The organism is Paenibacillus sp. CF384 (assembly GCF_900106745.1).
Classification (GTDB): domain Bacteria; phylum Bacillota; class Bacilli; order Paenibacillales; family Paenibacillaceae; genus Paenibacillus_Z.
In genome coordinates, this window is the sequence record NZ_FNNV01000009.1 from 1 (window position 1) to 57,671 (window position 57,671).

Consider the following 57,671-nt stretch of genomic DNA (forward strand, 5'->3'; position numbering starts at 1 on the left):
GTTATTTGTTACTTATATTATACTATATTAACGCGGTGTCGTGTTAAATTATGAGGATATAACAAAGGCTGTCGAGACTTTCTCGACAGCCTGAGGCTGCCATTTGGCAGCCTTTTGTTTGACACCGTGGATCTCTATCGTGAAGAATAGTAGAAGAACTACTTATCTTTATCCATACGCGCAGGAGGTTATCCATGATTAACGTAAACGCACACGCTGTATTCAGTCCGGAAGGTCCTTTCAAACCGACCACGATTGAGCGCAGGGAACTTGGTCCGCTTGACGTCCTCATCGAGATTAAATACGCGGGTATTTGCCATTCCGACATCCATTGTGCCCGCGGAGAGTGGGGACCGGTAAGCTATCCGCTCGTTCCGGGTCACGAGATCGCCGGCATAGTCGCGCAGGTTGGTTCGGAGGTTGTGAAGCATGCCACCGGCGATAGAGTAGGAGTAGGCTGCATGGTGGACTCCTGCAGAGAGTGCGACAGTTGCCATAAAGGCGAGGAACAGTACTGCCTCCGTGGAAATACAGGTACTTATGGAGCTATCGATCGGTACGGGCAATACACGCAGGGCGGTTATTCCACACATATCGTGGTGACGGAAGACTTCGTCGTTCGAATTCCGGACAACATGGAGCTTGATGCCGCGGCTCCGCTCCTGTGCGCCGGCATCACGACGTTCTCGCCGCTTCGCCATTGGGGGGCAGCTCTGGGCAAGAAGGTAGCGGTGGTTGGATTCGGGGGGCTCGGACATATGGCGGTGAAGCTCGCACATGCCATGGGGGCGGAGGTTACGGTGTTATCTCAAACCGAGAAGAAGAAAGAAGACGGTTTGCGGCTTGGCGCAGACCATTATTATGCTACGGGCCATCCGGAGACGTTTCAGGCATTGGCCGGTTCCTTCGACCTCATCATCAATACGGTGAGCGCTAAGATCGAGATCAGCGCCTACCTTTCGCTGCTGGCGCTCGACGGCACGCTCGTCAATGTCGGTGCGCCGCCGGAACCGATGTCCGTAGACGTGTTCTCGCTTATCGGTCATCGCCGGTCATTTGCCGGCTCCATGATCGGCGGCATTCGCGAGACGCAGGAGATGCTTGATTTCTGCGCGGAACATGGCATTGCTCCTGAGATTGAAGTGATTGCAGCAAGCCAAATCGATGAAGCATGGGAACGCGTACTTGCATCTGATGTACGTTATCGATTTGTTATCGATATCAGCACAATGGGATCATAGAAGAGGCTGCATGAAGCGAGGTTTTTCTGTATAATGTTCCTCATGTAGACAATACTAGCACGTGGCAATGGTTTCGGATGTTGGGGAGGTCCAGTTGAAAACAATTATCAATTGGACGCTAAAAAGTCTTGACAAATGCTCGTCCGAGAATTAATATCAATTTAGAATAATTTCAATTAAATGCTCTCTAGGAGGAAACAAACATATGTCTCTAATCGGAAAAGAAATTCTACCTTTCAAAGCGCAAGCATTCCAAGGCGGTAAATTCATCGAAGTATCCGACGCTACTTTGAAAGGTCAATGGAGTGTTGTTTGCTTCTATCCAGCTGACTTCACGTTCGTCTGCCCAACTGAGCTTGGCGACCTGCAAGATCAATACGCGACATTGAAATCGCTTGGCGTAGAAGTTTTCTCCGTATCGACAGATACGCACTTCACGCACAAAGCTTGGCACGATAGCTCGGACACAATCGGCAAAATCGAATACATCATGATCGGCGATCCTACGCACACGATTTCCCGTAACTTCGACGTGTTGATCGAAGAAGCTGGTCTGGCTGACCGCGGTACATTCATCGTTGATCCAGACGGCGTTGTTCAATCGGTTGAAATCAGCGCTGGCGGCATCGGCCGCGATGCAAGCACGCTTGTGAACAAAATCAAAGCAGCTCAATACGTGCGCAACAATCCAGGCGAAGTTTGCCCTGCGAAATGGCAAGAAGGCGGCGCAACACTTAAACCGAGCCTTGATCTTGTTGGCAAGATCTAAGGAACGAAGGATATGACAACTGCCGCTTTGCATCCTGATGGGTGCAGGCGGTTTTTTCTTGCAATTACTGAAAATCATTCTCAATTATTAATCGGCAATTCTATTACATTACTTGGGAGGCATGTGAAATGGTTTTAGACCCGGAGATTAAAGCGCAACTGAACCAATACCTTGGATTAATGGAAGGCGACGTGCATATCCAAGTCTGCGCAGGCGACGATCAAGTATCCAAGGAAATGCTTGAGCTGATGGATGAACTTGTCGGCATGTCTTCCCGCATTAAAGTAGAGAAGGCCGATCTGCCAAGAACGCCAAGCTTTAGCGTGAACCGTCCAGGCGAGAATACGGGCATTGCGTTCGCTGGCATTCCGCTCGGTCACGAATTCACGTCTTTGGTGCTTGCCCTGCTGCAAGTCAGCGGCAGAGCGCCCAAAGTCGAGCAGGAAGTGATTGAACAGATTAAGAGCATCCAAGGCGAATTCCGCTTCGAGTCGTATATCAGCTTAAGCTGCCATAACTGCCCGGACGTCGTGCAGGCGCTGAATCTGATGAGCGTCCTCAATCCCGGCATTTCGCATACGATGATCGACGGCGCGGTTTTTAAAGAAGAAGCCGAGAGCAAGGAAGTCATGGCGGTTCCATCCGTGTACTTGAATGGAGAGTTTTTCGGCGGCGGCCGCATGACCATCGACGAAATTCTGGCGAAAGTCGGCACGTCGCGCGACGACTCCGAGTTGTTCGAGAAGAAGCCGTATGACGTGCTTGTTGTCGGCGGCGGACCTGCAGGTGCGAGCGCGGCTATCTATGCAGCACGTAAAGGCATTCGCACAGGCATCTTGGCGGAGCGCTTCGGCGGTCAAGTCATGGATACGGTCGGCATCGAGAATTTCATTAGCACGAAGTACACGGAAGGTCCGAAGCTCGCAGCCAGTCTGGAAGAGCATGTGAAAGAGTACAACGTCGACGTCATGAAGCTGCAGCGCGCCGTACGTTTGGACAAGAGCAACTATATTGAAGTTGAGCTCGAGAACGGTGCCGTGCTGAAGAGCAAGACCGTTATTCTCTCCACAGGCGCTCGCTGGCGCAATGTCGGCGTTCCCGGCGAAGCGGAGTTCAAGAACAAAGGCGTGGCCTACTGCCCGCATTGCGATGGTCCGTTGTTTGCAGGTAAGCACGTAGCTGTCATCGGCGGAGGAAACTCCGGTATCGAAGCTGCGATTGATCTCGCAGGGATCACGAGCCATGTCACCGTGCTGGAATTCGCGCCGGAACTAAAGGCGGACGCTGTTCTTCAAGATCGCCTGTACAGTCTGCCGAACGTAACGGTGCACAAGAACGTCCAGACGAAAGAAATTACAGGCACGGACAAAGTAAACGGCATTTCCTATATCGAACGCGATACAGGTGCAGAGAAACATGTCGAGCTTGAAGGTGTATTCGTACAGATCGGACTTGTTCCGAATACCGACTGGCTCCCGGATCATATCGAACGGACTCGTTTCGGCGAGATTGTCGTGAACAACCATGGTGCAACCAGCTTGCCGGGCGTATTTGCCGCAGGAGATTGCACGAACAGTCCGTATAAGCAAATTATTATTTCGATGGGGTCAGGCGCAACCGCAGCTTTAGGTGCATTCGACTATCTCATTCGTCATTAATCGCAGTCGGTAAGATGGACTGCAGTCTTCAGGCCGCCCTTGTATCCTGTTGGATACGGGCGGCTTTTTTACGGGAATCATTGATAATTGTTTTCAATTGGAAGCAGAATAGTATTGACATCAGACTATATAATAGTTAATATTACTTTATAATAATTATAAATAAGAGCAAATCAGGAGGAACACATCATGTCTCTAATCGGAAAAGAAATTCTACCCTTCACAGCCCAAGCTTACCAAAAAGGAAATTTCATTGAAGTTTCTGACGCTAATCTCAAAGGTCAATGGAGCGTCGTATGCTTCTACCCGGCTGACTTCACGTTCGTCTGCCCAACGGAGCTTGGCGACCTGCAAGATCAATATGCAACCTTGAAATCTCTTGGGGTGGAAGTCTACTCCGTTTCTACAGATACGCATTTCACGCATAAAGCTTGGCACGATAGCTCGGACACAATCGGCAAAATCGAATACATCATGATCGGCGACCCTGCCCATACCATCTCCCGCAACTTCGACGTACTGATCGAGGCAGACGGAATGGCTGACCGCGGCACGTTTATCATTGACCCTGACGGCGTCGTGCAAACCGTTGAAATCACAGCCGGCGGAATCGGCCGGGATGCAAGCACGCTCGTTAACAAAATCAAAGCAGCGCAATACGTACGCAACAATCCTGGCGAGGTATGCCCTGCAAAGTGGCAAGAGGGCGCTGAAACGCTTAAACCGAGCCTCGATCTCGTAGGCAAGATCTAAGGAGTGAATGGACAATGGTATTAGACCCGGAGATAAAGACACAATTAAATCAATACCTTGGTTTGATGGAAGGCGACGTGCTGATTCAAGTATGTGCAGGGGACGATCAAATATCGCTAGATATGCTTAGTCTGGTGAACGCCATTGCCGGCATGTCATCTCGAATCAAGCTGGAGAAAGCGGATTTGCCGAGAACGCCAAGCTTCAGCGTAAACCGTCCAGGCGAGGACACGGGCATCGTGTTTGCCGGCATCCCGCTCGGTCATGAATTTACATCCTTGGTGCTGGCGCTGCTGCAAGTCAGCGGCAGAGCGCCTAAGGTCGAGCAGGACGTTATCGATCGGATCAAGAGCATTCGCGGCGAATTCCGCTTCGAGACTTACATCAGCTTAACCTGCCATAACTGTCCGGATGTCGTGCAGGCGCTGAACCTGATGAGTGTCCTGAATCCCGGCATATCGCATACGATGATCGACGGCGCCGCGTTTAAAGCGGAAGTGGAGAGCAACAATATCATGGCTGTCCCATCCGTATTCCTAAACGGAGAGTTTTTCGGCGGCGGCCGGATGACGATCGATGAGATCCTGACCAAAATCGGCGTGACGCGCGACGACTCGGAGCTGTTCGAGAAAGAGCCGTACGATGTACTTGTTGTGGGCGGCGGGCCTGCGGGAGCTAGCGCGGCGATTTATGCGGCGCGCAAAGGGATCCGTACCGGCATCGTGGCAGACCGCTTCGGCGGACAAGTTGTCGATACGCTTGGCATCGAGAATCTGATCGGCATGAAATATACCGAAGGTCCGAAGCTGGCGGCTAGCCTGGAAGAGCATGTCAAAGAGTACAACGTCGACATTATGAAGCTGCAGCGCGCTGTTCGGCTCGAGAAGGATAAACTGTTCGAGGTGCAGCTCGAGAACGGTGCTGTGCTGAAGAGCAAGACCGTTATTCTATCAACAGGCGCTCGCTGGCGTACTATCGGCGTACCGGGCGAAGAGGAGTTCAAGAATAAAGGCGTGGCTTATTGCCCGCATTGCGACGGTCCGCTCTATGCCGGTAAACGCGTAGCCGTAGTCGGCGGAGGCAATTCCGGCGTCGAGGCAGCAATTGATCTCGCGGGCATCACAAGCCATGTCACCGTTCTGTCACTCTCGTCGGAATTGAAGGCGGACGCTGTTCTTCAAGATCGTCTGTACAGTCTTCCGAACGTAACGGTGCTCAAGAATGTGGAGACGACTGAAATTACCGGGACGGACAAAGTACGCGGCATTTCCTATATCGAACGCGATTCGGGCGCCGTTAAGCATGTCGAGCTCGAAGGCGTGTTCGTTCAGATCGGACTTGTTCCGAATACGGAGTGGCTTGGCGATAGCCTTGAGCGGATGAGCTCCGGTGAGATTGTCGTGGACAAGCGGGGAGCAACGAGCTTGCCAGGCGTATTTGCCGGCGGCGATTGCACGGACAGTGCGTACAATCAAATCGTGATCTCGATGGGTTCCGGCGCTACCGCGGCTCTGAGTGCCTTTGATTATCTGATTCGTCACTAATTTCGTTCCATATGTTCGTCCAGCCGCCCGTATCCTAATGGATGCGGGCGGCTTTCTTATCCTGTTAAGAGAGTTAGAGAAAACATAGGTGAAAGGATATGAGGGGCAAACACATAAACAACTAGCGATCAGTCGGAATAGATTAATAGAAAGAAGGTTAGGAAAGAAGGCGTTCGTTTGAGGATTGATTTGGGATGCGGATCCCGTAAATTCAACGATTGCATGGGTATCGACAAGGTAGCCTATCGTGGTGTCGATCTCGTGCATGACTTTGAAAAACCTCTGCCGCTGAAGGACAACTCGGTTCAATTTGTCATGGCTTCTCATAGTTTAGAATATGCGGAGAATCTGCTAGATGTCTTGGGAGAGTTGTACCGTGTTTGTCGGCATAAGGCAATGGTTTGTTTGGTCGTGCCCTATGCGCATGTCAGTTCTCATCTGGTGAATCCGCAATTCAAACAGTTGTTCAATGAATATTCGCCGCGTTATTGGACGGCGAGCGCCGATCATGTAATCAGTGAGGATGAGTTCATGCTGCCGCAACAAGAGTCGTGGTCGCTTAATGAAGATTCGTCAATCGATTTCAGACCTTTGCATATGGAGTATTTCTATTTTCCGGCGTATTGCAGCGGATATGATCGACTTGAGCTCTCCCTGCTTCGGCAGTCTCAACTGAATGTTGTGCATCAAATGATGATTCACCTGCTTGTCGTCAAGCAGCCGATTTCGCTTCATGAGATGCAGCTCCTTCAAGAAACGGCCACGTTTGAAGAGCCGACCTATATTACAGAACATAGAGCGGCGATCACAGAGATAGAGGCGAAGGAGACTACGTTTTACTTAGATCATCTGCACCCGATTCTAGGACAAATGAAGGGTAAAAAGTCGGCTGCTAAACCTTCGACTAAACCGTCTGCATGGCCGAACTCGCAGAAAGAGCGGGAGAAAGGGAAAGAGAAAGTTAATGAGAAGGATACAGAGAAGGGGATTGCGAAAAGAGAGAAGCCTCTTGCAGGGAAATTAAAGCCAGCAAGTCGACAATCGACGAAGACCAAGCTAAAAAGTGCTGCTGAAAAGACTCGAACCAACCGCATATAATCAACCGGTCCTGCTACCAGGACCGGTTATTTATTTATAGGCATTCAAAGTTGTAACGGTTGTGAGAGTGCTTATTTGGCCTATCTGTACCCTTTTTATTTACTAACGGTTGCCCATGAGCTTATTTGCCATTTTTGACTCGAAATCGACGATTTTACTCCAAATAACCTCTGTGGCAACCGTTAGCGTTTCAAAAGTCGTTTTTTTCATGAAATAGCCACGCTGACAACCGTTACCGCGAAAATCGATACGATGAATGAGCTTATCTCGTGCGATTTTCATAATCAAACCACAATTGGTGCATTCTACCTCCATGGAGGTGGAATAAATTGACGAAGATTAATGCTGCACAGACTTATATTTTATTATCGTTCTCGATCTCTTCCTTTCTGCAAACCACCTCAGTAAATCCCATCCTATCCGTCGGTGGACGAGACGCATGGATCGCAGTTGCGCTATCGATTGTCCCTTTCATCGCATTTGCACTTATCGTATACACCACGTATGACGCTAGAACATCCCTATTGGTTGAATCCAAACGCCAAGTCGGAGGTGTCGTAACTGCGATATTCAAAATGCTGTCATTACTCTACTTAGCGACCAATGCGTTCATTGATTGCCGCGACATTGTCACGTGGACGAAGATTGTGCTGCTTCCCTTTACCCCTAAAATCATCGTCATATTGGCATTAGTCGGACTAGCCATGTATCTCGGTGTCAAAGGGATTGGGCCTATCGGTATCGTAGCAACCGTCGTATTTATACCGGTTTTCTGTGCGATTGTTTTTCAAAATCTATTCGCGATGAAATACGTACACTACAGTTTCCTTCGGCCTATCGGTACAACGCCATTTCCTTCATTGCTGGAAGGGATGTGGGATACTTGGCGTGGAGAGGGGAATATTGCCCTTCTGTTGTTTCTGTCCCATCATACGGATGGCGCTGTCAAAAGGGGAAGGTTAGTATGGACTTGTATAACGCTTGGCGTGCTCGCAACCATGATAGCGGCCACGCTGCTGGCTACATTTGGGCCAGTGGAAGCAGCAAGACTCTCATTCCCCATCTATAACGAAGTTCGATTAATTCAAATTACAGAGTATATCGAGAAGATGGACTTCATTTCCGTGTTCATATGGATGACATTTACCGTTGTGAACGCGTCTGTCATGTTATTTCTGATTGGTGACGTCATCAAACCACAATCTAAACTACCGGTGCTATTGATGGGCGTGCTCCTCATTGCTGCCTTAGCCATACCATGGGGGGAATTGAGTTATTTGACCGTATTAAGCGAGTATTATATTCCTTATTCAGCCTGGCTTGTAACGGCTATTATCTTGTACGCGTGGGCCATTCGCGCGAAGAAGAAGGTGTTTTCATGAACCAAGAAGCAGAAGCCTTAATTCAAGACGCGTTTGATGTCAAACTGGAGCAAGTAGGCGAGATTTCCTTCATATACTGCGAAAGCTTAGTCAATATGGACAGGCTCAAAACGATCGTCATTCCGAACTGGAAGCAAATGATCCAGAATAACGAATGGAAACCGATGGAGCAGACCCTCTCTGAGGAAATATTCGCTGGGGCAGTGGTCATGCTCCCGGATCAGCTTAAATATGATCTTCATGAGCCGCGAAGCCGAAGCATCGAGGAATCAACAAGCGAAGTCTCCATTAAAGGTCCGAGGGACGGATTTACAGAGGAAGTCATGACTAACGTTGCGCTCATTCGCAAACGGATGAAAACAACCTCGCTGAACTATGAGCAAGTGAAGATAGGGAGGCGTGGAAATACGGCGGTTGCGCTGCTTTATTGCAAGGATATAACAGATGCGGCGATCGTGAAGGAGCTCAAAGCAAGGCTTGCGAGAATAGACATCGATGTCCTCCTTGGGGTAGCTCAGTTGGAGGAGTATTTGAGCGATTCGCCCAACTCCATATTTCCTCTTGTCGATTATATCGGCAGACCGGATTTTGCAATCCAAGCGCTCATGACGGGGCGCTTTGTCATCCTTATAGACGGCTCCCCGATGGCTATTATCGGACCCATTAACTTTCTGGAGCTGATCAAGTCGCCGGAAGATATCCACTTCCCTTTTTACTATACGATTTTTCAGCGTATGCTGAGATTTGTTGGTCTTATGGTTGCCATGTTTTTGCCGGGTTTCTGGGTTAGTTTATTCTCCTATAATATTGACCAACTCCCATTCCCGCTCTTGTCGACGATCGTTACCGCACGAACGGGTATCCCTTATCCCGCGCCAATCGAAACCTTCATTATTCTGGGCTTGTTTGAGATGTTCCGGGAAGCGGGAATCAGGCTTCCGACGGCGGTAGGTCAAACGGTTGCGGTTGTAGGCGGACTGATTATCGGAGATGCCGCCATTCGCTCGGGATTGGCGTCGCCATCCATGTTAATGGTCACAGCTTCTGCGGTTGTCGCTACGTTTACACTCGTGAACCAATCCTTAAGCGGAACGGTCACGCTCATCCGTATCTACGTGCTCATAGTCTCGTGTATATTAGGCTTGTTCGGATTCTTTATAGCCTTGCTTTCCGTTATCGCATACATGGCCACATTAAAGTCGTTCGGCGTTCCGTATTTGGAACCGATCAGTCAGATGAAAGTGAAACCGTTTATTCTCTCCATTCTCGATCTTCCGTTTCATATGAAGAAGGAACGCTTCAAGGCGCTCCATCCCAAAGATAAAACCAAGTAAAGGGGGGCGCTGTCCTTGAACGTCAAATTGGGAGCGAAAATAGGCGCATGCCTCCTAACCGTAACTTTACTGCTGACCGGGTGCTGGGATTACAAAAACATCGAGGAAGTCCTTTATGCCACTGCGATCGGATACGATTATAACAAAGGGAAAACGATTGTGTATGTTCAGATTGTAAGCCTTTCCTCTGCCACCAATGCGGAACAAGGCTCGTCAGGCGGCGGTCAACCGCAAATCTGGGTAGGCAGAGGAGTTGGCAGAACACCAAGCGAGGCCGCAGGCGACTTGTATAGTACCGCGCAGCGCAAGATCGAATGGAGCCACATCCGATCTGTTCTGATATCAGATCGGATGCTCCGCCACATGGGGCCAAATGGACTTGATTCCTATCAAAGGTATCGCGAGTTTCGATATTCCTCTTGGGTGTATGCTACCAAGGAACCGGTGGATAAAGTGTTAAAAGCACAATCCTTTTTTACGCTAAGTCCCTTAACCACATCCATGCAATCACCGCGAGACAGCCATAGCCAGCGTTCGATCTATCCGATGCTGACCTTTCAAGAACTAATGCTCGGCATGCTTGATCCCGGCTATACAACTACGATTCCCGCGCTGGCGCTGGATACAGAGAAATGGTCCAATGACCAAAATAAACGCGACCCTCACCTCAAAATCGAAGGGGTCTTCGTCATGGACGAAACCAAAGCACAGGGATACATTCCAGAGAAGAAGATGATGGGTCTGCGTTGGTTTCAGCCTGATATGATTCGGACCCCTGTATTGGTGGCAAACGGCGTCGTATCCATGGAGAAGGCGAAATCCAAAATAAAATTCACCAAGCGTGGTGATGAGGTGTTGTTTACGATTGATGTAAGTACACATGGCAATATCGTCGAATGGTTAAGCGAGGAGGGGGACGAGTCAGCCGTTGTGGGCGAAGTTTCCGCTAACATTGCACGCGAGATAAGGGAAACGTACGAAACCAACATTAATAAAGGCATTGATCTGTACAATTTCAGGCATCACCTGTTTCAAGGCAGGGTAAAGAACTGGAAAACGATCAAGATTGACGAGTCCTCCTTAAAAGCTGTAAACGTTAAGGTCTATATCGATCATGCAGGCAAAAGTACGATCTAATCAGAAAATGCGGACCAAAATCCTGATCATTCCGTAACATGGGATCAGGATTTTGCAGTTTTATGAAGGATTGTCCTTATCGTGCAAATGAATGTCTTGTTACGTTAACGACAGTTTGTTCGCTAGGCGTTATGATTGAAGAAAGCGCTATCACATATCTGCATGGGGAGGTCTTCACAATGTCTGCGAGAAGAGATTATAGCCTGACAGGACCGGAGAATAAACGCGCGCAAGAAAGAGGATTAGCATCAGCGGAGGATTGGTATAAGAGCCCGATTCCGCGCCAGCGTTTGAAGGAATTAATGAAGCGTAAGGATGGACCTGCAATTCGTGATACGATTCTGATGTTTGCATGGCTCATCGGTACGGGGATTCTTGCCTATTATTCTTGGGGAACCTGGTGGGCGATACCTGCGTTTGCCTTATACGGGGTGAGCTACGCTTCGACTGCCGATTCAAGGTGGCATGAATGCGGTCATGGCACGGCTTTTAAGACGGCTTGGATGAATGACGTCCTGTATCAAATTGCTTCCTTCATGGATTTGAGAGCGCCAACCCCTTGGCGCTGGAGTCATGTGAGACACCATACCGATACTTATATCGTAGGACGCGACCCGGAAATCGCGATGTCCAGACCCCCGGTTTGGCGCATTATATTCGGAGAAATCGTTCATATCTATGGCGGATCAAGAGATCTTAAAGCGATTATGACGCATTGCTTCGGGAAGCTGACTGCAGCTGAGAAGGATTACGTCCCGGCGTCTGAGCTGAGGAAAGCCGTTTGGATTTCGCGGATCTGGGTGCTTATTCTTGCGGGCTTCATTGCTTGGTCGATTCTGATCGGCAGTATTCTGCCGCTCATGTTTGTTGGTCTTCCGACCTTCTATGGCCCGATTCTGCTGCTGCTCGTGGGCTTGGGTCAGCATCTGGGTCTCAGGGAAGATGTATTGGATCACCGGTTGAATACGCGTACGATTTATATCAATCCGTTCTTCCGCTTCCTGTACTGGAATATGAACTATCATATCGAGCATCATATGTTTCCGATGGTGCCCTATCATGCGCTGCCTGCCCTGCATGAGGAATTGAAGTTTGACTACCCGGCACCGAGTCCAAGTCTATGGGCTGCGCTGAGAGAGGTCATCGCTGCATTGATCAAACAGAAGGAGAATCCCGACTATGTAGTGGATCGACCGCTTCCGGCTACTGCTAATCCCTATTATTACGGTGCGCAAGCCGGCAAAACAGATGGAGATAAGGCGTCTAGCCATGGAGCTTGAGGGCTGAAAGCAAAGGCTACCTTCGCGCGAAAATTTAACGAACCGTAGAGGCGTTATTTGGCCGTTTATCGACGTGATTATGGATCAAATAAGCCCCGTACGGTTCGTTAGAACATGGCAGCCATTCAGCAGCCTCAGTGTCTCGAGAAATCGAAATCCACGTTAAAAGCAACGCTGAATTTTTTAGCTGCCGGTACGGTGCGGGGGAAATCTTTATTATGCTTTGTCCTCCGTTATAAGCGCATGTTCTCTCGCATTTCAACGCTAACGGTTGTGACAGTGGTTATTTGGCAAGAATTTGCCCTTTATATTGTCTAACGGTTGCCAGCGAGCCTATTTGATCGTTTTCCAATAGAAATCGACCCATAGGCTGCAAATAACTTCTATTACAACCGTTAGCGTTTCAAAATGGCATATTTTCGTGAAATAGCCATTCTGGCAACCGTTACACTTATTCATGTAGTATCTGCTTCGCTACGAACGATTCGAAAAGATCGAAAACAAAAACGAAACCAAACGCGTCATACAACTCCCGATGGGAGCCTCGCGCGTTGCAACGCTGGGTTTCTCGACATTCAAGGCTGCCAATCGGCAGCCTTTTTCGTGCTGTCAGATTCATTTCGACCACACGGGGGTAAGTAGTGGTTTGCCGAAGAAGAAATGCAGTTGGCAGAGTATTCTTCTCATTATTCTCACTTTCTTCTCATTATTTAATCGAAATTGTACGTATGCAGTGTGCAAAAGCACCATGGTGAGTACTACTAAGGGGAGTTGTATGCGCTAAAATATGGAAATAATCTTTAAATTTTTGTTAAAGTGATGATTTTGTAATTGCGAATGGTCCCACTTCTATACGGTTCTCTCGAATCCCCTATTGGGTAATGAGGCCCAAGTGACGGAAGCTGCAAGAATAAATCTAAATGTCATGTTTGAGAATCGTTCTCGTTCCTTGTGCGGTGCTATGTTATCAGGAATTCTCTCTTACAAAAAGATTACAAGATCTAACCTCTCTCGTTAGCTTTAACCATCGAGTTCGACAAACAGATGCTCAGCGATTGAGACCAAGGTCACTCTTTGCCTGTAAACGAAAGGTTAACAAAATCAGTACTCCTGAATTATGTCCATGTCCATCTTCTCAATGTATGTTGAGAGGAGAAGTCCAATTGTCCGAATTTGGATAACCATGACGAAAAGCTAGTATTCTCTCATATTTAATCATAGAATGTGCGCTCCATAACCGAAAGTGGCGTTTATATTGAGTGATAAGAAAGGTGATGATAACGATGGCAATTCAGATCGAATCAGAACGATTCTTAATCGAGGAGCGTAACCGGATCGCTGAGGAACTGCATGATCGTGTTTCCCAGCATTTATTCGGTATCATTTACGCCATTCAGTCCATGAAAAATGACTGTAACGGAATGAATAACGACCAGACTCAAGAGCAGATGCAGGAAATTCAAGAAGCGGCGCTGGCTGCTTCGCGTGAACTGCGTGCATCGATTTACAATCTGAGCTCTCGCGAGAGCGATACGAACGGCGATACTTCCTGGATCAGTATGGTCAAATCACATTTGGCCAATCAGGCCAAGCTGAACGGTATCCAAATTCACATTAACGCACCGGACTCCGATCATCGTCTATCCATAAACCATCAACGAGCACTGTATCGGATGATTCTGGAAGGGGTAGGCAATGCGATCCGTCATGGCGGGAGCAGCAGTGTTACGATTCAATTATCCGTGGAGAAGCGTATCGTTAGACTCTCCATCGAAGATAACGGGCGCGGCTTTAATCCTTGGCTGCTGAAGCCAAGCAAACCGGATTCAGGCTACGGCATTTTCAACATGCGCAAACTGGCCGCATCGCTAGGCGGCAAATATGAGATTAGCAGTAAGCAAGGGAGCGGGACCGTGATTAGGGTCTTGCTGCCGTTACCGTTAACCGGCGTTCATAAAGCAACTGGCCAAACTACGAAAAGCGGGTGATCGACTTGAGAATCGCGATTGTGGATGACCATCATGTGGTCCGCAAAGGCTTGATCGCCGTACTGGCGCAGGAAGAGGGAATTGAAATTATAGGAGAGGCTGAAACGGTCGAAGAGGCTGTGCAGCTCATAGAGACGACTGAGCCTGATCTGGCTATTGTCGATATTCGGCTTGGCGACCAATGCGGCTTCGACGTGGTCGAACAGCTTCGAGATCATAGCTGCCGTTTCATGATGCTTACTTCATCTGCGGCGGAAGCGGATATTCGCAGGGCAGAGGAGTGCGGCGTTGACGGCTATGTACTTAAGGACTCCATGCCCGAGGAGCTGCTGCTCGCAATCAAGATGATTGACCGGGGAAGAAAATACTTTGACCAGGGGCTGATGGACGTTCTTATCCGCAAAGACCCGGACGATCCGCTGGAGAAGCTGACTCCGAAGGAACGCAATGTGCTGTCTTCACTAGGGGAAGGATTGTCCAATAGCGCCTTGGCGCAGAAGCTGATGATCAGCGAGTCCACGGTTAAGAAACATATCAGTAATATTTTTCAGAAACTACAAGTCAATGACCGCACGCAAGCTGCACTTTATGCGCAGTCGCGGGGAGTAGCGGCGTACGCAATGTCGGATGAGCTATCCGGAACTTCTTAAAAGAGTGGCGACCGCCGCTCTTTTTGTTCGTCATAGGGGCCATATGGTACGAAAGTATAATGCGAATGTGTCCATTGGATGCGGCCCGGCGTACGACTTGCGATGAAACAAAATCATCCTGCCGTTCAATAGTCTTCAAGCGTAAAGTCGCTATACAATTAAGGTGTACAGTGAAATGGCCGAACCACGAATGGGAAAGTTGCTCCCCGAAAGTCAGATTGCAGCACATAAATATATCAGAATATTCAGACTAAAATAGTGTTCAATCGCTAACTAATGAACGCGGTATCGGAGGAACTAGCTTGGAATTACAACGATATTGGAACATTGTCAGAAAGAAGCTGTGGCTGATCGCTGTCATGGTAATTGTCAGCTGTACGCTTGTCGGCTACTACACGAACCACTTCGTGAAACCGCAGTACGAAGCTTCGACGAAGCTGATCGTCGGTCAGAGCAAGGAAGTGGATCCGAACAAATCGACCGTTGATGTCGCTTCGATCAACTCTAATATTTTGCTGATCAAAACCTATAAGGAAATTATCAGGACGCCACGCGTCATGGAAAAGGTCGTTAAGGAGCATCCCGAACTCGGCGCAACCGCAGGTGAGCTTGCTTCGAAAGTGAGCGTCAGCTCCATCAACGACACGCAGGTGATGACCATTACCGTTCGAGATACTTCTTCTGAACGTGCTGCCAATATGGCCAACGCCATGTCGGAGGTGTTCCGCCAGGAAATTCGGACGCTTATGCATTTGGACAATATCGCAGTGCTGAACTTGGCTGATCCATCGGAACACCGGGGTCAAGTTTCGCCTAATCCTGCGATGAACATCATGGTCACATTCGTACTGGTCCTGATGGCTGGCGTCGTAGCCGCCTTTATTCTGGATCAGTTGGATAACACGGTTAAGACGGAGGAAGACGTTCAGGAACAATACGGAATTCCCGTGCTTGCGGAAATACCCAGAATCAAAGGAAGCGATAAGGCCGCAGGCGGCCATAATGCTCAGATGAAGCAGTTGGCAGGGAGGAAGAACAATGTCTCGCTTGATGCATAGAAGTCGTAGTCTCGTTACCGAGAACAACCCGAAGTCGGCCGTCTCCGAAATTTATCGCAGCTTGAGGACGAAAATCACCTTCTCGAACCGAGACACCGCTTTGAAAACCGTCATGATTACATCGGCGCTGCCCGGCGAAGGCAAGAGCACGACAGCAGCCAATGTTGCGGTAGCCTACGCTCAAGCGAATAAGAGAGTGCTGCTCATCGATGCGGACCTGCGAACGCCTGTTCAGCATCACATATTCGAACTTAACAACGACCGTTATGGGCTAAGCACGGCATTAGCCAAACATAGTGAGCTTGATGCCATTATTCAGCAGACGAGGGTTGAGAATCTCTATGTGCTAAGTGCAGGACCGGAACCGAATGGTCCGTCCGAGCTGCTGGAATCGCCAGAGATGACAGCGCTGCTAGAGCAGGCGAAGGCGCGCTTCGATATCGTAATTATCGATACGCCTCCGGTAATGACAGTTACGGATGCACTGATCGTAGCTAACAAGACGGATGGTGTCGTCCTTGTAGTGAAACCGGGAAAAGTGAAGAACGATACAGCGGCCAAAGCGATGGCAGCACTGGAGTATGGTCAGGCAACGGTCATCGGAGCCGTTCTCAACCGGGCTCGTTAGCAACCAACATTGTACATCTAGCATCTCGGCCGATTTAAGGAAATGTCTCCTGCTCCTCTATCACCGGAGGCACTCGGTTATGCTGTGGGTCAAGCGGCCTTAGACGTTTATCGTCAGGGGTATGACGTGAGGAAGGGTTCAATGCCCTACTCTATTTCTAGATTCGTACCTTCTTATCTAGAAATACGAGCTATGTTTTACTCAATGGCGAGAAAACATAGCTCGTGTTTTTAGAACACGACATAGATACAGAAATAAATTGGATAGGGTGAGATCAATGAAAAAAGTGAGAAAAGCAATTATCCCAGCGGCTGGACTCGGTACTAGGTTTCTACCCGCAACCAAAGCAATGCCCAAAGAAATGCTTCCGATTGTCGACAAGCCGACAATCCAGTACATCGTGGAGGAAGCGATCGCATCCGGTATTGAAGACATCATCGTCGTCACGGGCAAAGGAAAACGTGCAATTGAGGATCACTTCGATATTGCCTTTGAGCTTGAGCATACGCTCGAGGAGAAAGGGAAACACGATATCCTTCGTAAGGTACAGCAGTCTTCTAACGTAGAGCTTCACTATATCCGGCAGAAAGAGGCAAAAGGTCTCGGACATGCCGTATGGTGCGCGCGTAATTTCATTGGCGACGAGCCGTTCGCCGTACTGCTTGGCGATGATATCGTCAAAGCGGATGTTCCTTGCACCAGACAACTCATCCAGCAATATGAGCGGACAGGTAAATCCGTGATTGGTGTTCAAGCCGTTGGCGCTCACCAAACCCATCGTTATGGGATCGTAGATCCGGTTCTAAGAGATGGTCGACTTTGCACGGTTAATCGTTTCGTAGAGAAGCCGGCATTTGGACAAGCCCCATCGAATCTCGCGATTATGGGCCGTTATATTCTAACGCCTGATATTTTCGATTATCTGGGCCGTCATGAGACGGGTGCAGGCGGGGAAATTCAGTTGACGGATGCAATTCAGAAGCTGAATGAGGAATCAGGCGTATTCGCCTATGATTTCGAGGGGGTTCGCTATGATGTTGGCGAGAAGCTCGGATTCATTATGACAACGATCGATTTCGCACTCGGCAACAGCGAGCTGCGCTACCAATTAATAGAAGAGCTTGAGGAAATTCTCGAGCGGGAAAGAGCGAGTGTATCTCATGAATCGACAATTTGATCAGGAAGCTGTCATGAAGGTGTCGGAACATCGGGCTCTGCTGAACTACAATAATTTGATTGTCTATACGATAGTCAAACGCATGATCGATTTTACCTGTGCGCTGATTGGGTTAATTATTCTGCTGCCGCTGTTCGTACTCATTGTGCTCCTGATTAAGCTGGAAGATCCGAAAGGCTCTGCGTTCTTCTATCAGACGCGGATTGGCAAAGACGAGAAACCTTTCAAAATGTACAAGTTTCGCTCCATGGTATCAAACGCGGAGGAGAAGCTGAAAGAACTGCTGGATCAGAATGAAATTCAAGGTGCCATGTTCAAGATGAAGGATGATCCGCGCATTACAAGAGTCGGAAAATTCATTCGTAAAACAAGCATCGATGAGCTTCCGCAGCTGGTTAATGTACTGAAAGGAAACATGTCGCTCGTCGGCCCCAGGCCGCCGCTGCCGAGGGAAGTTGCAGAATATTCGGAGTACGACAAGCTCAGATTGACCGTGACATCGGGCTGTACGGGATTATGGCAGGTCAGCGGACGCAATGAGCTGAGCTTCGAACAGATGGTAGAGCTGGACATCCAATATATCCAGAAAAGATGCATTATCGGCGATTTGAAAATCATCTTCAAAACCTTCAAGCTGCTGCTTGGCGCGAAGGATGCTTTTTGATAGGGGGTAGGGACTGCACATGAAAACCATCATGTTTATTACGAACCGGTTTCCCTTCCCGAATACGGATGGACGGAAAAACATGCTCTTGCAATATATACGGCAAATGAAGGAGATTCATCCGGACAGCGAGATTGTGAATTTGTCCTTCGTGGACGATGACCGGTATCTCAAGCATCGGCCGGATGAAATTGACCGCCTGGTTACGTTAGAGCTGCCCGGTTTGGTTGAGAAGCTCTACAATGTCGCGGTATATTCCTTGCTGCTAAGAAGATGGCCGCTTCAGGTATCCGTCTATTACAGCCGGAAGACCCATCGGAAGATCAAAGCAATCGTGCAATCGGAGAAACCGGAGCTCATCCTGTACGACATGGTCCGAGTTGCGGAATATGTATCCGAGGAACAAGGCAGACAGGTGCTGAGCTACGACGATCTGTTATCGCTGCGCTATCAGCGTCAGCTGGAATGGTTTCACTATATCCCTTCGGCACTAGGAGGGTTTGCGGATAAATTGCCAGGCAAGCTGAAGCGCATGGCGGACGTGAAGTTTATTCAGAAATGGTTGATTGATCTGGAGAGCCGACTGCTTGGCAAGTACGAGAAGCGGGTGGCTGCGCAATTTCACCATCTCATCTTCACTTCGCCGACCGAAGCGGAAAGCTTCCAGAAGGTCACGCGACATGAATCCTGCTATGGCATTCCAATGAAGTTCGAAGCGGATATGCGGCAGGGCAGCGGACCGCGTCGTTACGATCGGAACAAGCTGGTGTTCGTAGGGAAAATGGATATTCCGCATAACAGCTCCGCCGTCGTTTATTTCTGCGAACGCATATGGCCCCAGATCAAGCGGAATGCACCGGAGGCTACCTTCACGATTGTCGGGAAGAGTCCGACCGCCGAAGTGCTGCAGCTGCAGGAAACCTATCCGGGCGTCATCGTAACCGGAGAAGTGGACGATGTGAAGCAGATCGTAAGCAAGTGTGCGCTCATGATCGCTCCGCTGCTGTTCGGTACAGGCATCAAAACGAAAATCGTCGAAGCGATGTCCTGGGGCGTCCCGGTCGTGACCAATCAGATCGGCGTTGAAGGGATTAGCGCGAATCACAGTGAGGATCTGTTTATCTGCGATTCGGACGAAGAAATGGTTCAAAACGTACTGCTTCTACTCAACAACCCAGAGATTAACGATAAAGTATCGCGCAATTCGGTACGCTATGTCGCAGGTCATTTCAGCAGCTCCGCCACACGCAAACCTATGGAGCTGATCTTATCATAGCTCCGCTTGCGTCAAGAGCAGGTGCATACATGGTTCTTCGAAATCTTATTATTATGCTGTTTCTCTTTTCCTTGGCCGTTCTAACCTATGATAGCTTGCCGTATTTTCACTTCTCGGTCTATCGTCCGGTCGCCATGTTTCCGATGTTCGCAGCATCGTTTCTACTGTTATTCATCAATTTCCGGTTCAGGGCCGGAGACCTCTTCTTTCTTGCATTCGTGATTTACAGCATCGGGCATTCATTGGTGGCATCCATCGGCTATGAGGATGTAGGCAGCAGTTTCAAGCATGTCATTACACTGCTGTTTGGCCTATCGATGTACCGGGTGTCTGTTTATATCGCGGAAGAGACCAAAACAGATCCTGCCTTGAAGGGATGGATTGCCAAGAGCCTGTTAATCGGGTTTATCCCGCCAGTAGCGATTGGGTTCATTCAGCTCGTGGACGCACTCGTTCTTCACAGCGGTTTCTCTTTGCCGCTAACCGGGTTGTTCTCGGAGAAGGTGTATCGCGGCCGGATTCAAATGCTGTCCGGTGAACCTTCGTGGGGCGCCATTCATATGCTGAGCGGCGGCGTTCTCATGTTTTACCTGTTCAAACAAGGTTTTCGTAAGCATTTGATGCTGCTGATCGGCACGGCAGTACTGCTGGTATTATCCTTCTCGGCTTATGCCTACAGCGTATTGCTTACCGCGCTGCTCATCTATGTGCTGATTACGAACAGGAACCGCGGGAAGATGCTGCTTGTGCTTGCGGCATGCGTGCTTGTCGTAGGGTTAGGGGTTCCGTTCTTGTTGGAAGCTTTCCACGTCAGCGGCTACTTTACAGACCGATTCCAGTTTGACTTCGGTTCGCTGATAAAGACCGATAATTCCTTCTTTATCCGGGTCGTTTTTCCGGCTATCGGTTTCTTGGAGTTCGCACACCATCCGCTCTTCGGTGTTGGAGGAGGCTTCTATTACAGGGATTTCGCGGAATTGCTGCTGAAGCATTTCAATGATGGATTGGTTTTCGACGAGGTACATGATCTTGTCTTCGACTCTCCTGAGATGGCAACGTCACGGAATCTGCTGTCCAAAGTGTTCGCAGAGGAAGGGTTGATCGGTGCCGCGCTGTTCTTCGGCTTTATGATCTCCGCTTTAAGGAGCGCAGGTTCGAGCCCATACGCTAAATTCGCTTTCGCATTGTGCGTTTCGCTCGTCATGAACTTCGATTCCTATTCCTTTGTGAACTTCTGGCTGTTGATCGGGTTCATCCGAGGCGGTTTTTTCAATGAACAGCCGACTGTCTTGGCAGTAGGAAGCGTGATGCAGCGCATGAAGGGAATGAAACGAATTGCATGAGAATTTTAATTGTAAATAGTTTGTACACGCCGTACATCATTGGCGGCGCGGAAATATCGACACAAATCTTAGCAGAATCATTGGTCTCAGCCGCAGAGGTTCATGTCTTTACGGTTGGCGGGCAGAAGCGCAGCGCCGGTGTTCAGCGAGAAGTGATTAACGGCGTCACCGTGCATCGTCTGCCCTACAACAATCTGTACTGGATTGGTGAGCCGCAGGGACGCGGAACGCTGATGAAAGCCGCTCGCAGAATGATTGATTTGTACAATCCGGTGCAAATCAAGATGTTCCGCAGCCTGCTGAAATCGATTAAACCGGATCTTGTGCATACCCAGAATTTATCCGGGTTTGGCTCGGCGGTATGGTCGGCTTGCGCAGAGGAAGGGATACCGGTAGCGCATACGCTTCGGGATTATTCGCTCCTCTCGCCGGTTAGTTCGCCGATCAAGAATCAGGCGTTAGCGCGTGTCTATCATTCGACCTCGCTCGGCTATAGCAGACAGGTATCGGCGGTCGTCGGAATCTCGTCGCATATTCTGAAGCGTCATACGGATGCGGAGTTGTTTCCGAATGCAGCCAAGCTGGTCATCCCGAACGCCGTGGATGGTGCGATCGAAGGCGGACCGAAAGACTTTCACCGCGAGCCGCTGCGAATCGGTTACTTCGGCAGAATTGAAGCCGAGAAAGGCGTACGCGAGCTTATCGACGCCGTCCGATTCCTGCCGCGCAAGATGGTGGAGCAAGTGATGATTTGCGGTGATGGCGGCCTTAAGCAGCAGCTTCAGGTGTTATGCAGCTCCGATGATCGCTTCGTGTTTACCGGTAAAGTTACACCGGCAGAGGCCCGCAGCCATATGGGACGCGTCGATGTTACGTTTGTGCCTTCCATATGGGAGGAGCCTTTCGGAAGGGTAATCATCGAATCTTACCAAGTCGGGACTCCGGTCTACGCCTCGGCAGTCGGGGGGATTCCGGACGCGGTCTGGAATCCGGGTGAATTCCTCTTTGCTCCGGGGAGCTCGGACGCCATCCAAGCCAAAATTATCGCGTTCCATTCCTTCGGGGGCGACGAGCGTAGAAGGATTGGGGAGCAATGTCTCAAACATTGCCGTAACTTTACGACCCAATCGCTATTGGACAAGCACCTTAATCTCTATGAGCAAATTCAATATGGCCAGCATGAATACGCGCTTGCCGGGGTAAACGGGAGATGAGCGCCATGAGCAAGTCGACCGTTTACATGTGGCCCAAAACGAGCCCGGATAATAAATACAGCGAACTGCTGACTCAATCAATTGAGCAGGCAGGACTGCATGTCGAGCATTATGACCAACAAGCGGTTCTGAAGCCGCGCAGCGGGGATATCGTCCACATGCATTGGCCGAGTAATTCCTATCAGCATGCATCGGGATTGGCCATGACAGTCGTAAAGTCGTTGTTCTTCGCGCTGCTGCTGCTCTATTACAGATTAAGAGGCGTTCGCTTGTTCTGGACGGTTCACAATATTTGGCCGCATACAGGCCGAACTCGCTGGGACTATATCATGCGCAAGTATATCTTGACCGTATGCCACCGAGGTTTTGTCCTGAGCGAATCGGTAAAGCAGGAAGTGTCCTCTGTGTTTGGGATATCGTCCAAGAAACTGGTCGTTACGCCACACGGCCATTATGTGGGTGCCTACCCGGGTACAGGAACAGATATCCGACAGAAATTCGGCATTGCGCCGGATCGGTTTCTATTCTTGTTCGTCGGTCGGATCAATCCGTACAAAGGAGTGGATCGACTCGTGGAGGCGTTCGCGTCACTGGGACATGCGAAGTGCAGCTTGCTAATCGCAGGAAGGGTCGATAAGGGGTACAGCCTGGATTTCATCGATGCCTATAACAGCAATGGAGACATCCATGTTTATCCGCATTTTGTAGGTGATGATGAACTCGCAGACTACTTGCAAGCGGCCGATCGAGTCGTTCTGCCGTACAACCAAATCACGACATCCGGGAGTGCGATTCTCGCTTTATCCCATCATAAGCCGGTTATAGCGCCGAATCTGGGTGCACTCGGCGAGTATGTAACAGGCGAATGCGGCATTCTGTACGATCCGGCTGATCCAAACGGTCTGCGCAATGCGCTTCGCGAGTCCTTGGACATGGATATGAAGCAAACGGAGAAACAAATCGAAGCCAAGCTGCGAGAGCTCGATTGGAGCCGAATAGCCGGCAAAATGATCCCTATTTATAGCGGTACAAAGCTGCATGAGGTGAAAGCATGAAAGCAACGATAGCGATTTGTACACATAATCGGGCAGCAGATGTAAAGGAAGCGCTGCTCAGCCTGCTGCAGCAAAGCTACAAACAACCTTTCGAGGTTATCGTCATTGACAATCGATCCACGGATCATACCAAACAAACGGTACTGGACTTTCGGAACATGGTCGATATCCAGGTTCGCTACGTGTATGAGGAACGACTTGGTTTATCCGTCGCTCGGAATCGTGCGATCCGCGAAGCGCAAGGCGAGATCATCCTCTTCCTGGATGACGATGCCAAGGCATCGAAGGATTGGATCTCCGGCATCGTCGAGTTGTTCGACGAGAATCCGCGAATCGGCTGCGTAGGCGGGAGAATCGATCCCGCATGGGAAGGGAGTCCGCCGAGATGGCTGTCCCGAGATAACCATTCCCTCTACAGCATCTTGGATTATTCAAATGACATTGTGGAAATGAAGGAACCGGCGATCCCATTCGGAGCGAATGTTGCTTTCCGCATGTCGGTGTTCGAAACGATGAATGCGTTCCGCGAGGATCTCGGCAGAGTAGGAAGCAATTTGCTCTCCAGCGAAGAGGCTGAACTGATTGCGCGTATCCGCACTCGGTATGCGGTTTACTATACGCCTCATGCCTCCGTGCTGCACAAGATTCCGCGAAGCCGCATCAGCCGCAAATGGCTGCTGAGACGCATTTATTGGCAAGGCGTCAGCAGCGCGGTGTCCTCGAAGCAGAAAACGGGTATCATCATGAAATCGCTCGTGAAGCTGCCGATTTTTGCGGTGCTGACGATCTTGTTCCTGTTCGATAAACGGCGAATATTCCGCAATATCAGCAAGATCATTTATAACAACGGACTGATCAGCGGCGTGCTGCGAAGCTATCAACCGAAGCGAATATAACCTTTGAGGATGTTTTGAATCATGAATCAAATGGCTGTTACAAGAGCGGGAGCAGGCCGCAGCGTATTCCGAACCATCCTGCATACCAGTGTCGCCAATCTGCTCATTATGGTGTTAAGCACGGTGACCTCCATCGTGACTGCACGAATGTTCGGCGTCGAGGGGAAGGGAATGTTCTCGGCCATTCTGTTCTGGCCAACCTTGCTGGCAGGGCTTGTCTCGTTTGGGCTTCCGACTTCCCTGATTTACAACATGAAGATGCATGCAGGGAAAGCAGCCGAGTACATTCGAGCAGGATTCATGTTTCAGCTGCCTGTCAGTCTGATCGTCGGCACGGTTGCCTGGATCTATTTGCCCGTCTGGCTCGGAAACTACCCGGATGATGTCATTCGGACGGCTCAGTGGTACACCATCTTGACGCTGCCCATTCTGCTTGCAGTTAATCTGCTCTCGGCGCTTACGCAAAGCATGGATAAATTCGTGCTGTATAACGGATTGCGGTTATATGTTCCGCTCAGCAATTTGCTCGGTCTGCTTGTACTATGGGCAGTCGGCAAGCTATCCCTGCACAGTGCGGCATTCGTGTTCTTCGGGACGAGCCTGATGGTCATCTTCTGGGCATTGTACCGCCTGCGGCATGAATTGTCGTTCAACTGGCTGCGGCGATTCTCGGACCGTAATGTGCTCGGGACACTGTTTGGCTACGGTGGTCGCGTATTCGGCGTAGAGCTGCTTGGCACGCTGTATTCGCAGTGCGACAAGCTGATCATTCTGTCGCTGTTAACGCCAAGGGATTTCGGACTTTATACGGTTGTGTATACCTTATCTCGCGTGTTCAATGTCGTACAGACGGCCATTTCAAACGTTATATTCCCGAAGGTGACAGGGCTCAGCCAGGACAAGATCATCGCGTCCGTAAGCAGAGCGTTCCGGCTGTCATTCCTGCTCATGACCATCGCGGTTATTCCGGGGATGCTCATCGGTCATTATTTGCTGGGTCTTCTGTATGGGAAGCAATTTCTGGAAGCCGGAACCGCCTTCTACCTGCTATCCCTTGAATGCATCATCGGCGGAGGCTCATGGATTCTCGCTTCTTCCTTCAATGCAATGGGGCGTCCAGGTTTGGTAGCGATGCGGCAAGCGATCGCGCTGGCTATTACAGTAGGGCTGTTCTTCATCCTTACACCGCTCTATGGCTTGAACGGCATCGCGATTGCCTTACTGCTCGGCGCGGTCATCCGCATTCTGATTACGATTGCGGCTATGAGAATCGTGTTCAAGGTGCGCATTCTCAGCATCCTGTACGACAGAAACGATCTACGCTTTCTATTCCAGCACATCACGCGAAGAATGCAAACCTAGGAAGGCGGCAACACCGCAATGAACATACGCAACAGAAGCATCAAGGATTACTTCAAATTCGGTTATCGCGTATTGCTCGGTGCGTTCTTTCGGAGGCATGTCGATCAATGCGGGAAGCTGCTGCGGGTAGGCGGAAGCATGACGGTGTCGAAGGCCAAACGAGCCAAGCTCTTCATCGGCAATTACGTCATCCTGCACAAGCATACCGGGTTTTACTTGGATTCGAACGAGGCTGTTATCGAGATCGGCGACCATACCTTCATTAATCGTAGATCCGAAATCAGATGTAAGAAGCAGGTGAAAATCGGCAGTCACTGCGCCATCTCATGGGATGTCACCATTATGGATACGGATTATCACTGTATCGAGGGAAGCGTGGCGACCAAGCCGACCATCATCGGCGATCATGTCTGGATCGGCAATAAGGCGGTTATTTTGAAAGGGGTCACGATCGGCCAAGGCGCCGTTGTTGCTGCGGGGGCAGTTGTGTCGAGAGACGTGCCGGCCCATACGCTTGTCGCAGGCGTCCCGGCGAAGCCCATCAAGCGCAACGTCAAGTGGAACATCTGACGGAGCGAGATAGAGCTTGTTCAAAAAGTGCGGAAGGGAGAAAGGGATTGTGCCGGAGAGTTTACGTGCCGCCTTTGATGGTGTGTTGTTACCTACTAGTCTAATCCTAGAGAACACACAATCAACAGCGGCCGCAGGCACATCCCTGATCCCTGCAGCATTCGCTTTTTGAACAAGCTCGCAGAGAGATAGAGAGATAGAAGACAAAGGAGACGGATTGATGGAAAGCGTACAGTTTGCTCATCCGATGGATGCGCTCAAGGACAAGCTTCGGCAGATTTTGCAGGTGATTCCGCCACATTCCAAGATCTATTACATCGATTATCCGGTTCATGGCAATGGCGGAGATTTATTGATTATGAAAGGAACCGAAGCTTTCTTCAAAGATAATCATATTCGGGTCCAGGCGAGGTACAGCGTGCTTGATTTCCCGAGCGGCGTGACGATTCCGCAGGATCATATTATCGTGCTGCACGGCGGCGGGAACTTCGGCGATCTGTATCCGGCTCACCAGAAGCTGCGCGAGAAGATCGTGTCCGATTATCCCGATCATCGGGTGGTCATGCTGCCGCAGACGATCTTCTACAAGAATGAGGCCGAGTTCGATAAGACGGCGAGAATCTTTAACAAGCATAAGGATGTGCATCTCTACGTTCGCGACACCTACTCGCAGGAGATGGCTACCGTCAAATTCACGACCTGTCATGTTTACCTGTCTCCGGATATGGCGCATCAACTATGGCCGATTCGGAAGCAGGCGAGCCCTGATAAGGAACTGCTTTGTTTCCTTCGCGTCGACATCGAGAAGACGGCAGAGCAGGAGCGGCTGGAAGCTTCAGGCAAAGGCGACTATCTGGATTGGGCGACGCTGTTTAGCGGATTGGAGCATAAATCGATTCGCGCGATATTCAAAATGTCGGCAGCCAGCAACGGCAAACTGCCCGTAAGTATGATCTGGGGCAAATACACCGACTATCTGGTGAACAAAGCCGTTAACCGGTTCAGCAAATACAAGAATGTGCAGACCTCAAGGCTGCATGGACATATTCTTTCTTGTCTCATGGATAAACCGAATGTGCTGCTGGACAATTCCTACGGAAAGAATTCCAGCTACTATCGCACTTGGACGAATGGGATCAAGTCAGCCAAACTATTGTCGCAACAGAGCGGTAACGCGGATCGAGTTTAATGAGCTGAGCGAGTTTGACGTCGTCAAACTCCCTATACAGAGGAGGGCACTATCATGAAAGTCGTATTGCTTTCGGGAGGATCGGGGAAACGGCTGTGGCCGTTGTCGAATGACGCCCGGTCGAAACAGTTTTTGAAAATCTTGAAAAAAGACGATGACCGTCTGGAGTCCATGATACAACGCGTCTGGGGACAAATCGGCGAAGCCGATTTGAGAGACCACACTTATGTGACGACGAGTAAACCTCAGGTTGAGATGATTCACAGCCAGCTGGGAAATGAAATCAACCTGATCGTCGAGCCGGAGCGACGGGACACGTTCCCAGCCATTGCGCTTGCAGCCACCTATCTTTACTCGGTCGAGGGCGTGAGTCTGGATGAAGCGATTGTAGTCATGCCTGTTGATCCCTTCGTAGAGATCGGCTTCTTCCAGAAGCTGAAAGAGCTGGAGCATGCGCTTGCCAGCTCCGAAGCCGACTTAGCGCTGATGGGCGTGAAACCGACCTATCCATCAGAGAAATACGGGTATATCATTCCGAAGCCAAGCGGCGACTCCGCTCGCTCGTTCATGGATGTGCAAAGCTTCCGCGAGAAACCTAGCGAAGCAGAAGCAGAGGAAATGATCCGTCAGGATGCGCTGTGGAATTGCGGCGTATTCGCCTTCAAATTGGATCTGATCATAAACATCCTGATCGTGAACGGGCTGCCGATTCAGTACGATGAAATGTTGAAACAGTACAGCAAGCTGCCGAAGATCAGCTTTGACTATAAAGTGGTGGAGAAAGCGAATCGCATTGCTGCCATCCAATATGACGGGTACTGGAAGGATCTTGGCACATGGAACACGCTGACAGAGGAGATTGAGACCTCGCTGATCGGCAAAGGCATCATTACGGCAGATTCGATCAATACGCATGTCATTAACGAGCTGGAAGTGCCGATTACGCTGCTCGGCTTGTCCGATGTCATTGTGGCGGCAAGCCCGGACGGCATTCTTGTTGCAGACAAAGCTTCAAGTCCGCGCATCAAGGATGTCATGAAGCATTCGGAACAGCGCCCGATGTATGAAGAGCGGCGCTGGGGCCGCTACAGAGTGCTGGATTACGTCACCTATCCGGATGGCCGGGAAGTGCTGACGAAACGGATCTTTATTTCCGAGGGAAGCAATCTGAGCTACCAGTACCATAGTTTGCGGGATGAGGTATGGACGGTGGTTGCCGGACATGGGGAGATGGTACTTAACGACCGGAGGTTCTCGATCAAGACCGGGGACGTCCTCATGATTCCGAAGGAGAACAGACATAGCTTGCGTGCACAGGCGGATATCGAAATCATCGAAATCCAAACCGGTTCGCAGCTGATCGAAGAGGATATCGTACGACTGGAACATGATTGGAACGAAATTATGCAGCTCTGTACGAAATAACGAAGCGAATGCTTACGCTGCTGCGTTTTCTCCGAAAATTCGAAGGAGTTGTTGAAGATGAACATCACGGTTATCGGTACTGGTTATGTCGGGCTTGTTTCGGGGGTTTGTTATGCGGAGCTGGGCAATCAAGTTATCTGCGTAGACAAGGATCAAGCCAAGCTCGATATTTTACGAAATGGAGCCATTCCTATTTATGAACCGAGCTTGCAAGAGCTCTCGCTTAAGAATATGGCTGCGGGAAAGCTGAGCTATACGTCCGATTTGCACCGTGCGGTTCAGCTGTCGGATATCGTAATCATCGCGGTAGGGACGCCTTCCTTGCCAAACGGCGAAGCGAATTTGACTTACATCGATCAGGTTGCCGACGAAATTGCCGAAGCGATGAACGGCTATAAGATCATCGCCGTGAAGAGTACGGTTCCAGTCGGTACGAACGAACGCGTGCGAGATCGGATTCGCCGCCTGACGAGTGAAAGGTTCGACAGCATTTCGCTGCCGGAGTTTCTGAGAGAGGGTTCAGCCGTACAGGATACGCTTCATCCGGACCGGATCGTCATTGGCGCTGACAGTCAAAGCGCGGCAGACACGATGGCCAAGCTGCATGCGCCGCTGACGGATCAAATCGTGATGACGGACATTCGCAGCAGCGAGATGCTGAAGTATGCTTCCAATGCTTTTCTCGCTACGAAGATCTCTTTCATTAACGAGATTGCGAACATCTGCGAGAAGGTTGGCGCAGACGTTACTCAGGTAGCCCAAGGCATGGGATACGATAACCGCATCGGTCATTCGTTCCTGAAGGCGGGCATTGGTTATGGAGGCTCTTGTTTCCCGAAGGATACGCGGGCACTTATCCAAATTGCCGGTCATGTCGACTACGAATTCAAATTGCTTCGTGCGGTCGTTGAGGTGAATCAGGATCAGCGGTTCAAAATGATCAGGAAGCTCGAAATGATATTTGACGGCAACCTCCAAGGCAAGACGATCGCGATCTGGGGACTATCCTTTAAACCGAATACCGACGACGTGAGGGAGTCTCCGGCACTCGAAATCGTTCAGCATCTGGTGAACAGCGGGGCTGTGGTGAAGGTGTATGATCCCATTGCGATTCCGAACTTCCGCCGCATGTACGGCGAGAACGGAGTTGTCTGGTGTGAAGGCGCATTGGAGGCGGCAGCGGATGCAGATGCGCTCTGCCTGCTGACGGAATGGGATGAATTCATCCATGTGGATCTGAATCAGCTGCAAACCGTACTGCGCAAGCCTATTCTGATTGACGGCCGCAATGTGTTCAAAGAGGAAGATTTGGCAGGAACGGCGTTTATCTACTATTCCATCGGCCGCCCGAGCTTGAATCAAGGCGTCAAGGAGGAAGTATTGGCTTTACATTACTAAAGGATGAAGAGGGCCTTTCTTGTGAGAAAAAATGCTTCAATGCTGTTGTTGTACGGACTGCTCGGCTGCTTGATTCCGTTAACCGCTACGGTGAGCGCTGCACCGCTTTCATACTTCGAGATCGAGATTGATCATCTTCGAAATTGGGAGCAGGTGTACAAGCATTCGGATACGCTCTATCTGACGAAAGCTCCGGGTGAAACCTCGGATGCGACCCGTGCGAAACGCGGCGGCTACTCCGGCGAGAACATCGTGTACAAGGCGGAAGGTTACTTACGTTCCTTCGCGGTGTACACGTATTATCAGCCGAACGGGAGCAAGTCCTATGACCATCCGTCCTTTTACATCTCGAAGGATGGCGTAACCTATAACAAAGTCATTCCGGACATTCATGAAGAAGACGGCAAGACGGTTAACATGGTGTACGAGTCGAGGCGGTTTCCGGCAGGAACGAAGTTTCTCAAAATCGTCTACCAAGGCAGCAGCATCGTCAGATCGCCTGCCATCGGGAAGGTCGTGCTGAACGGCCCATCCACCGCAGATTCCAGCGTGCCTTCGGGGACTGTGCCTTATGGCCGCATGGTCATGCTGAACCAAGGCGAGGAAGGTGAAACCATCTATTACACGACGGATGGCAGCGACCCGAGAACCTCGCTTACACGCAGGCATTACAACTCGCCGATTGCGGTTATCCATAATTTATTGCTTCAAATAACGGCTGTCGGTCATTCCAGTACGGGCCAGTCGGCGGCTACCGGCGTATCGACTTATCGGTACGTGCCAGCTCCTCAATTGTCGCCGCCTTCCGGGTTGATTGATCCGCTTGATAATTTCAAGCTGCTCGCCAATCGTACCAATCTGTATGTGGCCAATAACGAACCTGGCTACTTCGATAACGACAAAGGCCGGCTCGCGCGTACGACGAGCGCCCCTGGCAGCATGGTGTACCATACGCCTTACGACATCAATGCGTTCTCGGTTTACAGCAGCTTTTTTACCGGGAATCCGATAGAGGAGCATCGCTTGTTGGTTTCGCCCGACGGCAAACAATACACGCAAATTCCCGTGTCGATTACGCCTGTCGGCTATCCGACCGGAAATTGGCAGCAATATGCGTATGAAGCTTCCGGACTACCCGAGCATACGAGGTATTTGAAAATTGTGCTGCTCGGTGCGAAAGCTTGGTCGCCTCAAGTTTCGAAGGTCGTTATTAATCAGAATACGGCTTCCGTGAAGCTGGCCACCTCCCGAAGCGCGACTTCGGTCAAGACCGAGTTGACTTCGACTACCAAAGGGGCTCGCATTTATTATCGGTTAAACAAAGGGCCGGATTTCGTCTATTATTCCAAGCCGCTCCAGCTCCAAGGCTATAACGTGCTGGAAACGTACGCGGTGAAAGACGGCATGCTGCCAAGTCCAATCCGTAAATTCACGGTGAATGCGGGCAAAGAAATCCTTGTCGATCGGTTCGGTCAGATGGAGGCTGCGAATTTCACGGGGAAGGTGACCAGCGAGAAGGATTTGGCATCGGACGCGGCGGCAGATGCTGCTTATTATGGAAGCCTGAAGGCTCCGGGAGGTCGTGATTCTTACGGCGGGCTGGCCGGCAGCGCGAAGAAATACAATTTGGCCGCCAAGGGTTACTTCGCGATCCAGCGGATGGGTGAGCGCAAAGTGATGACGACGCCTGATGGAAACCTCTATTTCAGCCTTGCCGTGAATGGCGTGACGGCCCATGAAACCTACACCCGGATTGCCGGGAGGGAGAAGAAATTTGAATCCGTTCTCCCGAATCAAGGGGTCAACAAAAACGCTTATATCGGCTCGGACAATTATTCGTTCTATGTGGCGAATATTTTCCGGAAGAAAGGCGTATTCCCGACCGAGCACGCGATTTACTCGGAAGCGGTAACCCGGCTTCCCAAGTGGGGATTTAACGGAGTAGGCAATTATTCGCCAGAGAAATACGGCGAGGACGGCAAGCTTCCTTACGTGCGTATGCTGCCGCTGAGTGGCATTGCAGGGGCTCGAATCAATGGAATTTCCTTATTCGATATTTTTGCTCCGAACGCTGCAGCACAGATCGATAAGGCATTCAAGAACGCGCTCACGCCGAATAAGAATGACAAGAATCTGATCGGTTATTTCATCGATAACGAATACGATTGGCATAAATTTTATACGGATGTACCGAAGCTCAAAGCAAGCTCGGCTGCCATGAAAGGGAAATTGGTTCAGCGGCTGAAGGACAAGTATCAAACAATCAGCTCATTTAATGCGAATTGGAAGACGACATTCAAATCGTTCGATGAGATGAAGGAAGCGGAGCTGCCTGTATCAAGCTCTCAATCCTGGCGCGATATGGAAGCTTTCTTCGACTATTATTTGGACACGTTCTTCGGAACGGTTTCCCGCGCGTATCGCAAATACGATCCAAACCATCTCCTCCTTGGGGATCGCTGGATTACGACAACGTTCCATAATGAGAAAATCAGCAGCGCGCTCGCCCAAAAGGAAGGCAAATACGTGGATGTCATCAGCATCAACTATTACACCTACAAGCTCGAACCCGATCTGTTGAAGAAGGTTTACGACCTCTCGGGCGGCAAGCCACTACTGTTCAGTGAATTCGGTTATGGAACGAGCGAGCAAGGGCTAGCGCCTCTCCTGCCCAATTCGGCCGTGAACCAATTCCAACGGGGAATGCGCTATCGCAATTATGTAGAAGGCGCGGTCACGCTGCCTTACGTAGTCGGTGCACATGTATTCAATTACGTGGATCAAGCGGGTCTTGGCAGGTATTGGCAGGGCGAAGGCGGCGAGCATTACAACTCCGGTCTGGTCAATGTCGCAGATCGTCCTTATAAGGATTATCTGAAGGCGATCATGGATACGAACTATGACATTTATAAAGTCATGCTCGGGGAGCGCGCGAAATTTTATTATGATTTCAATAAAGGATAAGCTTGCGGATGGTTTCGCAATCCTTGTCTTGAAGGAGGTACACCTTGGTCGATTCGAGCGGCAACAACCTTGTTTTTCTACTATGTACGCCGAGGAGCGGAAGCTCTCTGGCCACGGTTATGCTCCAAAATCACAGTAAAATGTTCGCAGCCCAGGAAATGTGGTTCTTGATGAGCTTATATGATCTGCAGTCGCCGCAGCGCCGTGCATATGGCGGGACCGGCATACTGAATCAATTCTATAACGGCGTTCTGCCTGAACACAGCTTCGAGCAGGCCTGCCGAGCATTCGCTCTTCAGGTATACAACGGCTTAATGCAAAGCAGTGCCGGCGCGGAGATGGTGATCGACAAATCGCCTCGGTATTATTATCTGCTGGAGTTTCTGGATGCACTGTTTCCGCAGTCTCGGCGAATCTGGCTCACCCGCAATCCATTCGCGGTTCTCTCTTCCCATAAGAAGGTGAACGGTCAGCGCGGAACAAGCTTCAATATGAGGGAAGACATGAGGAATGGGAACTTCGATATGAAGATCGCAGACCTGACGATCGGATTGTTCCGCTACTTCAGTTATTTTGCTCAAGCTAATCCCTTCACGCACCGGCTGTCCTACGAGAAACTGGTGACGAGCCCGAGAGAAGAGATGATCGAGGTTTGCCGCTTCCTGGGCGTTGCCTATGAAGAGGGGATGGAGCGGTACGGGAACTTTAGAAATACGGCCAAGTCCGACTTGTACTTCAGCATGGGAGTAGGGGATCCGTTTGTCGCGAATCATTCGGAGGCGAATCAGGATTCCATCGCCATCTGGAAAGAGGTGCTGGACAAGCGCGAGATCGAGATGTACGGCCGCGTGCTTGGGGCTGGTCTCTTCCATGATCTTGGGTACAGCGAGGAACTGAGGGAAGCGGAGAAGCTGACGGGTGTACGCTTCGAGCTTGAGCCGGATTCGGAGCTGCTGGACTTGTACACCAAGCAGCTGACGGATGCGACGGGCTGTAGATGGGAAGCGGGCTATGAGATGCGAACCGAATCAGGTGCATCAGGGAGCTTGGTTATACCGGACCAGCACAATGATGAGAGATGGCTGCATCCGGAAGAGCTTCAGCTGCAGATGACGGTGCGCATGCTTGAGAAACGGTTGGAGAACAGCGCCAAAGAGCGCAGACAATTGAAATTGCAGCTCGACACCATGAAGCGGAAAGCCAATCGGTTGAAAATGCTGATTCCTTTCGGCAATCGCTTATCCCAGCTGGCATCGACCTACTTCAACAACAGCAGGCTGAACAAATGAGCGCTATTGTCGGTATTTATCAGTCAAATGGGCATCCGATCAACAACAGGGACAGCAGCGGGATGATGGAAGCCATGGAGCGGTACGATGCCGATGATGTTCAAACGTGGACGAACGGTGCGGTATTCCTCGGGTGCCGCGCTAAGTGGATTACGCCGGAGTCGGTTGGCGAGCGTATGCCTTATTACGACGCTGAGCGCAATATCGTGCTCGTGGCCGATGCTATCCTTGATAATCGCCGGGAGTTGTTTGAGCTGCTGCAGGTTTACCCCGCTCACCGCAGCAAAATCACGGATAGTGAGCTGATATTGCTGGCCTATCGCAAATGGGGGCAGAAGGCTCCGGAGTACCTGATCGGCGATTTCGCATTCGTCATCTGGGATATGGGGAAGCAGGAGATGTTCGGTGCAAGAGATTTGCTTGGACATCGCTCTCTCTACTATGTTCACGATCGCGAACGGTTTGCCTTCGGTACGACGATTGCTCCGTTATTCGCTTTACCGGAAGTTGGCAGAGCGCTCAATGAACCGTGGCTTGCGGAGTTTATGGCGATTCCGGAAATGTTCGAGTCAACGGATGTGACCTCCACGCCTTACCGGAATATTCATCAGCTGCCGCCGGCTCATACAATAACGGTTGCGGATGGACGCATTTCGCTCTCTAGGTATGGTTCCTTGGAACCGAAGTCGATGCTTCGGCTTCATTCCGACCAGGAATATGAGGAAGCATTCCGGGAAGTGTTCGACGAAGCGGTGAGGTCGAGGCTGCGCACGCATCGTCAAGTGGCGGTAACGTTAAGCGGCGGCCTAGACTCCGGCGCGGTCGCAAGCTTCGCTGCGCATGCCCTGAGCGAGGAAGGGAAGTCCTTGCATGCCTACAGCTACATTCCTGCTCGCGATTTCACCGATTGGACGCCGAGCAGCACCTCGGCCGATGAAAGCCGGTTCATCGGCGCTACTGTCCGGCATGTCGGCAATATATCGCATCAAGCGATGGATTTTGAAGGCATCAGCCCGTTATCCGAAGTAGACGAGTGGCTGGATCTGCTCGAGATGCCGTACAAGTTTTTCGAGAACTCTTACTGGTTGAAAGGGATACACGAACGAGCCGGAGGGCAAGGAGCGGGCGTACTGCTAACCGGAGCAAGAGGGAACTTTACGGTTTCGTGGGGGCCGGCGCTCTATTATTACGCGACGCTGCTCAGAAAGCTGAAATGGGTGCAATTTATGCGCGAGCTTCGGCTGTACAGCACGAATAAAGGCATTAGCAGATCGCGCTTACTATCCGTGATCGGCAAGCAGGCGTTCCCGATTCTGGCTAAGCGTTCGGAGCAAAGCAGTGCGCCGGATATTCCGACCATGCTGATCCATCCCGATTTCGCTAGACGAACCGATGTGTTTGCCAAGTTGCAGGAAAACCGAATCGGCGTGAACGGCTCTACCATTCACGATCCGCTGGAGCTGCGCAAGGAGAAGATGCAGAATCTTGCAGTCGGCAACAAGAATGGCGCCTCGGCAACCAAATTGTCCTTGCGTTACGGCGCATGGGAACGCGATCCAACCTGCGATCCCCGCGTCGTCCGGTTCTGCTTCTCGGTGCCGGTAGAACAATATGTGCGAGACGGCTTGGATCGTGCGCTTATTCGGAGGGCGACGAAGCATTATTTGCCCGACGAGGTAAGGCTGAATCAGCGGATTCGCGGTATCCAGGGAGCGGATTGGGTTCACCGCATCAAACCTTCTTGGAAGCCGTTGACCGATGAACTTCGGCAGCTTTGCACGGATCCTATCGCGACCGGGTACCTGCATGTCGACCGAATCCGGGAAGCCGTTTCGCGACTTGGCGAAACGCCTCGTCCGGAGCACGCGTTCAACCCGGAGATGAGAATGCTCATGCGCAGCCTGATCATTTACCGGTTCCTTAAACGTTTGTAGTAGCAACTCGTTAACTCCATTGAGAGGGGGTGAAAAACCATGACGAACAAAAAAGAATGGCAAGTACCTACTGTTGAAATGCTTGATGTAAGCGAAACGATGTATGGAAAAGGGATGTCGAACATTGACTTTGTAACAACGGACGATATGGACATCTATAACCCGAGCTAGTTCGGTCCAGGCGCCCTTATACAATCCGCGCAGTCGGATTGTATAAGGGATTTTTTGTTATTGCCCAGAAAGGAGTGGTTGATTTGGTATCTGCCGGTGAACACACGATATATCAAGCTTTCGGCATGCGTATATCGAGTTCAATTCCGCTGCCTGAACTGCCTGTATCCAGTCCGAAGAGTGCTGAGAAGAACCCGGATGTCATCATTGAAGCGGCTGACCCGGACAGGTTATGGGAGGAGCTGCAGCTTGTTGGCAGCAACTTCGCGTACAAAGACGGCCGGTTCCTGTTCCTTATTCCGGAGACAGCCATTTATTGTATTGAAGACGGATATCGAATTACGGTTGCTTCGCTTGAAGGCGCAGATCTGGAGAAGGTACGCGTATATTTGCTCGGTACCTGCATGGGCGCACTGCTCATGATCCGTGGTGTGCTGCCTTTGCATGGAAGCGCCATGATGATCAACGGCAAAGCATACGCGTTTCTTGGCGATTCGGGTGCCGGTAAATCGACGCTTGCCGCCACGCTGGTAAGCAAGGGTTATGAGCTAATAAGCGACGATGTCATCCCGGTATCCATATCGGGTGAAGGCGGAAGACTTGTCGTTATGCCGTCCTATCCGCAGCAGAAGCTGTGGCAGGAAAGTCTCGATCATCTGGGACTGGCAGCCGGTCACTTTCAATCGGTTTATCGGGAAACGACGAAATATGCCGTACCGGTGCTTTCGAAATTTTGTACCGAGCCCGTTCCGCTTGCAGGCGTGTTTGAACTGGTGAAATCGGAATCTGAGTCAGCCGTTTCGATCAGACGATTGTCCAATCTGGATCGGCTGCGCATCGTGCTTATGCATACGTATCGAAATATGCTGATCCCGCGTTTGGGCCTTGCGCAGTGGCATTTCAAGGTTTCATCCAGCACGGCCGATCAGGTTAACGTCTATCAGCTCATGCGGCCTACAGCAGGATTTACGGCAAACGAGCTGGCATCAGAAATCATTCGTACCATCGAAGAAGGAGGCAAATCGTTATGACGAATGTTTACTTGGCGGAACAACAGATTACCCAGTCGCCTGACAGTATTGTGAGCGACATGAATGGGGAAAAGGTGATGTTCAGCATTGCTAGCGGCAAATATTATAATCTCGGCCTGATTGGCGGCCGAATTTGGGAGCTCATCGCGACACCGACTACGGCCCGCGAATTGGTGGAGAAGCTTCTGCAGGAATATAACGTTTCACGGACAGCCTGCGAGGAACAGGTTGATGCGTTCCTTCGGAGGCTGCATCAAGAATCACTGATCGAGGTTCGGAACCTTGAAGCGCATCGTTAAGAAGTTTCTCGCTCTGCCTGCGGAGAAGAAAAGGTTCATGCTCGAAGCGTTCATCTACTTAGGCTGGGCTCGTATATTGAAGACCATACCGTTCTCACGACTCGCGCCATCCTTGGGCAGACGCATGTTCGAAACTCCGCTCGCGCATGATCCGTCACACGTTATGGCAATCCGCCAAATCGCACAGGCGATCGGGGTAATGAGTCGCCATACGATCTGGGAAAGCCAGTGTATGGTCAGAGCGATTGCCGCGAGCAAAATGCTGAAGCGGCGCCGGATTGGAAGCACCCTCTACCTAGGTACGGCGAGAGACGAGCAGGGGAAAATGATCGCGCATGCCTGGCTGCGCAGCGGGCCATTCTATGTGACCGGAGCCGAGGAAATGAAGATGTTCACGATGGTGGCCGCATTCGGATCGGATGAAACGCAAGGAAAGGAATGAAGGTGTCCCATTATGGAGAACAATCGCACCCTGGATCTAAGCGCTTTTCCTGAAGAAATCAACATCATGCTGGCGTTCATGAAGATGAATGCCGATCAGGCCCAGGAATGGGGCAAGTCATCGATGCCTGACATCGATTGGAATCAATTTCTCAAGGTGATCCGACATCATCGCGTCTACCCGCAGCTGTTTACGAAGCTAAAGAACAACAACCGGATTCCCGCGGATGTCTTGCAAGCCCTTCATCAGGATTACGGTCAGAACACGTTTCAAATGCTCCGTTTAAGCGGCGAAATGGGCCTTGTGTGCAAGTCCTTTCTGGAACATGGAATTCCTTCCTTGGTTCTTAAAGGACCGGTGCTTGCCGATCTGCTGTATGGGGATATCTCCCTTCGAACGTCCAAGGATTTGGACATCCTGGTCCCGATGGAGAGTGTGGAGACGGCAGAAGAGATGCTGACCAAGCTCGGCTATGAGAGCGATAGTCATGCTCCTCGGTTATTTAATTGGAAGTGGAAGATGCATCATATCTCCTACACGCACCCACAGACGAGGATTCAAGTGGAGCTTCACTGGCGTCTTAATTCCGATATGGGAAAGGAACCGCCGTTTGAGGAGTTGTGGGCACGCAGAAGACGGAGTTCGATTTCGAAAAATGAGATTTATATGCTAGGGAGCGAAGATCTCTTCATGTATCTGGTCTCACACGGCGCCCGTCACGCCTGGTTCCGGCTTCGCTGGCTGGCAGACATTGACCGGTTGGTGCGCCAAGGATTGGACTTTGCAACAACCATTTCGCTCATGCGGCGCTATGAATGCCTTCAGCTTGGAGGACAGGCTCTTATACTGGCGTCCGCGCTGCTTGGCACGACGCTTCCGAGTGCTGCCAAGCCGATGATTACCGGCAGCCATCAACGAGAGCTGGCTCAGCGTTCGCTCTATTTCATCCGGGATATCGTCGTTTTCTCGCCTGTACCGAGCTCCCAGGAGTTGGCCAAAACCTATAAACGTTACTTGTTTGCATTGAAAACGACCCGGCAAAAGTCGGTTTATATAGTAGGCCTATTATATCCCAGCTTCAGGGATACGGAAGCGATGCCGCTTCCGAAGCAATTGCATTTTCTATACTTTCCCTTAAGACCGTTCGTCTGGTTATGGCGGCAAATGAGGCAGGAAGCATAAAGAGATTCAGCCTATTCAAGTACGACACGACAGCACGTAGAAGAATGACTAGCACCTCGGAGGCAAACATGAGCGCAATTGCAGGTATTCTTTGTTTCAACGAAGAGACTGTATCGATAGAGGATAGCATGAAGCTTATGCAAGCTTTGCAAAGATACCCGTTTGATGATGTGCAAACCTGGTATGGCGGGTCCGTGTTTCTGGGATGCCATGCCCAGTGGATTACATCGGAATCGGTTCATGAACGTCTGCCGTTCTATGATAGCCTACATAAACTGGCGATTACCGCCGATGCGATCATTGACAACCGGGATGAATTATTTAACCGGCTGCAAATTGATTATTCCCGGCGGAAAGGGATGACGGACAGCGAGCTTATTTTGTCGGCATATCTGAAGTGGGGAAAGGCAGCACCGCGCTATTTGATCGGCGATTTTGCTTTTGTCATTTGGGACGAGAAGAAGCGTCTTCTTTTCGGGGCACGCGATTTACTGGGAAACCGCACACTCTATTATCATCGGCAAGAGCGGCAATTCGCCTTTTGCACGGCGGTCAACCCGTTATTCGAGATCAGCGGCGTCAAGAAGGAGCTGAATGAGTCATGGTTTGCAGAGTTTTTGGCCATTCCCATTATTCTGGATGCCGTCGACGTGAATGGGTTTGTATACCGTAATCTAGAGCAAATTCCTCCTGCTCACAGCTTTACTGTCCAGGATCGTAAAATGGCGCTGGAGCAGTACGACACGCTGGAAGCGCCTCGAGATCAGCTTCGACTTAAATCAAACGGCGAATACGAGGAAGCTTTTCGCGATGTTTTCCAGGAGGCCGTAACGTCGAAGCTTCGAACGTTCCGTTCGGTCGGCGCAAGCTTAAGCGGTGGATTGGATTCGGGCGCAGTCATAAGCTTTGCAGCGGATCCCTTGCGTAAGGAAGGGAAAACATTGCAGACCTACAGTTACGTTCCTTCCCCTGATTTCGTGGATTGGACTTCGAGAAGTATGATGGCCGACGAAAGTCCGCACATTGGGGCTACAGTGCAGCACGTAGGGAATATAACGCACAACAGCTTGGATTTTTCGGGCAGGAACTCGTTCGGGGAAATAGACGACTTGGTCGGGCTTTTGGAAGCGCCTTATAAGTTCTTCGAGAATTCGTTCTGGATCAAAGGGATTCTTGAACAAGCGCGGCAGGATGGGGTCGGCGTGCTGCTTACGGGAGCACGGGGAAATTACTCCGTGTCTTGGGGGCCGGCCATGGACTACTATGCCAAGCTTTTAAGGAAGCTGCGCTGGTTTCATTTTTACCGCGAGCTCAAGCATTACGGAAGACAGATTCATGTAGGAAGATCCCGGCTGCTGCCCATTATCGCTAAACAGGCCTTTCCATTTGCGACCAGGTCTTATTACGCCAAGAGACCGAAGAACGAAATTCCGAACCTCGTCCATCCGGCATTGGCAGCAAGAACGAATGTGTTCGAAAAGCTGAAATACCATGACGTCGGCCTGGCCGGGTCCTCGTTCGATGAATTCGAGGCGAGAGACTATCAATTCGGAAATTTGGCAACCTCAAATCATCAAGGCACATCTGTAACCAAGTTTTCCCTGCGCTATGGCGTTTGGGAAAGGGACCCCACCGCCGATCCGAGAGTGGTTCGCTTCTGCCTGTCCGTGCCGATCGAGCAATATGTACAAAACGGGATGGACCGTTCGCTTGTCCGAAGGGCTACCGAATCGTATTTGCCTGATGAAGTACGGTTAAACCAACGCATTCACGGCGTTCAAGGAGCGGATTGGGTTCATCGCATGATTCCGATATGGGGCTTATTTAACGAAGAGCTTCTGAAGCTTTGCCTGGATCCCATCGCCTCGCATTATTTGAACGTGGATCAAATCAAGGCATCACTTGGGAAAATCGGCCGTGCGCCTAAGCCGGAGCATGCATACGATCCGGATGCGAGATTGTTGATGCGTGGCTTAATTGCTTACAGGTTCCTGAAGCAATTCAGGTGATTGATTCCGCTTGAGAGGAGGTGATACATATGGAGAAGCAAGCGCAGAAAGAATGGCAGCAACCGACGCTGGAAGTACTCGACGTCAACATGACGATGGGTGGACCAAACGGTGTATTCCCGGACAAGAACGGCAAAGGTTCTAACAATGGACACGTTTTTGAATCCTAAAAGCACCTGATCCATGGCAAATCACTTGGTCCTTATACGAAGAAAAGCGTATAGGGGCCTCTTCGAGTTTCTTATTCTAAGTAGTTGTTGATACGCTGCTGAAATTGAGGTGAGGAAAGATGAACCCTGCTGTTAAACGAACGATTTATCGCGCTTTTGGGCTGACGATAGCAAGTGAACTCGCCTTGCCGGAGCTGCTTCGAGATGCGGATCAAACGTGTGAAGCGGAAGTTTATATCGACAAGGATGACTTGAATCAAGCCTGGAAAGAACGCAGCGGGATCGACAGCGATGATTATTATGCTCTTGACGGCGATGATTTTATGCTGAACATAGAAGGCACGGCCATTTACAGAGTCGGTGGAGGGAACCGGATCACCGTCTCTCCGAATATCGGAGCGGAGGATACCGTTGTACGGCTATACTTGCTCGGAACCTGCATGGGCGTGCTGCTGTTCCAGCGCAAGCTGATGCCCTTACACGGAAGCGCCGTTGTCATTAACGGCAAGGCCTATGCGTTCGTCGGCGATTCCGGCGCGGGTAAATCCACCCTTGCCGCCGCATTTCTAAAACGCGGCTATCCGCTCCTTACCGACGATGTGATTGCCGTCACGTTTGATCGCGACCGAATTCCCGTCGTTATTCCCTCTTACCCGCAGCAGAAGCTTTGGCAGGAAAGCATTGATAAGCTTGGGATGCAATCCGATCGATATCTTCCGCTGTATGAGACTAAATATGCTATACCGGCAGCGTCAATGTTTTGCGAGGAACCTGTCCCTCTGGCAGGTATCTTCGAACTCGTGAAGACGGACAGGAGCGGGACGGAACTTCGCCATCTCCAAGGACTTGAGAGACTTCCCACCGTCCGTTATCATACTTACCGTCATTTTCTGATTCCTCAGCTTGGCTTGGATCAGTGGCATTTCTCTGCTTCGGTAGCCATCGTCGATCGCATTAACATGTACCAATTGTGCCGATCGGCTTCGGGATTTACCGTCCACGATTTGGTAAGCCGTATCCTGAATACGGTTGAAGATGGAATTCGGATATCGCAAGGATAAGGGGGGAGACAAAAATTGGAGCATTTGCTGCTTTATTTGAAGAAATTGCATCGATTTGCCGGAACCAAGCTCTATTTCAATTTAATCGGTATGATGGTGATCAGCTTTCTGGAGGGGATCGGCATTTTTCTATTGGTTCCGGTGCTGGGGTTGATAGGAATTTTGGATTTGAATACGGATGGTATCCCGTTTGTTGCTGTATTGGTAAAACCGTTGCAGGCCATACCGGAAGGAATGAGACTGCTTGTTGTTCTTGGGGGGTTCATTCTATTGATCGCTGGTCAAGCGCAAATGCAGCGAAAGCAAACGCATTTGAATCTGGAGATTCAACATGGGTTTATCAGGTACCTCCGCATGGAAATCTATCAGAGCTTGCTGCAGGCCAAGTGGGCGTTCTATCTGCAAAGAAGACGATCCGATTTCTATAACGTGATGACCAATGAACTGGCGCGCGTCAGCCAAGGTGCATATCTGGCGATGCGTTTAATGACCACGATTCTGTTTACCGCTGTACAAATTGGCTTTGCATTATGGTTATCGACACAATTGACGGTTATGGTACTGATCTGCGGTATCGCGCTTGCCGTATATTCAAGCCGGTTCATTAAACGGTCCAAAAGCATCGGCGACGAGACCTCCGAGCTTGCTCAGCATTATATGGGTGGGATGACCGATCATTTTAACGGAATGAAAGACATCAAGAGCAATCGATCCGAAGCACAGCATTTGGCTTGGTTCCGTGCGCTTAGCGGCAAAATGGAATATAACCTCGTTCACTTTGGGAAAACGCAGGCTACCTCTCAATACATTTATAAAGTAGCTTCCGTCATCATCATTACGTTATTCGTATACGTATCGCTGGAAATGTTTCATGTGCAGGCGGAGAAGCTCATGCTGATCATTATCATTTTCTCGAGGCTGTGGCCGAAATTCTCGAATTTACAAGCCAATTGGGAGCAAATCGCGCAATCGCTGCCCGCATTCAAGAGTCTTGCGGATCTGCAGAAGGATAGTGCTCTGGCACAAGAATTGGATGCCGATAACGCCTCATTAAACGGTGAAACGATTCGTATGGAGGAAGGAATTGAGTGCCGCGGTATCACTTATCGTTATCAAGGAAGCCAATCCTCCTATGCCTTGCAGAATATTAATCTGTCCATTCCGGTGAATCGGATGACAGCAATCGTTGGAAAATCCGGTGCAGGGAAAAGCACCTTGATCGATATCATCATTGGACTTATTCAACCGGATGAGGGAGAGGTCCTTGTAGATGGACGTAATCTGGCCGGAGACGACAGCTTCTCGCTGAGGAGATCCGTCAGTTATGTCTCGCAGGATCCGTTCTTGTTCCACGCAAGCATCAGAGAGAATCTGTTGATTGCCGCTCCGGAAGCGACGGAAGCCCAAATGTGGGAGGCGCTGCAGTTCTCTGCATCGGATGAATTTGTGCGCAATCTGCCGCAGGGGCTGGATACCGTACTGGGTGACCGTGGGGTTAGACTCTCGGGAGGGGAACGACAGCGAATCGTTCTGGCTAGGGCGGTATTACGCAAGCCGAGTATTCTGATTCTCGATGAAGCAACAAGCAGCTTGGACAGCGAGAATGAAGCTCAGATACAAGCTGCGCTTGACCGTTTAAGAGGGCGAATGACCATTATTGTCATTGCTCACAGGCTGTCGACCATACGCAGCGCGGATCAAGTCGTGGTTCTGGAGAAAGGGGAAGTGATTCAGCGAGGCGGCTATCAGCAGCTGTCTGCGGATATGAAAGGTACGTTCAGCAAGCTGCTGCACTTTCAATCGGATAAAGTTGTGCCTTAACGGCTGACAACCGTTACATTTTTTTAGACAAAAACAAGAGACTGTCGAGTCGTTCTCGGGCAGCCTGATGGGGAGCTGTTTAGCTCCCTTATTATTTAATGTGGTGTCGTCGACGGGACTTATAGCAGAGGAGGATTAATGGCCGATGAGGTAATTTCGTTCATCGAGGTATTGGATAATCGCTGTAATAGATTGCTCTATTGTTAACTGTTCCGTATCGATGATGAGTTCAGGCGCGCTTGGGATGTCATACTGCGCACTAATGCCCGTGAAGTTGGGAATCTGTCCGCTTCTAGCTTTCCGATACAAGCCTTTCGGATCTCTCTTCTCGCATTCTTCCAGCGAACATTTCACGTAAATTTCGTTGTAATCCCCCGGCCCAAGCAGCTCTCTCACCATGTTTCGGTCCTTCTCATTCGGAGAGATGAACGCCGCAAGCACGACTAAGCCGGCATCCACGAATAACTTCGATAGTTCACCGATTCTGCGGATATTTTCTTGTCGATCCTCATCAGAGAAACTGAGGTCGCGATTAAGCCCATGACGGATATTGTCCCCATCGAGCACGTAAGATGCGATTCCTCTTGCATACAATTCCTTCTCCAGTGCGAACGCCAGCGTAGATTTACCCGAGCCGGATAACCCCGTCAGCCATAACGTACAGCTTCTGTGACGGTTCCGACTCTGCCGATCGTCCCTTGAAATGTTAGAGTGATGCCATGTGATATTGTTGCTCTTGTGGTCCAACGTATTTCCTCTCCCTCCAGAACTTGTACACCTTGATTATTTAAACATAGAGGAAAGCAGACGAATCACTTTAGATAGATCTACATTGACGAGAATGCGGTGAAATGGGGGAAAGTAGCTGGTCTAGGAGTCTACATTGGCGGAAGTGCGGTGAAATGGGGGGAAGTAGCTGGTCTGGGTGGCTACATTGGCGGGAATGTGGTGCAATGGGAGAAAGTAGCTGGTCTGGGGAGCTACATTGGCGGAATCGAGGTGATTCCACGCGGATGTGTAGCACTGGGAGCCACACATGTGCCGCAATCGCAGATTCCACGCGGATGTGTAGCACAGAGAGCCACACATTTGCCGCGATCGTTGATTTCATGCGGATGTGTAGCACTAGGAGCCACACATGTGCCGCGATCGGTGATTTCACTCGAATGTGTAGCACTGGGAGCCACACATGTGCCGCAATCGCAGATTCCACGCGGATGTGTAGCACAGAGAGCCACACATTTGCCGCGATCGTTGATTTCATGCGGATGTGTAGCTCTGAGAGCCACAACACGCATCCGCGGCTTCAGCAAATGCGCTTTTTCGCATGATATTCCCAGATTTGCGCACCTATAGTCAGAAAGAAGCGATGCATGCCTAAATATAACCGCGTAGGTTTGCCAGCACATAACTGTTACAACAAGCACCGACAATGGCTGCCAAGATAGCGGAAGGTTTTTAAAAATTTTCTCCACCGATTTGAAAAAATTGGGTTGAAAGCGCTGTAACTGTTGATGTATCCTTGAGGTATGTTGAAACGTTTCAATAACGTGTAGGATCGTCTGTGAGAATCGAGTTTGAGGGAGAGGGATTACGAAGTGAACTCATCATCATCCGTTTATAAAGTAGCTTTTATTGGCTGTGGCAAACGTGCGCATGAACACGCAATCGGGGTACAAACCGACAGCAGATTAAAGGTTGTTGCGTTGTCCGATATATCAACAGCTTCGGCAGAATCGCTGAATACTGAGTTTGGATTCCAAGCTGCTATTTATACCGATCATAAAGAAATGCTGGAGAAGGAGAAGCCGGATGTTGTTCTAATCTGTCTCTGGACACCGCTGCATCTGCCGGTTTTCCGCGATTGTGCGGAAGCGGGCGTTAAGGCCGTACTGTGCGAGAAGCCGATGTCGGCAACATGGGGCGAATGCCAGGAGATGGGTAAGATCGCAGACGAGTTCGGCTGCCAGCTGACCTTCTCGCTGCAACGTCGTTTCGCAAAAGGGAATCAAACGGTACGTCGTTATATCAAAGAAGGCCGAATCGGTCAGGTGCTCCGCCTAGACCTGTACTCACCTCCTAATCTGCTCGATTGCGGTATCCATACATTTGACCAAGCGATTAGCTTTATGGACGAAACGCCTGCGAAGACAGTGCTTGGGGCAGTCGATACGACCGAAATCTATAACTGGTTCAACGTGCCGTCCGAATGCGGCGCGACCGGACAAATTCTATTCGCGAACGGCGTACAAGCCAGCCTCTATTCCGGCTCCATCGATACATGGGAACCGAGTCAGGATATGACGAAGATCTGGGCCGGCGTTCGCGTCATTGGCACCGAAGGTTTTATCGAAGTCATGTGGGACGGACAAATCGTCAAAGGAATCAACTACGACGATTCGTCTTGGAAACCTGAGATGGAGCTGTCCTCGATGTCCGATCAAATGATCGGATATGTCCGTCATGCGATCGACTGCTTGGAGACAGGCGAAGAGCCTGAAGCTTCGCATCAGAAGGCCACTCGCGCTTCGGAAATTATTTTCGCAGTGTATGAGTCGGTTCGACGCAACGCGCGGGTAGAGCTTCCGCTTACCGGCGTTACGGACAGCCCTTTTATCACGATGCTTAATAACGGCCAATTCGCTAAATAAAGGAGCGGGAAACGAACCATGACAAGACCGAAGCTTGGATTAATTGGAATCGTGCATGAAGAAGCACAGCAGGATTTCTGGGGTACGATGAAGCGGGTTGCTGACATTGGCTATAAGGGAATCGAGGGCGGCGGCGAGCTTCTCAAGGGAGATGTCGATGCGAATGTCGCACGTTTCCACGAATTGGGCCTGCAAGTAGCCACGCATAGCGTACCTAGCAAGGAACTGCTCAAGGACGAGAAGGAAGTCGATCGCTTAATTCGTGAAGCACACGCTTTGCAAACGAAGGATGTTACGTTCTGGTGGGACGTCGTTGATAATCGAGATCAGCTGCTGCGCGATGCTGAATTGTATGATGCGGCAGGCGCTCGTTTTGCGGCTGAAGGTCTGCGATTCTGCTATCACAACCATGCGCATGAGTTCGAGAGAACGTTTAACGGCGTATACTCCCTGGATATTCTGGCTGAGCATACGGATCCGAAGCATCTCTTCTTCCGGATGGATGTGGCTTGGATTACAATCGGCGGCGCAGATCCGGCACATATTCTTCGCAAGATGGCGGGCCGTGTACCGGCCATTCATTTGAAAGATGTGTACGGCACAGATGTGGTCGGCAAGTGGACGGCTGTCGGTACCGGCGTCGTCAACATTCAAGCGTCGATTGAAGCCGCCACCGAAATCGGTGTGGAATGGATGACGGTTGAGCAAGATCAGCTTCGTAACCTTACAGGTATCGAGACGGCGACAGTCAGCTACTTGAACTTGAAAGAAAAGGGTTTGCTCTAATAGTGATCTTCTATTAGTACGAATAACAGGCAGCCGAGATATGGATCTCGGCTGCCTGTTTCTTTTGTTCTTTCGGAGATAAATGGGCTCAGCAGTAAGACACACGAGCGCATTAGCTTGTGGCAATGAAAGGCATTCCAATCAACTGCACACTTTTCTCGATCTGATGCGTCTAGATATTGAGAGATCTAGATGTTATTGGGAAATGGGGAGGGCAATCACACATGCTGAAACGGGGCGCAGCCATTGCTGCAATGATGCTTACGATGACGGGATTTACCTCGCTGGGGCATGGACAGGCAGAGCCACTTGTCGCTAGTAAACCAACGGCAGCTGTACAGAAGTCAGACGCAGCCGAGGAACGACTGTATCGCGTTGAAGTAGACGGTAAATATGGTCTTATCAATAGCAAAGGAGAGCCGGTAGTCGCGCCGATCTATGATGGTGTATGGTACGACAACAAGCCAGGGAATCCGTATGTAATCACGAATCTTGCAGAGAAGAAACAGACGTACTACAGCCTGGCAGGAGTCAAGTTGTTTGAATGTCCATTAAATGCATGCGGTTTGATGTACGATGGACGAACGTTATTTTCAACCAAGATTCAAGGAGCTAATGGGAAGTCTGAGCTTCGGTATGGGTTTAAGGACAGCCAGGGACAGACCGCGATACAGCCGATCTATGTGAATGCGTACAATTTCTCCGAGGGATTGGCTCGCGTGAATCTCGGTAAAGCTTCGGGCTTCATCGACACGAAGGGTCAACTAGTCATTCCGTATCAATTCAGCTACACCTCGGACTTCGCAGAGGGAATGTCGGCCGTTAAGCTGGCTTCCAATGGCAAGTTCGGCTATATCAACACAGCAGGAAAGCTCGTGGTAACGCCGCGGTTTACCCATGCGACACCATTCTCTGATGGCGTTGCCGCCGTGTATGAGAATGGCAAATACGGCTATATCGATAAGACCGGAACGTATATACTGAAGCCGCAGTTCTCGATGGCGCAGCCGTTCTCGGAAGGGCTGGCGTTCGTCGAACGCAACGGGGTTACCTTCTATATCAACAAGAAGGGACAGAAGGTCATCCAGAATATTAGAGCGGGCGGAACCTTTTCCGGCGGCTTGGCACCGGCAAGCACGGGGCAGAAATACGGCTTTATCAACACGTCCGGCAAGTTTGTGATCAAGGAACAGTTGGAATGGGCGGCTTCATTCGCCGGGGAGTTGGCAGAGGTGTATATTAACGTTCCGAACTCGCGGGACTATATACCAGGCTATATGAACCGCAGTGGAACGATTGTATGGCCGCCGCAGCAATGAGTCGAAGCTGCCACGGAAGTCTACCTATAGACTTCCGTGGCAGCTTTTTATTTATAAAAACCCCAATGAAATCCACCTATTAACTGTATTTACCAACCTACCAATTATGCGGTTTTGCTATGCAACTATGAAAAATAAAGTTGTATAATAGAGTTGCTGAAAGCGGTTACGGGAAGGGGGAGCAGGGTGATTAACTTAATGATAGTCGATGATGAAGAGACGACACGTGATAGCTTGATGGAGCTGGTGCCCTGGTCCGATTGGGGAATTACAGAGGCGCATTCGGCGGAGAACGGCATTGCGGCGCTTGCGCTTGCAGAGAAGTTCAAGCCGTCGATCCTGCTGACCGATATACGCATGCCGAAGATGAATGGCATTGAGCTGGCACAGAGGGTCCGCAGCCTCTACCCGGAATGCGAGATTGTATTCCTTAGCGGCTTCTCGGACAAGGAGTACTTGAAATCGGCGATTCAACTGCATGCTGTCGATTATCTGGACAAGCCGGTCGACATGGAGCAATTGAAGACGCTGTTTACTGCGGTGGTGAAGAAGATTGTACATGCAGCAAATAAAACCGTAGATATCCAGTACCGGCGCGAAGAAATGGTCGTGGATGTGATCTGTAACAAAACGGATCTCTCCGTATGGATGGATCGTGTTGACTCCAGCACACTGCCATTAACGAATGCTGAACTTTACCGCGTCTATACGTTTCTGTTTAATTGGTCCTCTACCGCAGCAGAAGATGAGAAAACGCTGATGAAGCAGCGCATACTGCACCTGCTGAATCATACGCCTGCCGATAGCGATCTCAGCTATATCGCCGGATTCGTAGGCGATAGACGCTTGGCGATCATCGCGAATGATGACGACGAATCGCAGCCTGAGCGTGCAGAGACTTTCGCCCGGCATTTGCTGAACCGGCTCCAAGAGGCTGCCCAAGGCGCTTATACACTGACCGCAGGCTGCAGCAATCAAACGGCCCGAACCGATGAATTCTCCGTGCTGTACAAGGATGCGTCCGAAGCAGCGAAGCGTCAATTTTATTCGGGAACGAATCGTATTTATTTCTCGCATTCCGCTGCGCCTGCCGGTTATGAGCCGGACAAGTCCGCTTATACCCGCTTTAAGAAAATACTCAGAAGTGACCCGCCTGAATCTATTATCGCTTACGTGAATCAGATGACAGAAGCAATCGCCGCAGCAGGAGACCCTGATACGAATAAGATCAGAAACCTTTATTTCAATTATTTGCGGATTCTGTTTGAAGTGACCATGCAGTGGGATGCGGCCGATTCAGGCGATGAGCAAGAGGCGACCTATATGTGGCGGGAAGTCGATACGCGAATTACGCTTAACGAGCTTGCCGAATTTCTGCGCTCGAATATCGAAATGACGATGCAGAAGTCGGAGACCAAGGCAGGCGGCATCGAGAAGGTCGATGAGATCAAGAAGTATATCGCAAGCCACTATGACAGCAATCAGCTGTCGATTCAAACCATCGCCGAGCACACCTTTCTGAGCCAAACGTACTTATGCGCTCTTTTCAAGAAATCAACCGGCCGTACGATTAATGAATTCATCACGGAGCTGCGAATCGAGAAAGCCAAAGGACTGCTGCAGGACCGCAATAAGAAGCTGTACGATATTACGACCGAGATTGGGCTCACGGACACGAATTATTTCTCAACGCTGTTCAAGAAATACACAGGCTCCACACCATCCGAGTATAGGATGAAGCTGCTCTATGAGAGTTAACATCTACCGCGATTTGAAGATGCATTATAAGCTTTTTCTGCAATATTTACTGCTGCTTGCGATTCCGTTCACGTTGTTCATTATTGTGAATTACCGCATCTCGTCCAAGGATCTTGAAGCGCAAGCAAGGTATTCGTCCAGGCAAGTGTTCGAACAAAGCCGTTCCTTTATGGAGTTTAAGCTGTATGTGGCCAAGAACTTCTTAACCATCTTAGCCTCGAATGAGAAAATCCAAGATATTTTGCACCGGAATGCCAGCTATTACTTCAACAGCTACGGCTTATGGAGCTTCGATGTTGAAGGAATCCGCAAGCAATTTTATATCACGAAGCCAAGTGAAGACATTATCAAAACAAGCTTGTATACCTCTCAGGCTGTTGCGAGCACGAACGAAACCGATGATGTGATGAGCACCAAGCGGATCGCGGACAACGCCTGGTATGCGAATTTGAATAAGAGCAGCACCACCTTTGAAGTTTTCCCAAGCATGATCCGGCTGAATGATTTGCAGAAGGAGAAGACGCCGACGTTTACCATCGCAAGAAGCATCTTCGATAATGAAAGCTTCCAGAATGTCATTGGGGTGCTTAGTGTCGATATGCCGAAGAGCATCTTCGAATCCATCTTGGATCGAGTTGCGTTTACGAAGGAGTCTTCCGTATTCCTGATCAACCAAGCAGGCGAAATCTTGGTCCATTCCTCCCATGCGAATACAGATTTGCTGTCGTTTAAGTCGGGCATTCTGAGAGGAAACACGAATGATCAGTTCAAGGCGGGAGTCTGGGGCAAGCGGGTTTTTGACGATGCAGAATATTTGGTAGGGGCACAGCTGGTTGATGATTCGGATTGGTATCTGGTCAGCTTGACCCCATACAAGGAGATTCTGGGCTCCCAGAAGAAAGCGATGAAGCAGATGCTGTTCATTGCGTTCCTAATTGCTATGTTCCTGCTGCCGCTGGCCTTCCTTGCTGCTGCGTCGGGTACGCGCAGAATCCGCGGTTTGATCGCGCAGATGAAGAGCGTGAAGCAGGGGGATTTCGATCTCCACATCCAGCATGAGGGCAAGGATGAGATTGGTGAATTATCGCGGAACTTCAAGTCGATGATCGCCAAGGTTACGCAACTGCTCGATGAGAAATATGCGCTCGGGCAAGAAGTGAAGTCGATGGAGCTCAAAGCGCTGCAGGCGCAAATTAATCCGCATTTTCTCTATAACACGCTTGACCTGATTTACTGGAAGGCGATGCGCATTCAGGAGCAAGGGATCTATGATTTGGTCCAATCGCTGTCAAGATTCTATAAACTCAGCTTGAGCAAAGGGGAGGACATCGTCTCCTTACGCAATGAAGTGGAGCATATCGCCGCCTACATTGACATTCAGAACGCAAGGTTCAAGAATGGCATCACGCTGGTAATCGATATTTCGGAAGCGCTTTACGATCATCCGATGCCCAAAATCACGCTGCAGCCGCTCGTCGAAAATTCGATCATTCACGGCATTCTGGAGACGGAAAGCGAAACGGGAACGATTACGATCAGCGCAGCTACAAGCAACGGCAAGTTTGTCATTATGGTAAAAGACGACGGGGTAGGCATCTCTCAGGAGAACCTAGAGCGTATTTTCAATCGAGATCGAACGGATCCCTTCCATGGTTATGGCGCTAACAATATCAATAAGCGAATTAAACTGCTCTATGGGGAAGAGTATGGCCTTGTCTACAAACGCAACGAGGGATCGGGAGTTACAGTCATAATCGATTTGCCGTTGTAAATGTAAGGCCGCCCCGCCCAAAGCCTTACCGGCTTCAGGGAGCGCGGCTTTTATGTTGTAAACGGGCATTCGCTGTCTAAATGACTTTGCCATGTTGCGTAAGATTGCAAAGGGATCGTAATTTTCTCTCGTAGCACGGATTATGAAAACGCTTTATTATGAAAGCGTAACCAATAAACGACATGAGGTATGAGGTGGATGAATGCAAAGGGCTCTGAAGAAAAAGGGATTCCTATACGAGATTATGAAAAACCGTATTCTCTATCTAATGTTTCTGCCCGTCGGGCTCTACTTTCTCGTGCTGGCCTATCTTCCGATGCCGGGGATCGTCATCGCATTCAAGGAGTACTCTTACGACGGCGGTATCTTCGGAAGCAAATGGAATGGAATCGAAAACTTTAAATACTTCTTCGAATCGGGCAAGCTCTGGCTCGTTACGAAGAACACGGTGCTCTACAATCTCGTATTTCTGACGGTAAGCACGATTCTATCGGTTATCGTCGCCATCCTAATAGCGGAAATGGTGGGCAAATACTTCAAGAAGACGGCGCAGACGTTCATGTTTCTGCCGTACTTCATCTCTTGGGTTACCGTCTCGGCGTTCTTCTACAATATCTTTAATTATGATTACGGCGCGCTTAACTCATGGTTGAAGTCGCTTGGCGCAGAGCCGATCGACATCTACTCCAATCCGAATTTGTGGCTTTTCCTTCTGCCTTTATTCTATGTATGGAAGGGAATCGGCTTCTCCAGCGTGCTGTACCTGTCGGCCATTATGGGAATCGATAGTGAGAGCTACGAATCGGCTAAGATCGACGGCGCGAATTTGTTTCAACGCATCTGGTACATTACCATTCCGATGCTGAAGCCGACCATCATTACGCTGGTGCTGCTCGGACTGTCCAGAATCATGCGCGGCGAATTCGATATGTTCTACCAACTCATCGGCGACAACGGTCTCTTGGCAGATACGACGGATATTATCGATACATTCGTCTTCCGCTCCCTGATCTTCGCGAATGATTTCGGAATGGCTTCCGCCGGCGGCGTGTACCAATCCGTTCTGAGCTTCTTCATTATCTATGCGGTTAACTGGGGCGTTAAGAAATGGAACAGCGATTATGCGCTCTATTAATCACTCACTGTTCGAGCAGGAAGGCGGATCAAAGCTATGAAAATGGGAAAAGACGTCATCACCTTCAATATCATCGCATTCATCGTCGTAGGTTTCGTCGGCATCGCCACGATATTGCCGTTCATTATGCTTCTTGTGGGATCCTTCCAATCCGAGAGCTCGATCCTGCAGCATGGCTACTCGCTTCTTCCGCGGACCTTTGATCTTGGCGCTTATAAATTCATTTTTCTGGAGCCGGAGAAGATCTTTCACAGTTACCTGGTCACGATATTTCTGACGATAGCAGGTACCGCAATATCCATCTACTTCTCATCAATGTCCGCATATGTATTGGCCAGAAAAGATGTGAAATACCGCAATGGAATGGCCTTCTACCTCTTCTTTACGACCTTGTTCAGCGGAGGCTTGGTGCCTTACTACCTGCTGATGTCCAATTATCTGCAGCTGCGCAATACGATGATGATTCTGCTCTTGAATGGGATGTTCAATGTCATCTACATCCTGATCCTGAGAACTTATATCGCGAACAGCATTCCGGATTCCATCTCCGAATCGGCGAAGATCGACGGAGCGAACGACTTCTCCATCTTTATGAGAGTCGTGTTCCCGCTGCTTAAGCCGGCGCTTGCATCGATCGGGCTGTTCATCGCCCTCGGCTATTGGAACGATTGGTACACGGCAACGTTGTTCATCACCAAAGACAACTTGTTTCCGCTGCAGTACACGCTATACCGGATTCTGAGCTCCACGACCTTCGCGAAGCAAATGCTGCAGAATAACGGCGCTGCTTCAGCGATCGAACTCCCGCAGCAAACGGTGAAGCTCGCTCTGACAGTTGTCGCCACGGGGCCGATCGTATTCGCTTACCCGTTCGTACAGAAGTATTTCGTAGCCGGCCTCACGATTGGATCAGTCAAAGGCTAGTCATTTTGGTTAATTCCGCTCCAAGCGGTTTAACATAGTTCATTCAATAATTGGGAGGTTAAACAAAGATGAGCAAGAAATCCAAAGCACTGAGTCTGAGTTTATCGCTTACGCTCTGCCTGATGTTAATCTTGTCCGCTTGTTCCAAGAATGACAATGCGAGCAACAATGCAGCAAACAACAAGCCTGCCAATGAGACGAAGAACAACGCAGCGGCAAGCAACACGGACGACAGCGCAGGCACCAATAACACAGCAACCGACAACACAGAGAAGCCGCAATTGGATAAAGTGACGCTTAAATTCGTGCTTCTCGGCGAAGCGCCGAAGGACAACGAAGCGGTTATGGCTGAAGTGAACAAGAAGCTCGAAGCAGACATCAATGCTACGATTGAACTGACTTATATTCCATTCGCAGACATCAATACCAAATACCCGCTCGTACTGGCTTCTCCGCAAGACTGGGATGTCATCTACGGCAACATCAATTACGGCTCCAACGCTTCCAAAGGCGGTTATCACGAAATCACGATGGACGACGTAAGCAAGTTTATGCCGCTTACGGCATCGGCGACGTCGGAAGGCCAATGGACCGATGCCCGCGTAAACGGCAAAATCTTCATGATTCCGCAAACGTTCAAGGAATTGGACGTAGGTACGGGCTTCTACCGTGAAGATCTGCGCAAGAAATACAACGTCCCGGAAATCAAAACGTTCAAAGACTTGGGCGCTTACTTCCAAGCGCTGAAAGACAATGAGAAAGGCATGCTTCCGGTTGACGGTTCTGCTTCCGATATTCAAGGTATCTTCGGCGGCTTGATGAAGAACTATGTGCTTAAAGAAGCCAATTATATTACGGGTTTCTTCCCGGACGATCCGTCCTACACGATTACGGGCTTGCTCGACGACGCTTTCAAAGCGAAGTTTATCGAAGCTGCCAAAACGATGAAGGATTGGGCAGACAAAGGTTTGCTGCCTAAGAATGCTTTTGCTCAGAAAACAGCAGCGTCCGACCTTGCAAAAGAAGGCAAATCCGGCTACTGGGCGAACGCATTCGAGAATTATGCCCAATACAGCTCCGATATGATCGCTAAAGGCTGGGAGCTTGGCGCAGTCAACAACTTGACGGACAGCGGCGTTGTCATGACGCGTCCTGCTACGGGCAACGGTTTTGCATTCTCGCCGAAAACGAAGAATTACGAAAGAGCGCTCATGGCCATCGATTTGCTGCACCAAGACAAAGCATATAACATGCTGCTTGCGTTCGGTATCGAAGGCAAGAACTATACGCTTAATGGCGACGGCAAGCTGGTTGTCGCTCAAGCCGATCCGAATCCATATCCGATGTACGGCGCAGGCTGGTGGTCCAACAACCGCGACCAATGGCCGCCGCTTGAAAGCTATACGCAGCAATATATCGACACGAAGAAAGCGTTGCTCGAGAAAGCAGGGCCATACTTATTAAACGGTTTTAACGTCGACACGACCAACATCAAGACAGAGCTTGCGAACATCGTGAACATCGATAAGCAGTACTCTGCTCCGATCCAAATGGGACTTGTCAAAGACGTAGACGCCGCAGTAGCCGACCTGATTGAAAGATTCAAGAAAGCCGGTGCGGAGAAGGTAGTAGAAGAAGTGAAGAAACAAGCAGCGGCGTTCGTAGCGTCGAAGCAAGCACAATAATATAGCGGAAGAGGGCTGCTCCTCTAAACAATGTCAGCTGGAGTATGCTGTCGTTGCTTAGAAGGTGGCAGCCTTTTTTTTGAACAAATGGAGGTCCAAATGGAGAAAAAAAAGATGTTCCTTACACCAACCACGCACTGGGACCGAGAATGGGTCATGACGAAAGGCCAATTTCAGGTTCGCTTGGTCAACTTGATCGATCGGCTGCTGCACATCTTGGATGAACATCCGACGTATCGGTTTCTGCTCGATGGGCAAGCAATTGTGCTGGAAGATTACTTAGCGATTAAGCCGGAACAGAGGGAACGGATCGCTGCGCTGATGGAATCCGGCAGGCTGGTTACCGGTCCTTGGTATGTGCTTGCGGATCAGTTTCTGGAGAATGGAGAGTCTGCCATTCGGAATTTGCTGATCGGCATGGACTTGATTCGGCAAATGCGCGGCAGGCCGATGATGCTCGGCTATGTGCCGGATTCCTTCGGAAGCATTGCAAGCCTGCCGATGATTCTGAATGGCTTTGGGATTCAATATGCCACGTTTGGGCGCGGACGTCCCCGCTGGGATGATAAATTGGCCGAGTATGAATTCTGGTGGGAGGGTCCGGCGGGTTCGAAGGTTTTGGCGGCCAACCATGGGTATAGTCACGGGATTTTTCTGAGCTATCCGGATATTTGGTCCGATATTAGCCAGCCTTCTTCACTTGATCCAGATGCGGAGATGACGTTGGGCAGCTTCCTTGAGGAGGCGCAGAAGCAGCTCGATAAGGCGGCTACACCGAATCTGTACATGTCCGTTGGCATTGACCACATGGAGCCTCGGCCATCCCTGCCGGGGATTGTCGATTATATCAATCAGCATCAAGAGGAATATGAGCTCAAGTACGCGATGCCGGAAGATTATCTGGCTGCGGTTGCAGCAGCGGCAGATGGATTGTCCACGTATGCCGGAGAGATGAGAGGCTCAGATGGCCTTCCGATGGATTTGGTAGGCACGTTATCTTCTTATATGAGTTTGAAGCAGCAGAACGATGCCAGCGAAATTCTATTGCAGCGATTAATAGAGCCATTGTGGGTGATGGCTTCGAGCGCAAGCGGTGCAAACTATCCCAAGGGGCTCATTCAGAACCTATGGAAGGTGCTGCTTGCAAACCACCCGCATGATTCCATCTGCGGCTGCAGCC

The 57,671-nt window shown here is 50.2% G+C and carries 48 protein-coding genes (1 of these 48 running past the window's edge); 47 read left to right on the forward strand and 1 reads right to left on the reverse strand.

Annotated features, from left to right (window positions below; translation table 11 throughout):
* The first annotated feature begins 194 nt into the window (after positions 1-194).
* The 38 genes from BLW29_RS15765 (at position 195) to BLW29_RS15945 (ending at position 44,462) form a co-directional block, all read left to right on the forward strand.
* A complete protein-coding gene (locus tag BLW29_RS15765) occupies positions 195-1,241 on the forward strand; it encodes an NAD(P)-dependent alcohol dehydrogenase (RefSeq protein ID WP_090981222.1) in 1,047 nt (348 codons plus the stop codon).
* 205 nt (positions 1,242-1,446) lie between these two features.
* The gene (gene ahpC / locus BLW29_RS15770; RefSeq protein ID WP_090981224.1) at positions 1,447-2,010 is read left to right on the forward strand and encodes an alkyl hydroperoxide reductase subunit C; all 564 of its coding nucleotides are present in this window, start codon (positions 1,447-1,449) and stop codon (positions 2,008-2,010) included.
* A 128-nt stretch (positions 2,011-2,138) separates the two neighbouring features.
* Positions 2,139-3,668 carry an alkyl hydroperoxide reductase subunit F gene (gene ahpF / locus BLW29_RS15775; protein ID WP_090981226.1) on the forward strand — a complete coding sequence of 510 codons (1,530 nt, stop codon included), beginning with the start codon at positions 2,139-2,141 and terminating at the stop codon, positions 3,666-3,668.
* A gap of 189 nt (positions 3,669-3,857) precedes the next feature.
* Positions 3,858-4,421 (forward strand): alkyl hydroperoxide reductase subunit C, encoded by a 564-nt coding sequence (gene ahpC / locus BLW29_RS15780; protein ID WP_090981229.1) that lies wholly within the window; start codon positions 3,858-3,860, stop codon positions 4,419-4,421.
* Between the two features lie 14 nt (positions 4,422-4,435).
* Positions 4,436-5,965, forward strand: coding sequence for an alkyl hydroperoxide reductase subunit F (gene ahpF, locus BLW29_RS15785; RefSeq protein WP_090981231.1), 1,530 nt, complete (start codon positions 4,436-4,438; stop codon positions 5,963-5,965).
* Between the two features lie 177 nt (positions 5,966-6,142).
* Entirely contained in the window at positions 6,143-7,063 is a 921-nt protein-coding gene (locus BLW29_RS15790; RefSeq protein ID WP_090981234.1) for a class I SAM-dependent methyltransferase, read from the forward strand.
* 329 nt (positions 7,064-7,392) lie between these two features.
* Positions 7,393-8,445 (forward strand): GerAB/ArcD/ProY family transporter, encoded by a 1,053-nt coding sequence (locus BLW29_RS15800; protein WP_177186655.1) that lies wholly within the window; start codon positions 7,393-7,395, stop codon positions 8,443-8,445.
* Positions 8,442-9,779 carry a spore germination protein gene (locus tag BLW29_RS15805; RefSeq protein WP_177186656.1) on the forward strand — a complete coding sequence of 446 codons (1,338 nt, stop codon included), beginning with the start codon at positions 8,442-8,444 and terminating at the stop codon, positions 9,777-9,779. The genes BLW29_RS15800 and BLW29_RS15805 overlap by 4 nt, the downstream gene beginning before the upstream one ends.
* Before the next feature lie 15 nt (positions 9,780-9,794).
* A complete protein-coding gene (locus tag BLW29_RS15810; protein ID WP_177186657.1) occupies positions 9,795-10,916 on the forward strand; it encodes a Ger(x)C family spore germination protein in 1,122 nt (373 codons plus the stop codon).
* A 179-nt stretch (positions 10,917-11,095) separates the two neighbouring features.
* Positions 11,096-12,196 (forward strand): fatty acid desaturase family protein, encoded by a 1,101-nt coding sequence (locus tag BLW29_RS15815; RefSeq protein ID WP_090981244.1) that lies wholly within the window; start codon positions 11,096-11,098, stop codon positions 12,194-12,196.
* A 1,283-nt stretch (positions 12,197-13,479) separates the two neighbouring features.
* Positions 13,480-14,184, forward strand: coding sequence for a sensor histidine kinase (locus tag BLW29_RS15820; protein WP_177186658.1), 705 nt, complete (start codon positions 13,480-13,482; stop codon positions 14,182-14,184).
* A gap of 5 nt (positions 14,185-14,189) precedes the next feature.
* Positions 14,190-14,834, forward strand: coding sequence for a response regulator (locus BLW29_RS15825; protein ID WP_090981248.1), 645 nt, complete (start codon positions 14,190-14,192; stop codon positions 14,832-14,834).
* Positions 14,835-15,136: 302 nt separating this feature from the next.
* Positions 15,137-15,892, forward strand: coding sequence for a YveK family protein (locus tag BLW29_RS15830; RefSeq protein WP_177186659.1), 756 nt, complete (start codon positions 15,137-15,139; stop codon positions 15,890-15,892).
* Positions 15,873-16,520: a CpsD/CapB family tyrosine-protein kinase gene (locus tag BLW29_RS15835; RefSeq protein ID WP_090981252.1), complete on the forward strand. Its 648-nt coding sequence runs from the start codon at positions 15,873-15,875 to the stop codon at positions 16,518-16,520. The genes BLW29_RS15830 and BLW29_RS15835 overlap by 20 nt, the downstream gene beginning before the upstream one ends.
* 277 nt (positions 16,521-16,797) lie before the next feature.
* Positions 16,798-17,697 (forward strand): UTP--glucose-1-phosphate uridylyltransferase GalU, encoded by a 900-nt coding sequence (gene galU / locus BLW29_RS15840; protein ID WP_090981254.1) that lies wholly within the window; start codon positions 16,798-16,800, stop codon positions 17,695-17,697.
* Positions 17,698-17,710: 13 nt separating this feature from the next.
* The gene (locus BLW29_RS15845) at positions 17,711-18,361 is read left to right on the forward strand and encodes a sugar transferase (protein WP_305728487.1); all 651 of its coding nucleotides are present in this window, start codon (positions 17,711-17,713) and stop codon (positions 18,359-18,361) included.
* A 19-nt stretch (positions 18,362-18,380) separates the two neighbouring features.
* On the forward strand, positions 18,381-19,637 hold the full coding sequence (locus BLW29_RS15850; protein WP_090981258.1) for a glycosyltransferase family 4 protein: 1,257 nt from the start codon (positions 18,381-18,383) through the stop codon (positions 19,635-19,637).
* Between the two features lie 29 nt (positions 19,638-19,666).
* Positions 19,667-20,980, forward strand: coding sequence for an O-antigen ligase family protein (locus tag BLW29_RS15855; RefSeq protein WP_090981260.1), 1,314 nt, complete (start codon positions 19,667-19,669; stop codon positions 20,978-20,980).
* Positions 20,977-22,194 (forward strand): glycosyltransferase family 4 protein, encoded by a 1,218-nt coding sequence (locus BLW29_RS15860; RefSeq protein ID WP_090981262.1) that lies wholly within the window; start codon positions 20,977-20,979, stop codon positions 22,192-22,194. Before BLW29_RS15855 ends, BLW29_RS15860 begins: the two co-directional genes overlap by 4 nt.
* 5 nt (positions 22,195-22,199) lie before the next feature.
* Positions 22,200-23,249, forward strand: coding sequence for a glycosyltransferase (locus tag BLW29_RS15865; protein WP_177186660.1), 1,050 nt, complete (start codon positions 22,200-22,202; stop codon positions 23,247-23,249).
* Positions 23,246-24,145, forward strand: coding sequence for a glycosyltransferase (locus tag BLW29_RS15870; protein ID WP_090981266.1), 900 nt, complete (start codon positions 23,246-23,248; stop codon positions 24,143-24,145). The genes BLW29_RS15865 and BLW29_RS15870 overlap by 4 nt, the downstream gene beginning before the upstream one ends.
* 21 nt (positions 24,146-24,166) lie before the next feature.
* Positions 24,167-25,507 carry a lipopolysaccharide biosynthesis protein gene (locus BLW29_RS15875; RefSeq protein ID WP_090981268.1) on the forward strand — a complete coding sequence of 447 codons (1,341 nt, stop codon included), beginning with the start codon at positions 24,167-24,169 and terminating at the stop codon, positions 25,505-25,507.
* Between the two features lie 18 nt (positions 25,508-25,525).
* Positions 25,526-26,077 (forward strand): acyltransferase, encoded by a 552-nt coding sequence (locus tag BLW29_RS32030; protein WP_177186661.1) that lies wholly within the window; start codon positions 25,526-25,528, stop codon positions 26,075-26,077.
* A 220-nt stretch (positions 26,078-26,297) separates the two neighbouring features.
* Positions 26,298-27,266 carry a polysaccharide pyruvyl transferase family protein gene (locus BLW29_RS15885; RefSeq protein ID WP_090981270.1) on the forward strand — a complete coding sequence of 323 codons (969 nt, stop codon included), beginning with the start codon at positions 26,298-26,300 and terminating at the stop codon, positions 27,264-27,266.
* 54 nt (positions 27,267-27,320) lie between these two features.
* Positions 27,321-28,691, forward strand: a complete 1,371-nt coding sequence (locus tag BLW29_RS15890; protein ID WP_090981272.1) for a sugar phosphate nucleotidyltransferase — start codon at positions 27,321-27,323, stop codon at positions 28,689-28,691.
* A 57-nt stretch (positions 28,692-28,748) separates the two neighbouring features.
* Positions 28,749-30,089, forward strand: coding sequence for a UDP-glucose dehydrogenase family protein (locus BLW29_RS15895; protein WP_090981274.1), 1,341 nt, complete (start codon positions 28,749-28,751; stop codon positions 30,087-30,089).
* Between the two features lie 21 nt (positions 30,090-30,110).
* Entirely contained in the window at positions 30,111-33,053 is a 2,943-nt protein-coding gene (locus BLW29_RS15900) for a chitobiase/beta-hexosaminidase C-terminal domain-containing protein (protein WP_256208663.1), read from the forward strand.
* A 44-nt stretch (positions 33,054-33,097) separates the two neighbouring features.
* Positions 33,098-34,342 (forward strand): sulfotransferase family protein, encoded by a 1,245-nt coding sequence (locus tag BLW29_RS15905; protein ID WP_090981277.1) that lies wholly within the window; start codon positions 33,098-33,100, stop codon positions 34,340-34,342.
* Entirely contained in the window at positions 34,339-36,276 is a 1,938-nt protein-coding gene (locus BLW29_RS15910) for an asparagine synthase-related protein (RefSeq protein ID WP_090981279.1), read from the forward strand. The genes BLW29_RS15905 and BLW29_RS15910 overlap by 4 nt, the downstream gene beginning before the upstream one ends.
* 39 nt (positions 36,277-36,315) lie before the next feature.
* Positions 36,316-36,447 (forward strand): paeninodin family lasso peptide, encoded by a 132-nt coding sequence (locus BLW29_RS31175; protein WP_143044416.1) that lies wholly within the window; start codon positions 36,316-36,318, stop codon positions 36,445-36,447.
* Positions 36,448-36,521: 74 nt separating this feature from the next.
* Positions 36,522-37,478: a phosphoenolpyruvate carboxykinase (ATP) gene (locus BLW29_RS15915; protein WP_371264732.1), complete on the forward strand. Its 957-nt coding sequence runs from the start codon at positions 36,522-36,524 to the stop codon at positions 37,476-37,478.
* On the forward strand, positions 37,475-37,777 hold the full coding sequence (locus BLW29_RS15920; protein ID WP_090981281.1) for a lasso peptide biosynthesis PqqD family chaperone: 303 nt from the start codon (positions 37,475-37,477) through the stop codon (positions 37,775-37,777). Before BLW29_RS15915 ends, BLW29_RS15920 begins: the two co-directional genes overlap by 4 nt.
* A gap of 37 nt (positions 37,778-37,814) precedes the next feature.
* The gene (locus BLW29_RS15925) at positions 37,815-38,219 is read left to right on the forward strand and encodes a lasso peptide biosynthesis B2 protein (protein ID WP_090981634.1); all 405 of its coding nucleotides are present in this window, start codon (positions 37,815-37,817) and stop codon (positions 38,217-38,219) included.
* A gap of 12 nt (positions 38,220-38,231) precedes the next feature.
* Complete coding sequence (locus tag BLW29_RS15930) at positions 38,232-39,401, forward strand: nucleotidyltransferase domain-containing protein (protein ID WP_090981283.1); 1,170 nt, start codon at positions 38,232-38,234, stop codon at positions 39,399-39,401.
* Between the two features lie 68 nt (positions 39,402-39,469).
* Entirely contained in the window at positions 39,470-41,410 is a 1,941-nt protein-coding gene (locus BLW29_RS15935; protein WP_090981285.1) for an asparagine synthase-related protein, read from the forward strand.
* A 29-nt stretch (positions 41,411-41,439) separates the two neighbouring features.
* Positions 41,440-41,580 carry a paeninodin family lasso peptide gene (locus tag BLW29_RS31180; protein ID WP_143044417.1) on the forward strand — a complete coding sequence of 47 codons (141 nt, stop codon included), beginning with the start codon at positions 41,440-41,442 and terminating at the stop codon, positions 41,578-41,580.
* Between the two features lie 119 nt (positions 41,581-41,699).
* The gene (locus BLW29_RS15940; RefSeq protein WP_090981287.1) at positions 41,700-42,641 is read left to right on the forward strand and encodes a phosphoenolpyruvate carboxykinase (ATP); all 942 of its coding nucleotides are present in this window, start codon (positions 41,700-41,702) and stop codon (positions 42,639-42,641) included.
* A gap of 15 nt (positions 42,642-42,656) precedes the next feature.
* Complete coding sequence (locus tag BLW29_RS15945) at positions 42,657-44,462, forward strand: ABC transporter ATP-binding protein (RefSeq protein WP_090981289.1); 1,806 nt, start codon at positions 42,657-42,659, stop codon at positions 44,460-44,462.
* A 135-nt stretch (positions 44,463-44,597) separates the two neighbouring features.
* Here the strand turns inward: BLW29_RS15945 and cysC are convergent, their stop codons facing one another.
* Positions 44,598-45,209 (reverse strand): adenylyl-sulfate kinase, encoded by a 612-nt coding sequence (gene cysC / locus BLW29_RS15950; protein ID WP_090981291.1) that lies wholly within the window; start codon positions 45,207-45,209, stop codon positions 44,598-44,600.
* Between the two features lie 851 nt (positions 45,210-46,060).
* Between cysC and BLW29_RS15955 the strand changes: the two genes are divergently transcribed.
* The 9 genes from BLW29_RS15955 to BLW29_RS15995 all read left to right on the forward strand — a co-directional run.
* Positions 46,061-47,113, forward strand: a complete 1,053-nt coding sequence (locus tag BLW29_RS15955; protein WP_177186662.1) for a Gfo/Idh/MocA family protein — start codon at positions 46,061-46,063, stop codon at positions 47,111-47,113.
* Between the two features lie 18 nt (positions 47,114-47,131).
* The gene (locus BLW29_RS15960; RefSeq protein ID WP_090981295.1) at positions 47,132-47,899 is read left to right on the forward strand and encodes a sugar phosphate isomerase/epimerase family protein; all 768 of its coding nucleotides are present in this window, start codon (positions 47,132-47,134) and stop codon (positions 47,897-47,899) included.
* A gap of 224 nt (positions 47,900-48,123) precedes the next feature.
* Complete coding sequence (locus BLW29_RS15965; protein ID WP_090981299.1) at positions 48,124-49,218, forward strand: WG repeat-containing protein; 1,095 nt, start codon at positions 48,124-48,126, stop codon at positions 49,216-49,218.
* A 186-nt stretch (positions 49,219-49,404) separates the two neighbouring features.
* A complete protein-coding gene (locus tag BLW29_RS15970) occupies positions 49,405-50,976 on the forward strand; it encodes a response regulator transcription factor (protein WP_090981301.1) in 1,572 nt (523 codons plus the stop codon).
* Positions 50,966-52,747: a cache domain-containing sensor histidine kinase gene (locus BLW29_RS15975; protein WP_090981304.1), complete on the forward strand. Its 1,782-nt coding sequence runs from the start codon at positions 50,966-50,968 to the stop codon at positions 52,745-52,747. Before BLW29_RS15970 ends, BLW29_RS15975 begins: the two co-directional genes overlap by 11 nt.
* A 244-nt stretch (positions 52,748-52,991) precedes the next feature.
* Positions 52,992-53,882 carry an ABC transporter permease gene (locus tag BLW29_RS15980; protein ID WP_256208665.1) on the forward strand — a complete coding sequence of 297 codons (891 nt, stop codon included), beginning with the start codon at positions 52,992-52,994 and terminating at the stop codon, positions 53,880-53,882.
* 36 nt (positions 53,883-53,918) lie between these two features.
* Positions 53,919-54,806, forward strand: a complete 888-nt coding sequence (locus tag BLW29_RS15985) for a carbohydrate ABC transporter permease (protein ID WP_090981308.1) — start codon at positions 53,919-53,921, stop codon at positions 54,804-54,806.
* 68 nt (positions 54,807-54,874) lie between these two features.
* Entirely contained in the window at positions 54,875-56,491 is a 1,617-nt protein-coding gene (locus BLW29_RS15990) for an ABC transporter substrate-binding protein (protein ID WP_090981310.1), read from the forward strand.
* Positions 56,492-56,590: 99 nt separating this feature from the next.
* On the forward strand, positions 56,591-57,671 hold the 5' end (the start) of the coding sequence (locus BLW29_RS15995; protein WP_177186663.1) for an alpha-mannosidase. The gene runs 1,631 nt beyond the window's last position; the window shows 1,081 of its 2,712 coding nt (coding positions 1-1,081); it begins with the start codon at positions 56,591-56,593; its stop codon lies off the right edge, out of view.

Excerpts from the sequence above, each read along its gene's own strand:
- BLW29_RS15765 (WP_090981222.1), top strand. The coding sequence starts at position 195 with ATGATTAACGTAAACGCACACGCTGTATTCAGTCCGGAAGGTCCTTTC.
- ahpC (WP_090981224.1), top strand. The coding sequence starts at position 1,447 with ATGTCTCTAATCGGAAAAGAAATTCTACCTTTCAAAGCGCAAGCATTC.
- ahpF (WP_090981226.1), top strand. The coding sequence starts at position 2,139 with ATGGTTTTAGACCCGGAGATTAAAGCGCAACTGAACCAATACCTTGGA.
- ahpC (WP_090981229.1), top strand. The coding sequence starts at position 3,858 with ATGTCTCTAATCGGAAAAGAAATTCTACCCTTCACAGCCCAAGCTTAC.
- ahpF (WP_090981231.1), top strand. The coding sequence starts at position 4,436 with ATGGTATTAGACCCGGAGATAAAGACACAATTAAATCAATACCTTGGT.
- BLW29_RS15805 (WP_177186656.1), top strand. The coding sequence starts at position 8,442 with ATGAACCAAGAAGCAGAAGCCTTAATTCAAGACGCGTTTGATGTCAAA.
- BLW29_RS15815 (WP_090981244.1), top strand. The coding sequence starts at position 11,096 with ATGTCTGCGAGAAGAGATTATAGCCTGACAGGACCGGAGAATAAACGC.
- BLW29_RS15820 (WP_177186658.1), top strand. The coding sequence starts at position 13,480 with ATGGCAATTCAGATCGAATCAGAACGATTCTTAATCGAGGAGCGTAAC.
- BLW29_RS15835 (WP_090981252.1), top strand. The coding sequence starts at position 15,873 with ATGTCTCGCTTGATGCATAGAAGTCGTAGTCTCGTTACCGAGAACAAC.
- galU (WP_090981254.1), top strand. The coding sequence starts at position 16,798 with ATGAAAAAAGTGAGAAAAGCAATTATCCCAGCGGCTGGACTCGGTACT.
- BLW29_RS15845 (WP_305728487.1), top strand. The coding sequence starts at position 17,711 with ATGAAGGTGTCGGAACATCGGGCTCTGCTGAACTACAATAATTTGATT.
- BLW29_RS15850 (WP_090981258.1), top strand. The coding sequence starts at position 18,381 with ATGAAAACCATCATGTTTATTACGAACCGGTTTCCCTTCCCGAATACG.
- BLW29_RS15855 (WP_090981260.1), top strand. The coding sequence starts at position 19,667 with ATGGTTCTTCGAAATCTTATTATTATGCTGTTTCTCTTTTCCTTGGCC.
- BLW29_RS15860 (WP_090981262.1), top strand. The coding sequence starts at position 20,977 with ATGAGAATTTTAATTGTAAATAGTTTGTACACGCCGTACATCATTGGC.
- BLW29_RS15865 (WP_177186660.1), top strand. The coding sequence starts at position 22,200 with ATGAGCAAGTCGACCGTTTACATGTGGCCCAAAACGAGCCCGGATAAT.
- BLW29_RS15870 (WP_090981266.1), top strand. The coding sequence starts at position 23,246 with ATGAAAGCAACGATAGCGATTTGTACACATAATCGGGCAGCAGATGTA.
- BLW29_RS15875 (WP_090981268.1), top strand. The coding sequence starts at position 24,167 with ATGAATCAAATGGCTGTTACAAGAGCGGGAGCAGGCCGCAGCGTATTC.
- BLW29_RS32030 (WP_177186661.1), top strand. The coding sequence starts at position 25,526 with ATGAACATACGCAACAGAAGCATCAAGGATTACTTCAAATTCGGTTAT.
- BLW29_RS15885 (WP_090981270.1), top strand. The coding sequence starts at position 26,298 with ATGGAAAGCGTACAGTTTGCTCATCCGATGGATGCGCTCAAGGACAAG.
- BLW29_RS15890 (WP_090981272.1), top strand. The coding sequence starts at position 27,321 with ATGAAAGTCGTATTGCTTTCGGGAGGATCGGGGAAACGGCTGTGGCCG.
- BLW29_RS15895 (WP_090981274.1), top strand. The coding sequence starts at position 28,749 with ATGAACATCACGGTTATCGGTACTGGTTATGTCGGGCTTGTTTCGGGG.
- BLW29_RS15910 (WP_090981279.1), top strand. The coding sequence starts at position 34,339 with ATGAGCGCTATTGTCGGTATTTATCAGTCAAATGGGCATCCGATCAAC.
- BLW29_RS31175 (WP_143044416.1), top strand. The coding sequence starts at position 36,316 with ATGACGAACAAAAAAGAATGGCAAGTACCTACTGTTGAAATGCTTGAT.
- BLW29_RS15920 (WP_090981281.1), top strand. The coding sequence starts at position 37,475 with ATGACGAATGTTTACTTGGCGGAACAACAGATTACCCAGTCGCCTGAC.
- BLW29_RS15925 (WP_090981634.1), top strand. The coding sequence starts at position 37,815 with ATGCTCGAAGCGTTCATCTACTTAGGCTGGGCTCGTATATTGAAGACC.
- BLW29_RS15930 (WP_090981283.1), top strand. The coding sequence starts at position 38,232 with ATGGAGAACAATCGCACCCTGGATCTAAGCGCTTTTCCTGAAGAAATC.
- BLW29_RS15935 (WP_090981285.1), top strand. The coding sequence starts at position 39,470 with ATGAGCGCAATTGCAGGTATTCTTTGTTTCAACGAAGAGACTGTATCG.
- BLW29_RS31180 (WP_143044417.1), top strand. The coding sequence starts at position 41,440 with ATGGAGAAGCAAGCGCAGAAAGAATGGCAGCAACCGACGCTGGAAGTA.
- BLW29_RS15940 (WP_090981287.1), top strand. The coding sequence starts at position 41,700 with ATGAACCCTGCTGTTAAACGAACGATTTATCGCGCTTTTGGGCTGACG.
- BLW29_RS15960 (WP_090981295.1), top strand. The coding sequence starts at position 47,132 with ATGACAAGACCGAAGCTTGGATTAATTGGAATCGTGCATGAAGAAGCA.
- BLW29_RS15965 (WP_090981299.1), top strand. The coding sequence starts at position 48,124 with ATGCTGAAACGGGGCGCAGCCATTGCTGCAATGATGCTTACGATGACG.
- BLW29_RS15975 (WP_090981304.1), top strand. The coding sequence starts at position 50,966 with ATGAGAGTTAACATCTACCGCGATTTGAAGATGCATTATAAGCTTTTT.
- BLW29_RS15980 (WP_256208665.1), top strand. The coding sequence starts at position 52,992 with ATGAAAAACCGTATTCTCTATCTAATGTTTCTGCCCGTCGGGCTCTAC.
- BLW29_RS15985 (WP_090981308.1), top strand. The coding sequence starts at position 53,919 with ATGAAAATGGGAAAAGACGTCATCACCTTCAATATCATCGCATTCATC.
- BLW29_RS15990 (WP_090981310.1), top strand. The coding sequence starts at position 54,875 with ATGAGCAAGAAATCCAAAGCACTGAGTCTGAGTTTATCGCTTACGCTC.